General features: G+C 69.6%; 47 protein-coding genes. 33 read left to right on the top strand and 14 right to left on the bottom strand.

Annotated elements, in window-relative coordinates:
• The 7 genes from ACYVK3_RS19240 to ACYVK3_RS19270 form a co-directional block, all read right to left on the bottom strand.
• Positions 1 to 486: hypothetical protein (locus ACYVK3_RS19240; RefSeq protein ID WP_460498959.1), on the bottom strand; the 486-nt coding region annotated here is incomplete at its 3' end.
• A 550-nt stretch (positions 487 to 1,036) separates the two neighbouring features.
• Positions 1,037 to 1,579 (bottom strand): GNAT family N-acetyltransferase, encoded by a 543-nt coding sequence (locus ACYVK3_RS19245; protein ID WP_460498960.1) that lies wholly within the window; start codon positions 1,577 to 1,579, stop codon positions 1,037 to 1,039.
• A gap of 37 nt (positions 1,580 to 1,616) precedes the next feature.
• On the bottom strand, positions 1,617 to 2,102 hold the full coding sequence (locus ACYVK3_RS19250) for an Imm1 family immunity protein (RefSeq protein ID WP_460498961.1): 486 nt from the start codon (positions 2,100 to 2,102) through the stop codon (positions 1,617 to 1,619).
• 509 nt (positions 2,103 to 2,611) lie between these two features.
• Entirely contained in the window at positions 2,612 to 2,797 is a 186-nt protein-coding gene (locus ACYVK3_RS19255; protein WP_460498962.1) for a hypothetical protein, read from the bottom strand.
• A 53-nt stretch (positions 2,798 to 2,850) separates the two neighbouring features.
• Positions 2,851 to 3,798 (bottom strand): carbohydrate ABC transporter permease, encoded by a 948-nt coding sequence (locus ACYVK3_RS19260; RefSeq protein WP_460498963.1) that lies wholly within the window; start codon positions 3,796 to 3,798, stop codon positions 2,851 to 2,853.
• Positions 3,795 to 4,700, bottom strand: coding sequence for an ABC transporter permease (locus ACYVK3_RS19265; protein ID WP_460498964.1), 906 nt, complete (start codon positions 4,698 to 4,700; stop codon positions 3,795 to 3,797). Before ACYVK3_RS19265 ends, ACYVK3_RS19260 begins: the two co-directional genes overlap by 4 nt.
• A gap of 166 nt (positions 4,701 to 4,866) precedes the next feature.
• Positions 4,867 to 6,561, bottom strand: coding sequence for a hypothetical protein (locus ACYVK3_RS19270; RefSeq protein WP_460498965.1), 1,695 nt, complete (start codon positions 6,559 to 6,561; stop codon positions 4,867 to 4,869).
• A 234-nt stretch (positions 6,562 to 6,795) separates the two neighbouring features.
• On the opposite strand from ACYVK3_RS19270, the gene ACYVK3_RS19275 reads away from it, so the two are divergent.
• The 4 genes from ACYVK3_RS19275 to ACYVK3_RS19290 all read left to right on the top strand — a co-directional run bounded on the left by ACYVK3_RS19275 (position 6,796) and on the right by ACYVK3_RS19290 (position 13,247).
• The gene (locus ACYVK3_RS19275) at positions 6,796 to 8,046 is read left to right on the top strand and encodes an ROK family transcriptional regulator (RefSeq protein WP_460498966.1); all 1,251 of its coding nucleotides are present in this window, start codon (positions 6,796 to 6,798) and stop codon (positions 8,044 to 8,046) included.
• 241 nt (positions 8,047 to 8,287) lie between these two features.
• A complete protein-coding gene (locus ACYVK3_RS19280; protein WP_460498967.1) occupies positions 8,288 to 11,164 on the top strand; it encodes a glycoside hydrolase family 3 C-terminal domain-containing protein in 2,877 nt (958 codons plus the stop codon).
• Complete coding sequence (locus tag ACYVK3_RS19285) at positions 11,161 to 12,156, top strand: LacI family DNA-binding transcriptional regulator (protein WP_460498968.1); 996 nt, start codon at positions 11,161 to 11,163, stop codon at positions 12,154 to 12,156. The genes ACYVK3_RS19280 and ACYVK3_RS19285 overlap by 4 nt, the downstream gene beginning before the upstream one ends.
• A 53-nt stretch (positions 12,157 to 12,209) precedes the next feature.
• Entirely contained in the window at positions 12,210 to 13,247 is a 1,038-nt protein-coding gene (locus ACYVK3_RS19290; RefSeq protein WP_460498969.1) for an SAM-dependent methyltransferase, read from the top strand.
• Here ACYVK3_RS19290 and ACYVK3_RS19295 read toward each other — a convergent pair.
• Entirely contained in the window at positions 13,237 to 13,986 is a 750-nt protein-coding gene (locus ACYVK3_RS19295) for a M23 family metallopeptidase (RefSeq protein ID WP_460498970.1), read from the bottom strand. The two genes, ACYVK3_RS19290 and ACYVK3_RS19295, sit on opposite strands and share 11 nt — an antisense overlap.
• A 387-nt stretch (positions 13,987 to 14,373) precedes the next feature.
• Here ACYVK3_RS19295 and ACYVK3_RS19300 point away from each other — a divergent pair, with 387 nt between their 5' ends.
• Complete coding sequence (locus tag ACYVK3_RS19300; RefSeq protein ID WP_460498971.1) at positions 14,374 to 15,993, top strand: ABC-F family ATP-binding cassette domain-containing protein; 1,620 nt, start codon at positions 14,374 to 14,376, stop codon at positions 15,991 to 15,993.
• Here the strand turns inward: ACYVK3_RS19300 and ACYVK3_RS19305 are convergent.
• Positions 15,990 to 17,216, bottom strand: coding sequence for a hypothetical protein (locus tag ACYVK3_RS19305; RefSeq protein WP_460498972.1), 1,227 nt, complete (start codon positions 17,214 to 17,216; stop codon positions 15,990 to 15,992). The two genes, ACYVK3_RS19300 and ACYVK3_RS19305, sit on opposite strands and share 4 nt — an antisense overlap.
• A 104-nt stretch (positions 17,217 to 17,320) precedes the next feature.
• On the opposite strand from ACYVK3_RS19305, the gene ACYVK3_RS19310 reads away from it, so the two are divergent.
• The 8 genes from ACYVK3_RS19310 (at position 17,321) to ACYVK3_RS19345 (ending at position 26,132) form a co-directional block, all read left to right on the top strand.
• The gene (locus tag ACYVK3_RS19310) at positions 17,321 to 17,587 is read left to right on the top strand and encodes a helix-turn-helix domain-containing protein (protein ID WP_460498973.1); all 267 of its coding nucleotides are present in this window, start codon (positions 17,321 to 17,323) and stop codon (positions 17,585 to 17,587) included.
• Between the two features lie 209 nt (positions 17,588 to 17,796).
• Positions 17,797 to 19,689: an ABC transporter ATP-binding protein gene (locus tag ACYVK3_RS19315; RefSeq protein WP_460499061.1), complete on the top strand. Its 1,893-nt coding sequence runs from the start codon at positions 17,797 to 17,799 to the stop codon at positions 19,687 to 19,689.
• 305 nt (positions 19,690 to 19,994) lie between these two features.
• Entirely contained in the window at positions 19,995 to 20,198 is a 204-nt protein-coding gene (locus tag ACYVK3_RS19320; RefSeq protein WP_460498974.1) for a cold-shock protein, read from the top strand.
• Positions 20,199 to 20,312: 114 nt separating this feature from the next.
• Positions 20,313 to 21,335, top strand: coding sequence for a GNAT family N-acetyltransferase (locus tag ACYVK3_RS19325; protein ID WP_460498975.1), 1,023 nt, complete (start codon positions 20,313 to 20,315; stop codon positions 21,333 to 21,335).
• Positions 21,336 to 21,344: 9 nt separating this feature from the next.
• Positions 21,345 to 22,364: a GNAT family N-acetyltransferase gene (locus ACYVK3_RS19330; RefSeq protein WP_460498976.1), complete on the top strand. Its 1,020-nt coding sequence runs from the start codon at positions 21,345 to 21,347 to the stop codon at positions 22,362 to 22,364.
• A 63-nt stretch (positions 22,365 to 22,427) separates the two neighbouring features.
• Positions 22,428 to 23,453 (top strand): GNAT family N-acetyltransferase, encoded by a 1,026-nt coding sequence (locus ACYVK3_RS19335; RefSeq protein WP_460498977.1) that lies wholly within the window; start codon positions 22,428 to 22,430, stop codon positions 23,451 to 23,453.
• Between the two features lie 205 nt (positions 23,454 to 23,658).
• A complete protein-coding gene (locus tag ACYVK3_RS19340) occupies positions 23,659 to 25,581 on the top strand; it encodes a DEAD/DEAH box helicase (protein WP_460498978.1) in 1,923 nt (640 codons plus the stop codon).
• A gap of 149 nt (positions 25,582 to 25,730) precedes the next feature.
• On the top strand, positions 25,731 to 26,132 hold the full coding sequence (locus ACYVK3_RS19345) for a hypothetical protein (protein WP_460498980.1): 402 nt from the start codon (positions 25,731 to 25,733) through the stop codon (positions 26,130 to 26,132).
• 4 nt (positions 26,133 to 26,136) lie between these two features.
• Here the strand turns inward: ACYVK3_RS19345 and ACYVK3_RS19350 are convergent, their stop codons facing one another.
• Positions 26,137 to 26,709, bottom strand: coding sequence for a TetR/AcrR family transcriptional regulator (locus ACYVK3_RS19350; protein WP_460498981.1), 573 nt, complete (start codon positions 26,707 to 26,709; stop codon positions 26,137 to 26,139).
• 59 nt (positions 26,710 to 26,768) lie between these two features.
• On the opposite strand from ACYVK3_RS19350, the gene ACYVK3_RS19355 reads away from it, so the two are divergent.
• The 8 genes from ACYVK3_RS19355 to ACYVK3_RS19390 all read left to right on the top strand — a co-directional run bounded on the left by ACYVK3_RS19355 (position 26,769) and on the right by ACYVK3_RS19390 (position 34,852).
• Complete coding sequence (locus ACYVK3_RS19355) at positions 26,769 to 26,972, top strand: DUF3046 domain-containing protein (RefSeq protein WP_460498982.1); 204 nt, start codon at positions 26,769 to 26,771, stop codon at positions 26,970 to 26,972.
• Positions 26,973 to 27,091: 119 nt separating this feature from the next.
• Positions 27,092 to 28,150 carry a recombinase RecA gene (recA, locus tag ACYVK3_RS19360; protein ID WP_460499062.1) on the top strand — a complete coding sequence of 353 codons (1,059 nt, stop codon included), beginning with the start codon at positions 27,092 to 27,094 and terminating at the stop codon, positions 28,148 to 28,150.
• On the top strand, positions 28,125 to 28,661 hold the full coding sequence (locus ACYVK3_RS19365) for a regulatory protein RecX (protein ID WP_460498983.1): 537 nt from the start codon (positions 28,125 to 28,127) through the stop codon (positions 28,659 to 28,661). Before recA ends, ACYVK3_RS19365 begins: the two co-directional genes overlap by 26 nt.
• 257 nt (positions 28,662 to 28,918) lie before the next feature.
• Positions 28,919 to 30,517 carry a Rossmann-fold NAD(P)-binding domain-containing protein gene (serA, locus tag ACYVK3_RS19370; protein WP_460498984.1) on the top strand — a complete coding sequence of 533 codons (1,599 nt, stop codon included), beginning with the start codon at positions 28,919 to 28,921 and terminating at the stop codon, positions 30,515 to 30,517.
• A 161-nt stretch (positions 30,518 to 30,678) separates the two neighbouring features.
• Positions 30,679 to 31,716: a 3-isopropylmalate dehydrogenase gene (locus tag ACYVK3_RS19375; RefSeq protein WP_460498985.1), complete on the top strand. Its 1,038-nt coding sequence runs from the start codon at positions 30,679 to 30,681 to the stop codon at positions 31,714 to 31,716.
• A 153-nt stretch (positions 31,717 to 31,869) separates the two neighbouring features.
• Positions 31,870 to 32,967, top strand: coding sequence for a branched-chain amino acid transaminase (locus ACYVK3_RS19380; protein ID WP_460498986.1), 1,098 nt, complete (start codon positions 31,870 to 31,872; stop codon positions 32,965 to 32,967).
• 116 nt (positions 32,968 to 33,083) lie between these two features.
• Positions 33,084 to 33,677 carry a hypothetical protein gene (locus ACYVK3_RS19385; protein WP_460498987.1) on the top strand — a complete coding sequence of 198 codons (594 nt, stop codon included), beginning with the start codon at positions 33,084 to 33,086 and terminating at the stop codon, positions 33,675 to 33,677.
• A complete protein-coding gene (locus tag ACYVK3_RS19390; protein ID WP_460498988.1) occupies positions 33,674 to 34,852 on the top strand; it encodes a PrsW family intramembrane metalloprotease in 1,179 nt (392 codons plus the stop codon). The genes ACYVK3_RS19385 and ACYVK3_RS19390 overlap by 4 nt, the downstream gene beginning before the upstream one ends.
• 6 nt (positions 34,853 to 34,858) lie before the next feature.
• Here the strand turns inward: ACYVK3_RS19390 and ACYVK3_RS19395 are convergent, their stop codons facing one another.
• The gene (locus tag ACYVK3_RS19395) at positions 34,859 to 35,458 is read right to left on the bottom strand and encodes a hypothetical protein (protein WP_460498989.1); all 600 of its coding nucleotides are present in this window, start codon (positions 35,456 to 35,458) and stop codon (positions 34,859 to 34,861) included.
• Positions 35,459 to 35,597: 139 nt separating this feature from the next.
• Positions 35,598 to 36,650, bottom strand: coding sequence for a polyprenyl synthetase family protein (locus ACYVK3_RS19400; protein ID WP_460498990.1), 1,053 nt, complete (start codon positions 36,648 to 36,650; stop codon positions 35,598 to 35,600).
• Between the two features lie 94 nt (positions 36,651 to 36,744).
• On the opposite strand from ACYVK3_RS19400, the gene metF reads away from it, so the two are divergent.
• From metF to ACYVK3_RS19430, 6 genes are all read left to right on the top strand, one after another.
• Entirely contained in the window at positions 36,745 to 37,677 is a 933-nt protein-coding gene (gene metF, locus ACYVK3_RS19405) for a methylenetetrahydrofolate reductase [NAD(P)H] (protein ID WP_460498991.1), read from the top strand.
• Between the two features lie 78 nt (positions 37,678 to 37,755).
• On the top strand, positions 37,756 to 38,364 hold the full coding sequence (locus ACYVK3_RS19410) for a hypothetical protein (protein WP_460498992.1): 609 nt from the start codon (positions 37,756 to 37,758) through the stop codon (positions 38,362 to 38,364).
• Between the two features lie 50 nt (positions 38,365 to 38,414).
• On the top strand, positions 38,415 to 39,224 hold the full coding sequence (locus tag ACYVK3_RS19415) for a tetratricopeptide repeat protein (protein ID WP_460498993.1): 810 nt from the start codon (positions 38,415 to 38,417) through the stop codon (positions 39,222 to 39,224).
• Positions 39,225 to 39,451: 227 nt separating this feature from the next.
• On the top strand, positions 39,452 to 39,940 hold the full coding sequence (locus ACYVK3_RS19420; protein ID WP_460498994.1) for an SAV_6107 family HEPN domain-containing protein: 489 nt from the start codon (positions 39,452 to 39,454) through the stop codon (positions 39,938 to 39,940).
• A 182-nt stretch (positions 39,941 to 40,122) separates the two neighbouring features.
• Complete coding sequence (gene aspS, locus ACYVK3_RS19425; protein WP_460498995.1) at positions 40,123 to 41,904, top strand: aspartate--tRNA ligase family protein; 1,782 nt, start codon at positions 40,123 to 40,125, stop codon at positions 41,902 to 41,904.
• Positions 41,905 to 42,090: 186 nt separating this feature from the next.
• A complete protein-coding gene (locus ACYVK3_RS19430) occupies positions 42,091 to 43,506 on the top strand; it encodes a serine/threonine-protein kinase (RefSeq protein ID WP_460498996.1) in 1,416 nt (471 codons plus the stop codon).
• A gap of 24 nt (positions 43,507 to 43,530) precedes the next feature.
• Here the strand turns inward: ACYVK3_RS19430 and ACYVK3_RS19435 are convergent, their stop codons facing one another.
• Positions 43,531 to 44,607 carry a PQQ-dependent sugar dehydrogenase gene (locus tag ACYVK3_RS19435; RefSeq protein ID WP_460498997.1) on the bottom strand — a complete coding sequence of 359 codons (1,077 nt, stop codon included), beginning with the start codon at positions 44,605 to 44,607 and terminating at the stop codon, positions 43,531 to 43,533.
• 217 nt (positions 44,608 to 44,824) lie between these two features.
• Between ACYVK3_RS19435 and ACYVK3_RS19440 the strand changes: the two genes are divergently transcribed.
• Positions 44,825 to 45,697, top strand: coding sequence for a hypothetical protein (locus ACYVK3_RS19440; RefSeq protein WP_460498998.1), 873 nt, complete (start codon positions 44,825 to 44,827; stop codon positions 45,695 to 45,697).
• Positions 45,698 to 45,771: 74 nt separating this feature from the next.
• Here the strand turns inward: ACYVK3_RS19440 and ACYVK3_RS19445 are convergent, their stop codons facing one another.
• Positions 45,772 to 47,508 (bottom strand): carbon starvation CstA family protein, encoded by a 1,737-nt coding sequence (locus ACYVK3_RS19445; RefSeq protein WP_460498999.1) that lies wholly within the window; start codon positions 47,506 to 47,508, stop codon positions 45,772 to 45,774.
• A gap of 220 nt (positions 47,509 to 47,728) precedes the next feature.
• On the opposite strand from ACYVK3_RS19445, the gene ACYVK3_RS19450 reads away from it, so the two are divergent.
• The 5 genes from ACYVK3_RS19450 (at position 47,729) to alaS (ending at position 53,312) form a co-directional block, all read left to right on the top strand.
• Positions 47,729 to 49,099: a replication-associated recombination protein A gene (locus ACYVK3_RS19450; RefSeq protein ID WP_460499000.1), complete on the top strand. Its 1,371-nt coding sequence runs from the start codon at positions 47,729 to 47,731 to the stop codon at positions 49,097 to 49,099.
• Positions 49,092 to 49,670: a hypothetical protein gene (locus tag ACYVK3_RS19455; RefSeq protein ID WP_460499001.1), complete on the top strand. Its 579-nt coding sequence runs from the start codon at positions 49,092 to 49,094 to the stop codon at positions 49,668 to 49,670. Before ACYVK3_RS19450 ends, ACYVK3_RS19455 begins: the two co-directional genes overlap by 8 nt.
• Before the next feature lie 157 nt (positions 49,671 to 49,827).
• Positions 49,828 to 50,313, top strand: a complete 486-nt coding sequence (locus tag ACYVK3_RS19460; RefSeq protein WP_460499002.1) for a DUF948 domain-containing protein — start codon at positions 49,828 to 49,830, stop codon at positions 50,311 to 50,313.
• Positions 50,314 to 50,327: 14 nt separating this feature from the next.
• Positions 50,328 to 50,612 carry a hypothetical protein gene (locus ACYVK3_RS19465; protein ID WP_460499003.1) on the top strand — a complete coding sequence of 95 codons (285 nt, stop codon included), beginning with the start codon at positions 50,328 to 50,330 and terminating at the stop codon, positions 50,610 to 50,612.
• Between the two features lie 21 nt (positions 50,613 to 50,633).
• Positions 50,634 to 53,312, top strand: coding sequence for an alanine--tRNA ligase (gene alaS / locus ACYVK3_RS19470; RefSeq protein WP_460499004.1), 2,679 nt, complete (start codon positions 50,634 to 50,636; stop codon positions 53,310 to 53,312).
• The last annotated feature ends 32 nt before the right edge of the window (positions 53,313 to 53,344 follow it).

Raw genomic sequence — 53,344 nt, forward strand, 5'->3', positions numbered from 1 at the left:
CTGGGCGTGGACGTCCTTGACGGTGGCGTGGACGCAGTACTGCGCGATCAAGTGCTCCGGCGTCGGGCAGAGGATGTCCGCGTCGAACGGGGAGGGCACCGGTTCCTTGTAAGGAGTCCGCGCGTACACCCGCAGAGCCTTGGTCGCGTCCAGTCGGCGCACGGCTGCCGCGACCCGGTCGATCCGCGCGGCAGCCGACGTCGCGGTCTCGGCCAGGACGGTGAACTTCCCTGCCGTGCGGGCGATCGCCGCAAGATCAGCCGCGACGCGGAGGTGGAAGTCGAAGGTCGACACCAGCCACTCCCGCAAGGCCGAGAAGCCGTCGCAGTCGCGGTGGATGTTCCACGCCTTCGCCTCGATGACATCAGCGAGCACTTTGGCGTGGGCCTGGTTGATCATGGCCGCAGCTTCGTCAAGGTTGGTATGGATGGCCGCCGCCCGCTCGCTCCGCTCGGTCCTGCTGGGCTTCATGCTCGCCTTGGCCATCTGACACCTCCCTCGGTCATTGAGGTCTCGTACGAACCTGCTGTTTCCGCCGGTTCGTGCTATACCTCTATTCTCCCAGGTCACAATGCCTTTGTCATCACCCATTAGGGTGGGAAAACACTCACGTTTCCGGCCCGCCAGCCACCAATCACCCTGCGCTGCAAGACAAATAGGACACCACACGGACCGCCGGCGCGAAGGCCCGCGCCCAAGCCTTCGCGCATACCCGCCACCCAACCTCCACAAAGCACTCACCTCTTCGTCGCCGCCCGGTTGAAGCCACACTCACACGAACCCGACCCCGGAGTCGGACCCTCATTGATCGCTACCTCTTCATCGCCGCGCCTGAAGCCGCGCCCAGAACCACCCCGAATCCGCAGACCCAACCTCGACGCACCTCTGACCGTGAACGCGCTCACGGCGAACGCTCGGACCGTGAAGGCTCGGACCGTGAAGGCTCGGACCGTGAAGGCTCGGACCGTGAAGGCTCGGACCGTGAAGGCTCGGACCGTGAACGCTCGGACCGCGAATGCTGCCGAATACGCCCCGACTACAGCCCGACCGGTGCGGTCGGCTTCGGTGGATCGTCCAGCGTCGCCAGCTCACGCTGCCAGATGCACACGTCATGCCATTCGCCGTGCTTATAGCCGGCGTCTCGGACGGTGCCGATGCGCTCGAATCCGAACGCCGAGTGCAGCGCCTCGCTTCCCGGATTCGGCTGGGTCACCTGAGCCATGAGACTGCGGAAGCCCTGCTGCTCCAGGCGCTTGATCAAGCTGCCGTACAACAGCGATCCGATGCCTTTGCCGTGGTGACCGTCCGCGACGTAGATCGTGGCCTCCGCGGTCCAGTCGTACGCGCCCCGAGGGTTCCACGGCTTCGCATACGCCAGTCCGAGCACCTCGTCCCGTTCGACGGCGACGAGCCACGGGTAGCGCTCGCCGTACTCGGCCAGGTCGTGCGCCCACTCGGCCTCGGCCTGCGGCTCGGTCCGGAAGTTCGCGGTGTGGTGGGCGATGGAGTGGTTGACGATCGCGCAGATGGCCGGCACATCGTCGGGCCGGGCGAAGCGCACGGTCACGGGTTCGCTCATGAGGAGCAAGCTTAGCCGCGTTCGGGCGGGCGGCGTCCTACCAGACGGTGCTGGGACGCCACGTCACGATCGTCGGTCGCAGGCCACCGGTGGCGCGGAAGTCCTCGACGGCCCGCGCCAGCGTGCTCAGGGCGATGTGGGAGTCGGAGGGAAAGGTGCTGGACGACTCCATGTCCCGGTACAGCTTGACCTCGGGATGGCGCTCGACCTCCGAGTAGGTGACCCAGGCGCCCGGCCCGTAGTCCTCGCCGCCCGGCCCGTAATAGGCCAGCGCCCCGATCTCCCTGGCGGGGTCGGTGATGATCTTCAGGCCGTGGTCGGGGCGCCCTCCCGGCTCGTAGCCCGGACGGTCGCGCACGAGCGCCGTCGGCACCTGGACCAGTTTGGCCGCCATGATCGTGGCGACGGCGGCGGCGACGCCGTCGGGATCGCAGGCGAGCAGGATCTGGGGTCCGCCCGCGCTCTGGAGCCTGAACTCGGCGCAATGGCCGGCGATATGAGCGCCCGTGGGTCCAGTGCTCATCGGTGGGTCTCCTTCCGAGAGCGCGAGGGAGTGGGAGTCGTACTGAGGGTCAAGACGCATCGTCATGGCGGGCACCGCACCTCATCATGTCGGGGTTTGGAATCGACAGTACGTGCGTGATCGGCGCGTGTGGTCGGGTTAGTCGGGAAATTGACAATAATGCCCAGATTCGTTGTGGCAGGCTGCCTATGCAACTAGCAGATTCCAATAGGGAGCGAACGCGAATGGAAAAGCCTCGTCACCGTCGGTCGGTGCCTTTGTGCGGCAAGCGATACAAAAGCCCGCGACATGGGCGCCATGCTCATCTCGACGCCGACTCGCCCAATCACCGCTCACGGACTGTCTGATCGGCGACACGAATGCGATCGGTCCCGCGCCCGCTCGCGACGGAACACTGCGGGCAGTGGCGCGGGCACGGCCGCACTCAAAGCGCGGGGCAAGATTGGACCCATGCGCGTAGGGCTGCTCGGACCCCTCCGGGTCCTCGACGACTCGGGGGCGCCGATCGCTCACGACTCGCCGACGAACTCGGCGTCGACCCCTCGCCCGCGCTGGCCGCAGCCCACCTCGGCGTGCTCCGCGGCGTCCGGGCCGTTCCGGCCGAGACGAGCCGACTGCCGCAGCCGCTCACGCACGCGAAAGGGCCGCATCCCCGATCGGATGCGGCCCTCGGCCCTCGCGGGCGCGTTCCTCACGAACGGCGGGCAAAGCTTGTCAGCCGGCCTCGGCGAAGCTCGCGAGCCGTGATTCAGCCCTTGATGGCGCCGGTGATGACGGCCTTCGTGAAGTGCTTCTGGATGAACGGGTACATGATCACGATCGGGATGATCGTGCAGACCACGACGGCCATCTTGAGCGCCGCGGTCGGAGCCGCGGCGGCCGTCTGGTACTGCGCCGCGGCGGAGGCCGCCCCGGGCAGGCCCTGCGTGGACATGAGCATCCGCTGGAGCACGACCTGGATCGGCTGTGTGTCGAGGCTGGGGATGTACAGGACGGCCTGGAAGTACAGGTTCCAGTACATGACCGCGTAGAACAGCGCGATGACCGCCAGGATCGCCTTGGACATGGGCAGCACGACCTTGAACAGGGTGCGGAACTCGCCGGCGCCGTCCATCTTGGCCGCGTCGATGAGCTCGCCGGGCACGCTGTTCATGAAGAACGCGCGAAGCACGATGAGGTTGAACGCGCTGAGCGCCATCGGCAGGATCAGCGACCAGTAGCTGTTGAACAGGCCGAGCTTCTGCACCACCAGGAAGTTCGGGTACATGCCCGGTGCGAACAGGAAGGTGAACAGGATGAGCATGAGCAGCGGCCGGTGCAGCAGGGTGCCCGGGCGCGACAGCCCGTAGGCCGCGCCGATGGTGAGGACCATGCTGATCGCGGTACCGACGGCGGTGAGGATGATCGTCAGCAGCAGCGATTCGGTGATCGCGCCGCCGCTGAAGATCTCCCGGTAGGCCTGGAGGCTCAGGTCGGTCGGGATGAGCAGCAGGTTCCCGCCGGCGCGCTGGAGCGCCTCCTCGCTGGCGAAGCTGGTCGCCACGACCGCCCAGATAGGGATGACGATGGCCGCCGCATAGCAGACCATGAACGCCGCCTTGGCGAGCTTGCCGATGACGCTCGGCTCTTCGTCCCAGGCCGGCCGGCTGCTCTTGCGCGGCCGCGGGCGCTGCGTGGGTATAGCGGTGGTGGTCATGACTTCTGGTAGATCCCTTGCTCTCCGAGGCGGTGCGCGATGTTGTTGGCGATGAGGATCAGCACGAGTCCGATCGCGCCCTTGAACAGGCCCGCGGCGGTGCCGAACGACTCGCCCTGGGACCCGATGATGCTGCGGTAGTACACGAACGTGTCGAGCACCTCGGTGGCCTGGTGGCCGACCGCGTCGCGCTGGAGCTGGTACTGCTCGAAGCCGACGGTGAGGATGCCGCCCAACTGGAGGATCAGCAGGAGCACGATGACCGGCCGGATGCCCGGCAGGGTGATGTGCCACATGCGCTTCCAGCGGCTGGCGCCGTCGACGGCCGCGGCTTCGTACAGGCTCGGGTTGATCGAGGCGAGCGCCGCGAGGAAGATGATCATGCCCCAGCCCGCGTCCTTCCACGCCCACTGCATCCACGCCAGGAAGATGAACGATCCCGAGTCGGTGGTGAAGTCCAGCCGGTCGCCGCCGAGTCCCAGGAGCCAGTTGCTGACCAGGCCGTCGGAGCCGAGCATCTGGATGAAGACCGTGACGACCAGGACCCAGGAGAAGAAGTACGGCAGGTAGACGACCGACTGGAAGACGCTGCGGACCTTGGTGGAGACGACGCTGTGCATCAGCAGCGCGAGCGCGATCGACAGCGGGAAGACGAACATCAGCTGCGCGAGGGCGAACTTGAGGGTGTTCCCGAGTGCGGGCAGGAAGAGCGGATCGGAGAAGAGCCGCTCGAACCAGGCGAGGCCGACGAAGGGGTTGTCCCAGAACGGCCGGTAGGCGCTGTAGTCCATGAACGCGATGATGTTCCACGACGAGGGCCAGTAGAAGAACACCGAGAGTTGGACCAGCGCCGGGAGGGTCAGGACCAGCAGGGGCCAGTCCTGGCGCAGCCGCTGTCGCACGGTCCGATTGCGTCTGATGCGCGGGCGCGCCTGGGCTCGGCCGGGTGCCGTGGGCGCTGAGGTTTGGAGTGCTGCCATCGCTTCTGTCTATCCAGTCTCGAGTCCGTTGCGGGTGGTCGTGCGATGCGGACGGCCGGGCCGCCGCGTCGGCGGCCCGGCCGTTCACTCACTCGCCGTGGAGGGTCTTGTAGGCGGCCGTGAAGTGCTCGCGTCCGGCCTCGCCGCCGTTGTTGAGGAAGGTCTCGACCATGCCCTCGATCTCGGACAGTTCGGCGCGCCCGTAGGCGATGTCGTTCTCCTGGTCCTCGAGCGCCTGGGAGGCGGCCACGAAGTCGGCCGGAGCCTCGACGCGCATGCCCTCCCAGATGTTCTCCTCGATGTAGTCCTTCATGGAGGCGTTGTAGTCGAACCGCGCCTGGACCATCTCCGGGGCGCCGGTGAGGAACGACTGGACCTTGCCCGAGAAGGTCTTGTAGTTGACCGGGGCCTGGACGACGGCGGTGCCCAGCTCGGTGAAGACCGGGGTGCCGTCGTCGCCGTAGGTGAAGTGCTCGCCTTCGACGCCGTACTCGAGGATCTCGAACTCGGTGGTGCCGTACGGGGCCGAGCAGAAGTTGGCGACGTCGAGGATCTCCTCGACCTGCTCCTGGGTGAGGTCCTTGTTGAGGAACACCCAGCCGTCGACGTCGGTGACGCCGTACACCAGGGGGGTGCGTCCGTTCGCGGCCAGGGCGCCGAGCGGCATGATCGCGCCCTCGGCCTCGCCGCCGTTCACCTGGTTGACGAAGTCGGACCAGTAGGTGATGCCGTCCTGCTGGAACAGGATGGTGCCGGCCTTGTGCAGCTCCTTGGTGTCGAGCGTGCCGCTGGCGACGTCGGGGTGCTGGAGCTGCTCGTCGTGCAGGGTGCGGCGGAACTCGAGCCACTCGACGTACTCGGGGCGCTCGCAGTTGTGGACGAGCCTGCCCTGCTCCTCGTCCCAGATCCAACCGTCGCCGCTGGCCAGGCCGAACCAGGAGGACGTGAACCAGTCGGTGCCGGCGAAGGCCCACTGGCCCGCCGCGTCGTCGGACCAGGCGCGGGCGACCTCGAGCAGCTCCTCCACCGTGGTCGGCATGGCGAGGTTCGCGGCTTCGAGCAGGTCGGTGCGCGCGAACATGCCGTTGGCCGGGCCGCCGTTGATGCTGCCGGGAATGCCGAAGATCCGTGCGGTCTCGGGGTCCTCGGGGTCGGTCGACCACACGGACTTGCCCCAGGCGGTGGTCTCGCGGCCGGCCAGCAGCGGCCAGCGGTCGGAGATGTCGCCGGAGAGGATGTCGGTCAGGTCATAGAAGGTGTTGACGACCGTCTCGCGGAAGTTCGGGTGGGCGTACAGCATCCAGCTGAACATCTGGATGCCGTCGCCGAACTCGTTCGCCTGGAGCCATTGCGCCGAGGTGTCGGCGTAGGTGTTGCCGTCGGCGTGGCGGATGTTGATCACGGTGCCGCCCCAGGCCTCGTGGACCGCGGCGTAGTACGGGTCGTCCTTGGAGGGCGCCTCGCCCCACATGGGAATGGTGATCTCATAGGTGCCGCTGCCCGAGGGCAGGTCGGTGACGGCCTGGACCGGCTCGGGATAGCTGGTGAACCCGGAGGGGTGCTGCGGCGGCTCCCCGATGAGGTCGGGCTCGACCGGCAGGGGCCATTCCTTGTAGGTGGGGAGGAAGTCGAATCCCTCGGTGACCTGTGTCGAACCGGATCCGGATTCGATGTCGGAGCAGGCGGAGATCACGGGCAGTCCTGCGGCACCTGCGGCGCCGATGCCGGCTGCCTTGAAGAGGGAGCGGCGCCTGAACGGCGACCTGCGGGAGGGAGTAGCCACGTTGCTGTCCTTTCGGTCATGTATTCGTGAGGGCTGAGAGGTGTGAGCCTGAAATTAGTTAGGCGGCTCGATAAACTAAAGTAGCGCACGGTGATAACCCGCACAAGCCAGGGTCCGACCGATTCGATCGCGGAATGATCACGTTTCGGACAAGCGACGACCGGCCGGGACCGGTCGACAACGGGTTGTCGCCGTCGAAGAGAATGGGCCACAAGTTCAGCAGGAGGCAGACAGATGGCGATGCGCATAGCGGCGAAAACCCCCGGCCGCGACGGCGGCGCGCGCACCGGGGCCGGCAGGGCCAAGCGCGCCGACTTCACCGACGTGCGGGCCAACAACCTCGGCTACGTCCTGCGCCAGGTCCGCGCCGAAGGCCGGTGCTCGCGCGCCGACCTGGCCGCCAAGACCGGGCTGAACAAGGCCACCGTCTCCAGTCTCGTCGCCGAGCTCATCGAGCGCCGTGTGCTGCGCGAGTCCGGTTCGGTCATCGGCAACATCGGGCGGCCCGCGGTCCTGCTGAGCGTCGACACCGGCTACTACGCCTCGCTCGGCGTGGAAGTCAATGTGGACTACATGACCCTCGTCGCGGTCGACCTGGCGGGCAACCGGCTCCTGAGCTGGCGGCGCGCCCATGACGGCGCGGGGGCCACCGCGGGCAAGTCGGTCTCGGCCCTGGCCGGCCTCGCCAAGCGCGCGGTGGACAAGATGGACTCCGAGGGCCGCCAGATCCTCGGCCTCGCCGTCGCCGTCCCCGGCATGATCGACAACGACGGCGTCATTCAGCGCGCGCCCATGCTCGGCTGGACCGACTTCGACTTCACCCTCCGCCTCCGGCGCGCCATGCGCGACCCGAAGTACGCCGTCTCGGTCGACAACGACGCCAACCTCGGCGCCGTGGCCGAACAGCGCTTCGGCGCCACCACCGGAGTGGACAACATGCTGTACCTCACCGGCGAGATGGGCCTGGGCTCGGGGCTGATCGTCGACGGCGCGCTGCGCCGCGGCGCCGGCGGCTTCGCCGGGGAGATCGGCAACCTGCTCATCGACGTCGACGGCCGCGTCGGACGCGTCGAGGACCTCGCGAGCGTTCGCACGGTCCTGGCCGAGCTCTCCGAGTCCGAATCGATCGCGGGCACCGAAGTCGAGGCCGAGGTCGAGGACATCGTCACGCGGGCGCGCGCCGGCGAGGCCGACGTCCTGGAGACCCTCGGGCGCATCGGGCGGGCCCTCGGGGCCGGGATCGCGCTGGCCGTGGACCTGCTCAATCCCGAGGTCGTCGTGCTCGGCGGCCATTACCAGGCCCTGAGCACGTGGATCGTCCCCGCGGCCGAGACCGAGCTGGCCGCGCGCACCCATGCGTCCGGCGCCGCCGGCGCCGAGATCGTGGTCTCCGTCCTCGGCCACGAGGCGCCCGCCCTCGGCGCGGCCACGGGCATCCTCAACGACATCGACGCCGGCCTCATGCCGACTCCGTTGGGCTCTTGAGCCCACTTCGTTTCCGAACCGTTAACTCGGGCCGTCGTCGCAGGTAGCCGGCCTGCGACGAGGCCCGCATCACACGTCCGTCCCCGCTGTCCGACCCGTCCGCCTTGACGCTGCGGGCGGGGCAGGTGTAGAACTCTCGTACATTCCTGAATCGAAGCGCTTCGAAAAGCGCGGCGAGCCGCGAGCCTTCCATCATCGAAGCGCTTCGACAAGACAGCGACGTCCAGCAAGGAAGTCCGACATGACCCAGAGCCACGACCGGCCCGTGTTCCGCGACCCCGCCCTCCCGCGCGCCGAACGCGTCGCCGACCTGCTCGAGCGCCTGACGCTCGAAGAGAAGGTCGGCCTGCTCCACCAGTACCACCGCCCCGTCGAGCGCCTCGGCGTCGGCCCGTTCAAGACCGGCACCGAAGCCCTCCACGGCCTCGCATGGCTCGGCGAGGCCACCGTCTTTCCGCAGGTCGTCGCCCTCGGCGCCACCTGGAACCCCGAGTTGGTGGAGGCCGTCGGCGCCGCCACCGCCGACGAGGTCATCGCCTACCACCACCGCGACCCCGCCAAGGCCGGCCGCAATGTCTGGGCGCCCACCGTCAACCCGCTGCGCGACCCGCGCTGGGGCCGCAACGAGGAGGGCTACTCCGAGGACGCCTGGATGACCGGCCTCATGGGAGCGGCCTATGCCCGCGGTCTCAAGGGGGACGGCGCCGTCTGGAAGACGGCCCCGACCGTCAAGCACTTCCTCGCCTACGGCAACGAGGTGGACCGCTGCGTCACCTCCTCGAACATGCCGCCCCGCGTGCTGCGCGAATACGAGTTCGCCGCCCACCGCCCGGCACTGGCGAGCGGCGACGCGGTGGCGGTCATGCTGTCCTACAACCTCGTCAACGGCCGCCCGGCGCACGTCTCACCGCTGGTCAACAGCGAGCTGCGCACCTGGACCTCCGACGAGGTCCTCGTCGTCTCGGACGCATACGCGCCCAACAACCTCACCGGGCTCCAGGGTTACTTCGAGGATCTGCCGACCGCCTACGCCCACGCGATCAAGGCCGGCCTCGACTCCTTCACCCAGGACGACGAGAAGCCCGACGCCGTCCTCGGCCACATCCGCACCGCGCTCGAACGCGGCCTGCTCGACGAGTCCGACATCGACACCGCCGTGCGCCGCAACCTCTCCGTCCGCTTCGGCCTCGGCGAGTTCGACCCCGAGGACCCGTACGCCGGCATCGGCGAGGAGGTCGTCAACTCCCCGGAGCACCGGGCGCTCGCCCGCGAGGCCGCCGCCCAGTCCATCACCCTGCTCAAGAACGACGGCATCCTGCCGCTCGCCGCGCCGAAGAAGGTCGCCGTCATCGGCCCGCTCGCCGACACGCAGTTCGAGGACTGGTACTCCGGGACCCTGCCCTACGCCGTCACCGCCCGCGCTGGCCTCGCCGAGCGCGCCGAGGTACTCCACAGCGAGGGCGTCGACCGCATCCGCCTGCGCCACAAGACCGGCTACGTCACCGCCGCCGACGACGGCGCGTCCCTGACCATCGGCGACACCACCGGAGCGGCCTCCCAGTTCGACCTGTTCGACTGGGGCGGCTGGGCCTACGCCGCCCGCAGCGCCGCCACCGGCAAGTTCGTCGCCGGGCGGCTCGACGGCACCGTCACCGCCGACTCCTCCGGGCCTAGCGAGTGGGACGTCGTCGAGACCTTCCGCATCGTCGAAGTGGACGGCGGCAAGGTCGCCCTCCAGCAGGTCCACAAGGCCGAGGCCGCCGAGAGCGGCAAGTGGTTCGCCATCGAAGACGGCCGGATCACCCTGAGCGACAGCGCCGCCAAGGCCGCCGAATTCGACTTCGAATTCGTCGTCAAGGCCCGCCAGACCGCCGCCGAACTGGCCCGCGAGGCCGACGTCGTCATCGCCGTGCTCGGCGACCATCCGCTCGTCAACGGCCGCGAGACCGAGGACCGCGAGGATCTGCGGCTGCCCGACGCCCAGGAGTGGCTCCTGCGCAGCCTCTACGAAGCGAACCCGAATACCATTCTGGTCATGTCCTCGTCCTATCCCTTCGCGCCGGTCTGGGCCGCCAAGCACCTGCCCGGCGTCGTCTGGTCGGGCCACGGTGGACAGGAATGGGGCCACGCGCTCGCCGCCGTCCTGTACGGCGACCGCGACGCCGAGGGCCGCCTGCCGCAGACGTGGTACACCGACGCCGCCGAACTGCCCGCGATGCTCGACTACGACATCGTCGCCTCGGACGCCACCTACATGTACTACCTCGGCCAGCCGCTGTACCCCTTCGGGCACGGCCTGTCCTACGCCGAATTCGCCTACGCCAAGCTCACCGTCGACCGCGAGGTCGCCGACGCCGACGACGAACTCACCGTCACCGTCGAGGTCACCAACACCGCCGAGCGCGACGGCGTCGAGGTCGTCCAGCTGTACTCGCACCAGTGCGGCTCCCGCGTCAAGCAGCCCCTGCGCCAACTCCGCGGCTTCGAGAAGCTCCGCCTGGCCGCCGGCGAGACGCGGACGGTCGCCTTCACCGTCCCCGTCGCCGACCTCGCCCACTGGGACAACGTCACCGGCCGCATGATCGTCGAGAAGAGCCGCCAGCGGCTCATGATCGGCCGCTCGGCGTCCGACATCGTCCTGTCGGCCTCGGTCCGCATCGACGGCGAGGTGGTCGGTCCCCGCGACCTGTCCACGCCGCTGGCCGCGAGCGCCAACGACGCCTACTCCGGCGTGCTGTGGCGCGATGAGCACCGCGTCTCGGGCGACGTCATCGCCGCCGAGGAGGCCGGCGGCTGGATCATGCTCGGCGACTGCGACTTCGGCGGAGCCGAACAGCGGCACGGTGGCGGAGCCGAACAGCGGCACGGCGACCCCGTGTACGCCACGGTGACCGCCCGCGTGGCCGGCCAGCCCTCCCAGCTGACCCTGCGCGTCGACGACCCGCTCGACGGCGACGTCCTCGCCAAGATCGACACCCCGGCCACCGGCGACGTCTACGACTACACCGACGTCACCGTCGGACTCGGACGGATCACCGGCGTCAAGGACCTCTACGTCTCCTTCGAGAGCGGCCCGGTCCGCCTGGCGTCCCTGAGCTTCGGGCGGGCGGAGGAGTGAACGCCTCTCGCGGCGTCACCATCGCCGACGTGGCCGCGCGAGCGGGAGTCGCCGCGAGCACCGTCTCATACGTGCTCAGCGGGAAGCGGTCGATCTCGCCCGCTACCGCCCAGCGCGTCATGGACGCGGTGGCCCAACTCGGCTACCACCCGCACGCCGGGGCGCGCTCGCTCGCGTCCCGCCGTGCGGGGGTCATCGCCATGATGCTGCCGCTGCGCGACGGCATGCACCTGCCGGTCCTCATGCAGTTCGCCTCCGGCGCGGTCACCGAGGCCCGGCGCCACGACCAGGACGTGCTGCTCATGACCGCCGACGAAGGCCCCGCCGGGCTCGCGAGGGTGGCGGCGTCCTCGATCGTCGACGGGCTCATCCTCATGGACGTCGAGGTCCGGGACCCGCGCGTGGAGACCGTGCGGCGACTCGGCCTCCCGAGCGTCCTCATCGGATTCCCCGCCGACGCGGCCGGACTGACGTGCGTCGACCTCGACTTCACCGCCGCCGGCAGGGGATGCGCCGACTACCTCATCGAGCGCGGCTGCCGCGAGATCGCCCTGCTGGGCGCCTCCGAAGCGGTCTACGAGCGGCGCACCGGCTTCGCCGAGCGCGTCAGAGAAGGCTTCCTGTCGCGCGGCGAGACCTGCGACCGGGCAGCGGCCTGGCCGTGCCCGGACGACCCGGTCTCGGTGCAGCGCACCGTCAAGGAACTCTTGGCCGCCAGGCCCGGCCTGACCGGCCTGGCCGTCCACAACGAGCCGGCCGTGCCGCACGTCATGCACGCGCTGGCCGACGCCGGCAAGGTGGTGGGGGAGGAGTTCCACGTGGTCGTCATCGGCCCCGACGAGGTGGGCGAGCGGGTCCACCCGCGGCTGCCGTCGGTACTGGTACCGGCCGAGCGGCTCGCGGAGATCGCCGTGGGCCACCTCATGCGCAAGCTCGACGGGCTCGACGTCCCCGACTCGACCCTCGTCGAACCGCAGCTGACCGTCCGTTGACGGTCGGCGTTCGCGCGCTCGGGCCGGGTCGGCCGCTGTGGAAGAATGGCCGCGTGTTCAGTGAGCAGCGAGTGATCGTATCGGCAGTGGAGGAGTCGCTTTCCCTGGCGATTCGGGAACTCGAACGCGAATTCGGCCCCGAGGCGAAGGCCGAGCCGATCGGCCCGGACATGGCCGTGCTCACCGCGCCCGGCCTCACCGCGCAGGAGGTCGCCGACCGCTGCGAGGAGGCACCCCTGGTCTTCCCGCGGCACCTCACTGTCGAGTCCGCCGTGCTCGGACCGGAAGCGGACCTCGACCGGACGGCCGCCGCCGCCCTCGAAGCGGTGCGCGGGGCCGGTGTCGGCGACGCCCTGGCCGTCCAGGTGTGGGTCAGCGGCCGATCGTCCTACGCCTTCGGCCCGGCGCAGGTCTTCGACGCCGTCGCCGGACGCCTCGGCGAGGCGGGCTACCAGGTCGCCAAGGCGGGCCGGCCGCACGTCTTGTCGTGCTGCCTCACCGACCAGGGCCTCCTGCTGGGGGTCAACGAGACCCGCGACAGCCTCAGCGACTGGCCCGGCGGCGGCGTGCGCCTGTCCAAGAGCCGCGAGCAGATCTCGCGCGCCGAGTTCAAGCTCGAAGAGGCGATCCGCGAGTTCGCACTGGAGCCGCCGAAAGGCGGCAGGGCCGTCGACTTCGGCGCCGCCCCCGGCGGCTGGACCCGGATCCTGCGGCGGCACGGCTTGCAGGTGTGGGCCGTCGACCCCGGCGACCTGGACGAGCGGCTCGCGGGCGATCCGCAGATCAAGCATCTCAAGCTGACGGCCGGACGGTTCCTGCGCAGCAACCGGACCGTCTTCGACGTCGCGGTCAACGACATGCGCATGGACCCGGCGCGCAGCTGCGAACTGATGGTCCGCGCCGCCGAGACCCTGGCGCCGGGAGCGCTGGCGGTGGTGACGCTGAAGACCGGCACCCGCGAGGTCCTCGAGACCGTCGACGCCTCACTACGGCAGCTCGCCGGGGCATACGAGGTCCTGCACGCCCGCCAGCTGCGGCACAACCGGCACGAGATCACCGTGATCGCCAGGAAGCGGAGCGTCAGAGGCTGACGCCGCGCTCCTCGAGCCACGCGAGCGGGTCGACCTGCTCGCCGTTGAGGCGGACCTCGAAGTGCAGGTGCGGCCCGGTCGAGTTGCCGGTCGAGCCGGTCAGCGAGAGCTCGTCGCCCTGGGCGACGTCGTCGCCGACGCTCACGAGGACTTCGGTGGCGTGCGCGTAGGCGGTCTCGACGCCGTCGCCGTGGTCGACCACGACCATGTTGCCGTAGCCGTCCATCCAGCCCGCGTAGACGACGGTGCCGTCCGCGATGGCCCAGATCGGGTCGCCGGTGCTGTTCGCGAAGTCGAGGCCGGCGTGGAGCCGGCCCCAGCGCTGCCCGTAGTAAGAGGTGACCGAGGCGTCGGAGGGGGCGATCCAATCGGGCCGCGCCGCCTCCTCGGCCGCGGCGGCGGCCGCTTCCTCCGCGGCCCGCTCTGCCGCCTCCGCGGCGGCCTCCTCGGCGGCCTTCCGCTCGGCCTCGGCCCTGGCCTCGGCCTCCTCGGCGGCGTCGGTGAGCGCCTGCTTGGTGGCTTCCGCCTCCTGGACCACTTCCGCGGCCCGCAGGGTGACCTGGTGCTCGGAGGCGAACGTCTCGCGTTCGGCCGTGATCTGGTCGATCACCGAGTCGACCGCCCAGGAGGCCCGGATCTGATTGAGGGACTCGGCGGATGCGACCTTGTCGGACTCGGCGGTGGAGCCGGGGCCGGTGAGCGCCACCATGACGGACCCGGCCGCGACGGCCGCGACCATGCCGCTGGTGACGAATCGCCAAGTGTGACCTTGGTGACGGATTTGACGCAGTCTCGCGAGCGCGCGGAGGCGCCGGCTCGCAGGTACGCTGCTCGTTTGCTCTCTCGACTCTTCTTGTTTCCCCATAGCGCGGGGAAACCTACCTGGTCCGATTCCGACATCTGGCCCGTGACCAGGCGATACGACGCTTGAACCGGTACACTTGCCGGGCATTTCCGACCGGCCGACGCGGGAGCGATCCTACGTTCGTATGAGGTGGATTACTTTCGGTAATCGAACAGATCCGAACAGTCGCGTGGGCGATATCGGGATGAGCGTGACGCACGCCGCCGCCTAGACTTGACAGGTTGCCGGTTCCGGCAACCGAGCCGTTCCTGAAGGAGTGCCATGATCACCGCCACCGGTCTCGAGCTGCGCGCCGGATCGCGCATCCTCCTGTCCGGGGCCGATCTGCGCGTGCAGCCGGGCGACCGGATCGGCCTCGTCGGCCGCAACGGCGCCGGCAAGACCACGACCATGAACGTCCTCGCCGGGCTCGCCCAGCCCTACGACGGCAGGATCGAGAACAACGGCCCCTTCGGCTACCTGCCGCAGGACCCCCGCTTCGCCGACCTCACGCAGACCGCCTCCAACCGCGTCCTGTCCGCCCGCGGGCTCGACCAGCTCCTCGCCGACCTCCAGAAGACCGAGGTCGAACTCGCCGAGGCCGTCGACGACACCCAGCGCGACAAGCTCGTTCGCCGCTATTCGCGCCTCGAAGAGCAGTTCTCCTCCCGCGGCGGCTACGCCGCCGAGGCCGACGCCGCGCGCATCTGCTCGAACCTCGGCCTCGAAGACCGCATCCTCGCCCAGCCGCTCGCCACCCTCTCGGGCGGCCAACGGCGCCGCGTCGAACTCGCACGCATCCTCTTCGCCGACGACGGCGACGGCATCCTGCTGCTCGACGAGCCCACCAACCACCTCGACGCCGACTCCGTCAACTGGCTGCGCGGCTTCCTCGCCGGCCACAAGGGCGGCCTCGTGCTCATCACCCACGACGTCGAACTGCTCGACGAGGTCGTCAACAAGGTGTGGTTCCTCGACCCGACCCGCTCGGTCATCGACATCTACAACCTCGGCTGGACGGCCTACCAGCGCCAGCGGGCCGAGGACGCCGAACGGCGCCGCCGCGAGCGGGCCAACGCCGAGAAGAAGGCGAGCACCCTCACCAGGCAGGCCCAGAAACTCGGTGCGAAGGCCACCAAGGCCAAGGCCGCCAAGAACATGCTGCGCCGCGCCGAGGCCATGATCGACGACCTCGAAGAGGACCTGCTGGCCGAGAAGGTCGCCGACGTGCGCCTGCCGCAGCCCGCCTCGTGCGGCAAGGTCCCCCTCACCGCCACCGGCCTGTCCAAGCACTACGGCTCGCTGGAGATCTTCTCCGGCGTCGACCTCGCCATCGACCGCGGCTCCCGCGTGGTCATCCTCGGCCTCAACGGCGCCGGCAAGACCACGCTCCTGCGCATCCTCGCCGGATCGCTCGAACCCGACACCGGCGAGGTGGAGCCCGGCCACGGGCTGCGCATCGGCTACTTCGCGCAGGAGCACGACACCCTCGACCACACCGGCACCGTCCTGGAGCAGATGCAGTCGGCCGCGTCCGACTCCGGAGCGGACCTGCCCGACAGCGAGCTGCGCAAGATCCTCGGCGCGTTCCTGTTCCCCGGCGACGACGTCCACAAGCCCGTGCACGTCCTCTCCGGCGGCGAGAAGACCCGCCTGGCGCTGGCCAGCCTGGTCAGTTCGGGCGCGAACGTGCTGCTGCTGGACGAGCCCACGAACAACCTCGACCCGGCGAGCCGCCAGCAGGTGCTCGACGCCGTCGACGGCTTCACCGGGGCGATCGTCATGGTCACGCACGACCCGGGCGCGGTCGAGGCGCTCCGTCCCGAGCGGGCGATCCTCCTGCCCGACGGCGACGAAGACCTCTGGTCGGACGACCTGATGGAACTCGTCGAGCTGGCTTAGCCGGAGTACATCAGCACGATCGCGGCGCAGGCGCCCGCGGCGGCCGCGGCCAGCGGCGCCCTGACCGACCGGCCCCGCCCGCCGTAAGCGGTCGCCGCCACGACCAGCCACGGGCACAGCGCCACCCAGCCGTATTCGGGCCGCTCGGGGTTCGCGCCGCTCAGCGGCGCGAGCACGAGCGCCAGGAGCGGCCCGATCATCAGCGGCCAGGCCGAGCCCCTGCCGAAGCGGCGCACGCTCTCCACGATCGCGGGGCCGCAGGCGGCGAGCACCAGACCCGGCATGAGCAGCAGCCACCACAGCTGGCCCGGGTGCGCCGCGATCTCGCCGATCGAGGCTTTGTAGGTGTCGGCCAAACCCGCGGGCCACGAGTTCCCGAACGTCGCGGCGAGCGCGAGCACGCTCAGCGCCGCGCCCGCCGTGGCGATGATGTGCCACGGGCGCCGACGCACGAAGTACAGGCACAGCAGCGAGACGGCGAACCAGGCCGCGCCGTAGGACAACAGCGCCGCGACTCCGAGCAGGACGCCGGCGGCCGCCGCGCCCCAGAACGCGTCGAAGCCCTTGACATGCCGCTCCGAGGCCACCGCTCCGGCGGCGAGGACCGCCGAGCACGCGGCGGCGGCGACGCCGTCCATCCCGAGCGTCGTCCAGGCCGCCCACGGGCCGAGGATGAGCACCGGCGCGATCGCGCGGGCCGCCACCGGCCCGCACACCGAGCGGACCGTCACGAGCGTCAGCGGCACCGCCAGGCACGACAGCGCCGTGACGGTGATGGCCAGGCCCGCCTGCGAACCGGTGTGGGCGACCAGCTGCTCGATGGCGAGCGCCGATCCGGGCGTGTCGGTCGGGGTCGTCGTGGGAACGACATTGGTGTGCAGCGCGCCCGACCACGTCAGCGACGCCAGGTAGGAGAGCACCAGCAGGGACTGCCACGACATCCTGGCCGCCGCGGGCCTGCTCGCCGCCCACAGGACGGCCGCGGCCGTCAGTGGCGCGACCACCATGCCGGCGGTGACGTGGAGCGACAGATTCTGCGCCGGCCACCACGGCAGCGTGGACGGCCCCACCACTTCGGAGGTGGACGCCGCGACGGAGGCGAGCGTCAGCGTCACGACCAGCAGGGACATCCAGATGACGATGTCGCGCAGCTGGTGGTGGCGCACCCGCTCGTGGGCAAGGGTGTCCACCGAGCCGGTGAACGGGGTCTGCGGTGCGGTCACGTCACGAAACTATCGGGTATCCGACAGAAGCGTCCGCCGGGCGCCGGAACTCCGGCAAACTTCACAAGACACGTTCATCACCGTCCGTACTCAGGGAAGGACAAATGGACCCCGACGCACATGCACCCCGCAGCGACCGCGCCTCCGACACCGACTCAGGTTCTTCGAGAACCGATCCGAACCGGCAGGTCCGCGGCGACGAACGCCGCGAGCTGACCGAGTACGTCACCGATGCGTACCTGAAAGGCCGGAGCATCCGGGACATCGCCTCAACCATAGGACGCTCCTACGGCTTCGTGCACCGGCTTCTCAGCGAGGGCGGCGTCAAGCTGCGCACCCGCGGCGGCGCCCGCAAGGGCTCCAAGCGCTGAAGCGCCGGCTCGCACCGATCCCGCGCCCCACGCGGGAACCGTGCCGTCCGCGGCCGGACGCCGACCCGCGTCACTCGCGCCTACGCCGAAATAAACGCCCGTGCGCCCCGCGTTGATAATCAGCGTCACGATCACGCGAAGCACGATGTAGCCCAAGCCCACGTAGACGACCGACTCTTGGGCTCCTGACGGGAGGCCCAGTGGCATCTATGGGAGCCGCCGGATGGGACGCCATGCGCTCCCTCCGGCGAGGCGACGACCTCAAGGGCGTCAAGCTCAGCCGCGGCGTGAAGCGCCGCATCCTCCGATTCGCCCGCCCCTACGCCCGCGACATCGTCGTCTTCCTGGTCCTCGTCACCGTCTCCGCCGGCATCGGCGTCGCCACGCCGGTCCTGGCCGGCGACATCGTCAACGAACTCACCGGCCCGGGCGGCACCCAACGCGGCGTGCTCATCCTGGCCGGCATCATCGCCGGGCTGGCCGTCTTCGAGGCCCTCGTCTCGCTGGTGATGCGCTGGTACGGCGCGAAGCTCGGCGAAGGCATCATCTTCGACCTGCGCCGGGCCGTGTTCGACCACGTGCAGGCCATGCCGGTCGCGTTCTTCACCCGCTCGCAGACCGGCGCGCTCGTCTCCCGGCTCAACAACGACGTCATGGGCGCACAGCGGGCCTTCACCTCCACCCTCTCAGGGCTCGTCTCCAACGGCATCGCCGTCGCGCTGACCTTGGGCGTCATGTTCTTCCAGTCCTGGCAGATCACTATGCTGTCGCTGGTGCTCGTGCCGGTGTTCATCATCCCGGCCAAATGGGTCGGCAGGAGGCTCGCCGCGCTCACCAAGGAGAGCTACGACCTCAACGCCGCCATGAACACCCAGATGACCGAGCGGTTCAACGTGGGCGGCGCGATGCTCGTCAAGCTCTTCGGACGCCCCGAGAGCGAGTCCGAGGCGTTCGGCGACAAGGCCGACCGCGTGCGGTCCATCGGCGTCACCACCGCCATGTACGCCCGCACGTTCATCGTCGCGCTCACCCTCGTCGCCGGTCTCTCCCAGGCGCTCGCCTACGGCATGGGCGGCATGCTCGTCTTCCAGGGCACGCTCACCGCCGGCACCGTCGTCACCCTCGCGCTGCTGCTCACGCGCCTCTACGGCCCGCTGACGGCCCTGTCGAACGTCCGCGTCGACGTGATGAGCGCGCTGGTGAGCTTCCAGCGCGTCTTCGAGGTCCTCGACCTCAGACCGCTCATCCGGGAGGCCGACGACGCGAGGGACCTGCCCGAAGGGGCCTCCTCGATCGCCTTCCGCGAGGTCGAATTCCGCTACCCGGGCGCCGAGGAGGTCTCCCTCGCCAGTCTGGAGGACCTGGCGCGGCCCGACCACAGCGACAACGGGCACACCGTCCTGCGCGACGTGAGCTTCACCGTCGAACCGGGCGAGCTGGTGGCGCTCGTCGGCCACTCGGGCGCCGGCAAGACCACCACTGCGAGCCTGGTGCCGCGCCTGTACGACGTCACCGGCGGCTCGGTCGAGGTCGCCGGGATCGACGTGCGCGCACTCAAGCTGTCGTCGCTGGAGGCCCACATCGGCATGGTCACCCAGGACGCGCACCTGTTCCACGACACGGTGCGCGAGAACCTGCGCTATGCCAGGCCCGACGCGAGGGACGAGGAGATCTGGGAGGCGCTCGACCGGGCCCAGATCGGCGACGTGGTGCGGCGTCTGGAGTCCGGGCTCGACACGGTCGTCGGCGAGCGCGGCTACCGCTTCTCCGGCGGCGAGAAGCAGCGCCTGGCGATCGCGCGGGTACTGCTCAAGGCCCCGCCGATCGTGATCCTCGACGAGGCCACCGCCCACCTGGACTCCGAGTCCGAGGCGGCCGTGCAGGACGCGCTCGACACGGCGCTGGAGGGTCGCACCTCGCTGGTGATCGCCCACCGGCTCTCGACGGTGCGCCGCGCCGACAAGATCCTCGTGATGGAGTCCGGGCGCCTGGCCGAGACCGGCAGCCACGAGGAGCTCGTGGCGCGCGGCGGGCTCTACGCCGAGCTCTACCGCACCCAGTTCGATCGGCGCGGCGAGACCGGTGCCCGAACCCGCGCCTGAGCATGTCGCCGTTCCTCAGCGACCACTCCAGTTTCAGTGAGTTGCCCCATAAACATCGGAAGCAAAAAAGCGTCGCCCCTGCTCACAGCGCCAGAGCCGGGAAAGTTCTCGTGATGTCCGGTCACACGGAGGCGAAAGTGCTGTAGGGTCCAATGGCCAGCTCGATCAGGCAACTGCCGAGTTGGTGAAGCGCCAGCAATGGCGGCACACTTCGGATCGGTTCGCCATCGGCTTCGACCAGGCCTTCAACCGCCTGTGAGAGTCGGCAGTCGATCTGACATCAACATCGCAAGGATAGTAAGTACATGGCGCAAGGCACCGTGAAGTGGTTCAACTCCGAAAAGGGCTTCGGCTTCATCGCTCCCGATGACAACGGCCCGGACGTGTTCGTCCACTTCTCCGCGATCAGCGGAAACGGCTACCGCTCCCTGGAAGAGAACCAGCGGGTGGAATTCGACGTCGAGCAGGGTCAGAAGGGTCCGCAGGCCGCTAACCTGCGCACCATCTAGCTCTCGCTCTGAGCACACGAAGCCGCTGCCCTTCAGCTTGAAGGACAGCGGCTTCTACTGTGCCCGACCGAAATCCTGTTGAGCGAAGTCGTACCGGCGACGACACTGAACACCATGCAGATAACCGAGTTCGACGCGTCCGCTCCCCAGTTGATCGCCGGCGCCTTCGACGTGCTCACCACCGCTCATGCCGCGGACACTCCGGAGAACCCGGCCCCTGTCCGCCGCTTCTTCGAGACCACGTTCACGCACATGTGGCCCGGCCGCGTCAGGCGCTGGTTCGCCGTCGAGCGAGACGGCCGGGTGGTCGGCCTCCTGGCGATCACCTTCTGGCTGGACTCGAATCCCCGCCTGGCCCACTTCCGTCTCCACGTCCATCCCGGGCACCGCAGGAGCGGCATCGGCTCGGCGTTGCTCGAGAAGGCCGTCGCGACCGCGCGCGAAGAGGGCCGCACCACGCTCAACACCGACACCCCCCTGTTCTGGGAGGGCGGCCCGGCCCGCGCCGAGGACGGCGTGAGGTTCCTCGAGAAGCGCGGGTTCTCGAGGGCGCTCACCGCCGTCAACCGCCGCATGGCGGTCGACGCGATCGAACCGCACCGGGAGCGGCGGATGTACGCCGAGGCCCTGGCCGGCGCCGGCGCCGCCTACGAACTGCGCCAATGGATCGGGCGCACCCCTGACGACCTCGTGGCCTCACTGGCCCGCATGGACTCGATGATCGTCAGCGAGATCCCGCTCGGTGATCTCGATGTGGAGCCCGAGGAGGTCGACGTCGAGAAGCTTCGCGCCGCCGAGGCCGTCAACGAGGCCGAGGGCCGCATCGCGGTCCACAGCGTCGCGGTGCACCAGGCCACCGGCGAGATCGTCGGCTGGAGCAATGTCTCCGTCGACGAGGGCCCGTACATCGCCGCGCACCAGGGCATCACGATCGTGGACTCCGCGCACCGCGGCCACCGCCTCGGCCTGCTGACCAAGCTCGCCAACCTGCGCCACCTGCGTGAGCACTTCCCGCACGTCAAGGAGATCTGGACCGACAACGCCGACGTCAACGCCCACATGATCGCCATCAACGAGTCGCTCGGCTACGAGACCGTCGACGCCTCGGCCGAATACCAGCGCAAGCTCGACGCCTGAGGAGCACCCATGGAGATCCGCCGCCTCGACCCGGGCGACACGCTCCAGGCCGAGCGCGCCTTCGCACTGCTGGAGCTCGTCCACGCCGCCGAGACGCCCGAGTCGCCGATGCCCCCGAAGCGCTATTTCGCCGGCGAGATGCGGCATCCGCCGCCGCATTCCCAGTTGCGCGGTTATCTCGCGGTCGACGCCGACGAGGTGCTCGGCTACCTGCGGCTCTACCTGCCGATGAAGTCCAACGCCCACTACGCCGAGGCCGAGATCACCGTCCACCCCGGCCACCGCCGCCGAGGCGTCGGCACTGCGCTGCTGGAGCACCTGCTGGAGACCGCCCGTGCCGAGGCGCGCACCGAACTGGTCGTCCTCGCCCGCGTGAGGTGGGAGGACGGGCCTGTTCGCCCGACGGCGGGCCCGGACTTCCTCGAGAAGCGGGGTTTCAAAGCCGCGCTCACCGAGGTGGACCGCCGGATGGAGGTGGCCGCGCTCGCCGAGCAGACCGAGCGTGGGCTCTGGTCGGAGGCCGTGGGCCGAGCCGGGGCCGACTACGAGCTGGTGTCCTGGGCCGGGCCCACCCCGGAGCGGTACCTGGAGTCCTTGGCCCGCCTCGAGACCATGATCTTCGATGAGATCCCGCTCGGCGATGTGGATCTGCGTACCCGCGAGATCGACGCCGATCACGCGCGCGCCCGCGACGCCCAGATCGAGGCTGTCGGACTGACCTGTTTCCGTGCGGCCGCCGTCCACAAGGCCAGCGGCGTCATGGCCGCCGAAACGGCGATCTTCGCCTTCAGCGACGATCCGGACGCGTTCCAGGGGATCACGATCGTCGACCCGGGCCACCGCGGCCACCGACTGGGGCTGTGGGTCAAGCTTGCGAACCTGCGGCGGCTGCGCGAGCGGTACCCGGGCGTCGAGCGCATCTGGACCGGCAACGCCGACGTGAACGCGCATATGGCGGCGATCAACGAGCGGCTCGGCTTCCACCCGGTCGACGCCCGCGTCTCGTACAAGCGCACGTTCGAACGCTGACGCCCCGGGGGCGATCGGGTAATTCGATTGCTCCCAGGGCCCTCGAATGGCGACACTGATCCCATGAAGATCATCGAACTCGACCCCGCGGACGGCGAACTCGTCGCGGGAGCCTTCGAGGTGCTGCGCTCCTCCCACCGCGTCGACACCCCTGCGAGTCCGCCGCCCCACGAGGGCGTGTTCGCCAGGAGTCTCAAGCACCCGATGCCGGACGAGGCCGAGGTCGCGTTCGTCGCCGTCGCCGGCGGTACCGTCGTCGGCTGGCTCATCGCCGGCTTCCCCACCCGCGATAACCTGCACTTCGCCGGGGCCGACCTGATCGTCCACCCCGACCACCGCCGCCAGGGCATCGGCACGGCGCTGCTGGAGAAGTTCATCGAGCTGTGCCGCGCCGACAAGCGCACGGATCTGACCATCGAGGGCCGCATGCCGTGGGAGGGCGGGCCGGTCCCCAACGACGCCGGACGCAGGTTCCTCGAGAAGCACGGGTTCAAGCTCGCGCTCACCTGCGTCAACCGCCGTGCGGCGGTCGACGCGATGAGTCCCGAGACCGAGCAGGCGCTCCTGGACAAGGCCGTCGCCGCGGCCGGCGAGGAGTACGAGATCGTCTCCTGGCTCGGGCGCACCCCGGCCGAACTGGTGGAGACGATGTGCCGGCTCGACTCGATGATCCTCTCGGAGGTCCCCCTGGGCGAGCTGGAGCTGGAGCCGGAGCAGATCGACGCGGAGCTCAAGGAGGCCAAGGCCGTCCGCAACGAGGCCGTCGGCATCGTCCCGGTCGCGACCGTCGCGCGCCACCGCGCCTCGGGCGAGGTCGTCGCCAACACCGTCATCGGAGTCTACGACGACCCGGCCTACCGGCACGGCTTCCAGTGGATCACCATTGTCGACCCGGGCCACCGCGGCCACCGTCTCGGCACGCTCGTCAAGATCGTGAACCTGCGGCTCCTGCGCGAGCAGTTCCCGCAGGTGCGGACCATCTGGACCGACAACGCCGACGTCAACTCGCACATGATCGACATCAACGCCAAGATGGGCTTCGAGACGGTCGACGCCACGGGCGAGTACCAACTCAAGCTCGGGGCCTGACCGAATCCCGACACGGCCGACAGAAGGTGTCCCTACACACAAGCCGACCATGAAGGTGGCATGCCGCTTTCGTGGTCGGCTATTGTCTAAAGGCGGCCCGTACAGTGGCCCGATCAGGCGCGTCCCGCCCCCATCACCGTCGGTTTATGGTGAATCAGAGTATCCGCGGAACGTGCATTACACATGTTCTCGCGGAAGGCGAACCATGACCATTGACCCCACCCGGTCGGATGCTGCCATCGAACAGGCGGACATCGCAAACGAAACTCCCCGAACTCCCGAAACCGCCGTCGAAGCGGCCCCGGTCGTCGAGACCGAGGAGACCGTCGTCGAGGCCGGCGCCGTGACCGCCGAGTCCGAGGCCGTCAAGGCGCCCGAGGCCGAGCAGTTCACCGTCGACACCGACGAACTCAAGCCGGGCGAGGCCCAGACCACCTTCGAAGACCTCGGGCTCCCCGAGAAGATCACCGCGGCCCTGGCCGAGCGGGGCCTCAACGTGCCCTTCCCGATCCAGGCCGCCACGATCCCCGACGCGCTCGCCGGCGAGGACATCCTCGGCCGCGCCCAGACCGGCTCGGGCAAGACCCTGGCCTTCGGCCTGCCCGCGCTCTCCCGCCTCGCGGCGGGCGGACGCACCAAGCCGAAGCACCCGAGGGCCATCATCCTCACTCCTACGCGTGAACTCGCGATCCAGGTCGCCGACTCGCTCCAGACCTTCGGCGACGCCGTCGGCATCGATATGAAGGTCGTCTGCGGCGGCACCGCGTTCTCCCGCCAGATCGACGCGCTCCGCGGCGGGGTCGACATGCTCGTCGCCACCCCGGGTCGCCTGCGCGACCTGATCCGGCGCGGCGAGTGCTCGCTCGACTCGGTCGAACTGGCCGTCCTCGACGAGGCCGACCAGATGGCCGACATGGGCTTCCTGCCCGAGGTCCAGGAGCTGTTCGACCAGCTGCCCCCGGGCGGCCAGCGGATGCTCTTCTCGGCCACGCTGGAAGCAGAGGTCGACGTCCTGGTCCGGAAGTACCTGTCCGACCCCGTCGTGCACTCGGTGGACGCTTCGGCCGGCTCGGTCACGACCATGACCCACCACCTGCTGCTCATCGGCCCGCGCGACAAGGCCACCATGACGGCCGCCGTCGCCGGACGGCCCGGACTGACGATGGTCTTCGTTCGCACCCAGCTCGCCGTCGACCGTATCGCCGACGAACTGCGCGAAGCCGGCGTCAACGCCGAGGGCCTGCACGGCGGCATGTCGCAGCAGGACCGCTCCAAGGTCCTCGACCGGTTCAAGAACGGCCGGCTCGACGCCCTGGTCTGCACCGACGTCGCCGCGCGCGGCATCCACGTCGACGGTGTCGACATGGTCCTGCACGTCGACCCGCCGAAGACCCACAAGGACTACCTGCACCGCGCCGGGCGCACCGCCCGCGCCGGCCAGTCCGGCGCCGTCGCCACGCTGGTCCTGCCCCACCAGAACCGCAGCATGTTCAGCCTCATCGAGCGCGCCGGCATCGAAGCCAAGCGCCACTTCGTGAACGACAACTTCGACCCGGATCTCGCCGAGCTGCTCGGGGCGAGGAACTTCACCGACCTGCGGGCCGCTCGCGCCGAGCACCAGGCCACGCAGAACGAGGCCGAGGTCAAGCGCATGGAGCGCCACATCGAGCGCCTCCGCGAGGACGTCGAAGGCCTGCGGGCCGAAGCCGTCCGCCTGCGCGAGCAGGCCGAGCGCGAACTCATCAACCCGCCCAAGCGCGGCTCCCGCGAAGGCGGCCAGCGCCGCGATCGCGATGACCGAGGCTACAAGGGCAACCGTGAGGGCGGCGGGCGCGGCGGCTACCGCGGCAACCGCGAGGGCGGCGGCGACCGCCGGGGCGGCGGCGGTGGCTACAAGGGCAACCGTGAGGGCGGCGACCGTGGCGGTTACCGTGGGAACCGCGAGGGCGGCGACCGTGGCGGCTACCAGGGCAACCGCGAGGGCGGTTACCGAGGCAACCGCGAAGGCGGTGACCGTGGCGGCTACCGAGGCAACCGCGAAGGCGGCGACCGCCCGGGCTTCCAGGGCAACCGTGAAGGCGCCGGCCGCGGCTTCCAGGGCAACCGGGACCGTCGCGACCGCTGGTAGCGCCGAAGACCGAGACACCGGGCGGCCCCCGGGGGGCATCGCTTCCCGGGGGCCGCCCGTTTCGCTTGGGGCCGACGCTGAACGATGCCCGGATCGTCTCGACCGAGTAGGCTGTGGGCACCCCGCACGCCCACTTCTGGAAGCTGAGAATGGACACCGCCCAGCGAACCGCCGCGGCCCTCGGCATCGACTTCGGCACCCACAACACGGTCGCGACCGTCCTGCGCCCCGACGGCAGGCGGCATCAGCTCCTCTTCGAGGGCAATCCTCTCCTGCCCTCAGGAATATATATCGACTACGATGCATCCCTCCTTGTCGGACGCGACGCGGCACGCGAAGGCCGCCGCCGCCCCGAGCGTTACGAGCGCAACCCGAAACTGCGGATCGACGCGCCGTCGATCCTCCTCGGCGACAGGGAACTGGCGACGCGCGACGCGGTCGCGGCGGTGATCGGGCGGGCGCTGAGCGAATGCGGACGCGTCGCCGGACCGCCCCGGGCGGTCATCGATTCCGGAGACCTGAACTCCACCGGCGATCTGGCCCCGTGCTGAGCCGCTAGTGGCGGCGCACGGCCTCCTCGACGAGCTGCAGTATCCGCGTGATGTCGAGATCCTCGCGGCCGGTCGCCAGGTAGCGCACCAGGCCGTCGTAGACCAACTGCAGGAACCCCGCCAAGACCTCGATGTCGATGTCGGTGCGCAGGACTCCGATGTCGCGCTGGTGCTCCAGGCGCTCGCGGCTCGCCTCGGCGATCGCCTCGCGGCGCCGCCCCCACGCCTCGGCGAACTCCGGGTCGGTGCGCAGGCGCCGGGCCACCTCCAGTTGCGTGCCGAGCCAGCCCACGGTCTCGGGCTTGTCGGCGGCGGCCGTCAGGTCCTGCATGACGCCCACCAGACCGCGCTCGGCCACCGTCGCGACCATCTCGGCCGCGTCCACCGAGGCCACGGCCAAGAACAGCGCGTCCTTGTCGCGGAAGTGATGGAAGATCGCCCCGCGCGAGAGTTCCGTGGCCTCTTCCAAGCGCCGCACCGTCGCTCCCTCGTACCCGAACCGGGCGAAGCAGGAGCGGGCGCCGTCCAGAATCTGCTGACGGCGCGAATCGAGGTGTTCTTGGCTGACGCGAGGCACGCGGCAATCTTGCCATCCGCCTGTGGCGGCGGACCACCGTGTCGCCTACCGTTGTGCCGATGAAGTTGAGCGATTTCTGGGAACGCATGGACGAGACCTTCGGGGCCGGCTACGCCCGCAGCGTCGCCTCGGACCACTCCATCGGCCTGCTCGGCGACCGCACCATCGACCAGGCGCTCGCCGAAGGCGAGAACGCGAAGGCCGTGTGGATCGCGGTCTGCCGGACCTGGCCCGACCGCGTCCCCGCCCGACTCGTGCGCTGACCTCGATCTCCGATATCTGTGCGTTCGGCCCTGTTCGAAGAAGCCGTTGCCCTAGGTTGTCGGTCGGGGGGACTACCGTGTTCGACATGGCGAAGCAAACAGGATCCAGAGGGGGCGGCATGGCGAACCCGCAGGACAAGAACAAGGCGCTCGATCTCGCGCTGGCCCAGATCGACAAGCAGTTCGGCAAGGGCTCGGTCATGCGACTGGGCGAGAAGCCCAAACAGAACATCAAGACCATTCCGACCGGTTCGATCGCCCTTGACGCCGCGCTCGGTGTCGGCGGCCTGCCGCAAGGCCGGATCGTGGAGGTGTACGGCCCCGAGAGCAGCGGTAAGACCACTATTGCCCTGCACGCCATGGCGAACGTCCAAGCCGAGGGCGGCATCGCGGCGATGATCGACGCCGAGCACGCGCTCGACCCGGTCTACGCCGAGGCGCTCGGCGTGAACGTCGACGACCTGCTCGTCAGCCAGCCCGACACCGGCGAGCAGGCCTTGGAAATCGCGGACATGCTGGTGCGCTCCGGCGCGGTCGACCTCATCGTCATCGACTCCGTCGCGGCGCTCGTGCCCCGCGCCGAGATCGAGGGCGAGATGGGCGACTCCCACGTCGGCCTCCAGGCCCGGCTCATGAGCCAGGCGCTCCGCAAGATCACCGGCGGCCTGAACAACACCGGCACCACCATGATCTTCATCAACCAGTTGCGGGAGAAGGTCGGCGTCATGTTCGGATCGCCCGAGACGACCTCGGGCGGTAAGGCACTGAAGTTCTATGCCTCCGTGCGGCTCGACATCCGCCGGATCGAGACGCTGAAGGACGGCGGCGAGGCCGTCGGCAACCGCACCCGCGTGAAAGTCGTGAAGAACAAGGTCGGCTCGCCGTTCCGGCAGGCCGAGTTCGACATCCTCTACGGGCACGGCATCTCCAAGGAGGGTTCGCTCATCGACATGGGCGTCGAGCACGGGATCGTCAAGAAGTCCGGCGCCTGGTACACCTACGAGGGCGATCAGCTCGGCCAGGGCAAGGAGAAGGTCCGGCTCAACCTCAAGGAGAACCCCGACCTCGCGCTCGAGATCGAGAAGAAGATCAAGGAAAAGCTCGGGGTCGGCGCCGATGCCACCGCCGCCGCGCCCGCTGATGAGGCCGAGAGTGAAGAAGCCGCAGTCGACTTCTAAACCCGACGATCCGGAGGCCGCCCGGCAGTACTGCCTCAGACTGCTGTCGGGGCGGCCCCGAACGCACTCGGAGCTCGGCGGCGCCATGCGCCGCAAAGGGTTCACCGAGGCGGTCGTGACCGACATCCTCGACCGCTACTCGGAGGTCGGTCTCATCGACGACGCCGTGTTCGCGCGCGCGTGGGTCGATTCGCGGCACCGCGGCCGGGGGCTGTCGAAGCGGGCGCTGGCGGGGGAACTGCGCCGCAAGGGAGTGGAGCCGGAGCTCGTCGACGCCGCCGTGGAGTCGGTGAGCGACGAGGATGAGCGATCGGCGGCGCTGGAACTCGCGAGGCGGCGCTACCGGAGCCTCGCCGGGCAGGAGCCGGAGGCGGTCCTCCGCAAGCTGGTGGGGATGCTCGCCAGAAAGGGCTACGGGGCCGGCGTCGCGATCCCGGTCGTGAAGCAGGTCCTCGCCGAAGCCGACGAAGAGGCGGCCGCCCTGCTCGACGAAGAGGCCACCTACGAATGAACGCCGCCCGCGCCGACGCGCGGGCGGTCGCGCCTCCCTCCCGAAGACGAGCTCCCGGCTCGATCCGACTCGGTGCCCTCCCGGCCCCGGTTTCCGCCGCGGTGTTCACGGCCTCCTTGCTGGGTGGGAACCGTGTTCCACCATCCGGACGGTCGCCGGTCGGTGAGGAGCCGTTAACGGGATCGACATACGATGGGCCCCGACGACGCAGCGCCGCGCCCGGTCCTCCGTCTATTCCTTACCTTTGCGAGGTACCCATGACCGAACCGAAGCCCGTCGTGGTGGTAGCAGATCCACTCGCGCCCGCAGCGATCGAAGTGCTCTCCGGAGACTTCAACGTCCGGGAGATCGACGGAACGGACGTCAGTTCCCTCCACACCGCGCTCGTCGATGCCGAAGCCGTCATCGTTCGCTCCGCGACCACGATCGACGCCGCCGCGCTCGAATCCGCTCCCAAGCTCAAGGTCGTCGCCCGCGCCGGCGTCGGGCTCGACAACGTCGACCTGCCCGCCGCCACCGAACGCGGCGTCATGGTCGTCAACGCGCCGACCTCCAACATCGTGTCCGCCGCCGAGCAGGCCGTCACGCTGCTGCTCGCCAGCGCGAGGCACACCGCCCGCGCCGACGCCTCGCTCCGCGAGGGCCGCTGGGACCGCAAGAAGTTCACCGGCGTCGAGATCCAGGGCAAGACCCTCGGCGTCATCGGCTTCGGCAAGATCGGCCAACTGGTCACCACGCGGATGCAGGCGTTCGACATGGACGTCGTCGCCTACGATCCGTACGCGCAGCCCTCGCAGGCCGCCAAGCTCGGCGTCCGGCTGGTCGGACTCGACGAGCTGCTCGCCGCCGCCGACTTCATCACGATCCATCTGCCGAAGACCCCCGAGACCGTGGGTCTCCTCGGCGAGGACGCGTTCAACAAGGTCAAGCCCGGCGTGCGGATCATCAACGCCGCCCGCGGCGGCCTGGTCGACGAGGCCGCGCTCGTCGCGGCCCTCAAGGACGGCCGCGTCGCCGGCGCAGGCATCGACGTGTTCGACACCGAGCCGTGCACCGATTCGCCGCTGTTCGCGCTCGACAACGTCGTCGCCACCCCGCACCTGGGTGCCTCCACCCGCGAGGCCCAGGACAACGCCGGGCTGGCCGTGGCCAAGAGCGTCAAACTCGCGCTGTCGGGGGAGTTCGTCCCGGACGCCGCGAACGTCCAGGCCGGCGGCGTCGTCGCCGAGGACGTCCGCCCGCTCCTGCCGTTGGCCGAGCGCCTCGGCAAGACCTTCACCGCGCTGGCCGAAAGCGCCGTCCAGTCCGTGACCGTCGAGGTCCGCGGCGATGTCGTGAACCACGACGTCACGGTGCTCCAGTTGGCGGCCTCCAAGGGCCTGTTCGCGGACGTGGCCGACTCGGTCACCTACGTCAACGCGCCCTTGGTCGCCGAGCAGCGCGGCGTCGAGATCGGCCTGTACACCTCGCTGGAGTCGCTGGAGTTCCAGACTCTGGTGACCTTGCGCGGCGCTCTGGTCGACGGCACCACGCTCACGGTGTCGGGCACGATCAGCCCGGCGCCGCAGGAGGCCCGCAAGCTCACGCAGGTCGACGGCTTCGAGATCGACATCGACGCCGAGGGATCGCTGCTGTTCCTGCGCTACACCGACCGTCCGGGAGTGGTCGGCCTCATCGGCGGCGCACTGGGCGACCTGGGCATCAACATCGCCGCGATGCAGGTGGCCCGGAAGGCCGCGGGCGGTGACGCGTTCATGGTGATGGCCACCGACGCCCCCGTTCCCGCCGAGGTCCTCGGCCGGATCAAGGACACCGTCGGCGCCTCGACCGCGAACGCGGTGACGCTCGAGGACTGATTCCATCTGCTGAGAGCCGTACTTCGGAATGCGGGACGGATGCGTTATGGTGAACGCATTCGCCCGCATTCCGCGTTCCCGGCCCTCCCTGGGTCCCGCGCGGCCGGATGCGGCGCACCAGTTCGCCCGAGCGCACTGAGGATCGAAACCAGAGAGGCAGCATGAGCAGGATCGCGGTCATCCCCGGCGACGGGATCGGACAAGAGGTCATCGCCGAGGCCCGGAGGGTGCTCGACGTGGCCATTCCCGGTTACGAGGCCACCGAGTACGACCTGGGTGCGCGCCGCTACAACCGCACCGGCGAGGTCCTCCCCGAGACCGTGCTCTCCGAACTGGACGAGCACGACGCGATCCTTCTGGGCGCCATCGGTGATCCGTCGGTCCCGCCGGGCGTGCTCGAGCGCGGTCTGCTGCTCAAGCTCCGCTTCGAGTTCGACCAGTACGTGAACCTGCGGCCCAGCCGCCTGTACCCCGGCGCCCCGACGCCGCTGGCCGACGTCAAGCCGGGCGACATCGACTTCGTGGTCGTCCGCGAGGGCACCGAGGGCCTCTACACCGGCGCCGGCGGCAACCTCCACATCGGTTCCTCCGCCGAGATCGCCACCGAGGAGAGCCTGAACACCCGCTACGGTGTCGAGCGCGTCGTCCGCGACGCCTTCGAGCGCGCCAAGCGCCGCCGCGGCCATCTGACCCTGGTCCACAAGACCAATGTGCTCGTCCACGCCGGCGGGCTGTGGCAACGGGCCTTCAAGGACGTCGCCGAGGAGTACCCGGACATCACCACCGAGTACCAGCACGTCGACGCCGCCGCGATGTTCCTGGTGAACCGCCCGCACACGTTCGACGTCATCGTCACCGACAACCTATTCGGCGACATCCTCACCGACATCGCCGCCGCCGTCACCGGCGGCATCGGGCTGGCCGCCTCCGGTTGCGTCAACCCCGACCATACGCACCCGTCGACGTTCGAGCCCGTCCACGGCTCGGCCCCCGACATCGCCGGGCAGGGCGTCGCCGACCCGATCGCCGCGATCGCCTCCACCGCGCTGCTGCTCGATCACATGGGTCGCGCCGACGCGGCCGAGGCCGTGACCGCCGCCGTCGAGCGAGAGCTCGCTGGGCGCGACTCCGGCACCAAGATCCGTACCGTCGAGGTAGGCGAGCGAGTAGCCGCCGACGTCGCCGGACAGCTGAGCTAGCGCAACACACCTGCTCTTTCGCGCCCGGCGAGTGACACTCGCCGGGCGCTTCCGTGTCGTCCGCCAACCGAGCACGACGCGCCTGACGACCTGAACGAGCGGTAAGTTAGGCAGAAGAACCAATACTCCAGGCATTGACCGAAGGAACGTTCCATGACCACCGATGGTCTTCCCGACCTGCGGCGCGAGCCGCACCCGAACCCGACTCCGGCCGCCGAGCGCGACCGCTTGATCGCCGATCCCGGATTCGGGTCCCTGTTCACCGACCACATGTTCACGATGTCGTACCACGCCGACAAGGGCTGGCACGACGCCCGAATCAAACCATTCGGTCCGATCACTATGTCTCCCTCCGCGGCCGTGCTGCACTACGCGCAGGAGATCTTCGAGGGACTCAAGGCCTACCGGTACCCCGATGGCGGCATCGGCCTGTTCCGGGCCGAGGCCAACGCCCGCCGCTTGAACCTGTCGGCCGACCGCATGGCGATGCCGCACCTGCCCGAGCAGTGGTTCATCGAGTCGATCCGCGAGCTCCTCGCCGTCGACGGCGACTGGGTGCCCGGCCAGGAGGAGGCGAGCCTGTACCTTCGGCCGTTCATGTTCGCCTCCGAGCAGTTCCTCGGTGTGCGTCCCGCGAAGGAATACCAGTACATGGTCATCGCGTCGCCGGCCGCCGCCTACTTCAAGAACGGGCCGCAGCCGCTGACGCTGTGGGTCTCCGAGGACTACAACCGCGCCGGGCCCGGCGGCACCGGCGCGGCCAAGTGCGGCGGCAACTACGCCGCGAGCCTGCTGCCCCAGTCCGAGGCCATCGAGCACGGCTGCGACCAGGTGGTGTTCCTGGACGCGGTCAACTACGAGTACGTCGACGAGCTCGGCGGCATGAACCTGTTCTTCGTGTACGAGAACGAGCGCGTCGTCTACACGCCGAAGCTCGGGACCATCCTCCCCGGCATCACCCGCGACGCGATCTTCACGCTCGCCTCCGAATCCGGATGGGAGGTCCGCGAGACCGCCTACTCGATCAAACGCTGGCAGAGCGACGCCGAGTCCGGCGCGCTCACCGAGGCGTTCGCCTGCGGCACCGCGGCCGTCATCACGCCGGTCGGCACGGTCAAGAGCCGCAACGGCGAGTTCACCGTCGCGGGCGGCGAGGCCGGCAAGTTCACCATGCAGCTTCGCCAGACCATCCTCGACATCCAGCACGGGCGCGCCGAGGACACTCACGGATGGACGACGCGGATCGCTTAGGGGACAGCATCCCCCAAACGCCGGGCAGCCCCTTGCTCCCTCCCCGTACCCTTGAATTGCACGCGCGGAAGGCATTCGGTCGCCGCCTCGCGCGCATCGAGGCTCGGGGAGGGTACGTGGGCGAGGCCACCATACGGTTGAACCGGCTCGGGCTCGAACGCGGACGCATGTGGCAGGCCGCGCTGGCCGCCGTCGCGATCGCGCTGCCGATGGCGCTGTGGATCGGTTTCGAGCGCGCCGTCGGTGACACCCGCGAGCAGCTCGTACACGGCGAGACGATCACGCTCGAGTCGTATCCGATCGACGACGCCGAGCTCCAGTTCCTGCCTCCGGGCAGCGGCTGGAGCGCCGACCTGACCCTCTCGCGCTACCGCATCACCCTCGACCGCGGCCAAGTCAGCGCCACCGTCCAGGTGGACACCGGCGTGGACAGCCTCCGCCGCCTCCTCGACCGGCGCGTCGAGTGGTTCACCACCATCCAGCCGGGCGTCTCCGCGATCAACGTGCGCGAATACCACAATCCGATCAACGGCCTCGACGGCTACCGCGCCGACCTGTACGGACGCAATATCAACGGATCGATCGTCGTCGTGGGCAACGGCGAGGGCGCCGCCGCCACCGTCATCACCATCGCGCCCTCCGGCCAGCTCGCCGACAGCGTCGCCGGCGCGGACGACTTCGTCTCGAGTTTCGTGCTGGGCGGCGCATGAACGTCACCACCGAACGCGTCGTCATCGAGAGCCAGGGCGCCTTCATCCGCGTCAGACGCCCCGCCTACTGGCTCTACGTCGCCTGCCTGATCTTCGGCCTCATCGGCCTCGGCCGCGTCCTGTCGCCCGAATACGGCGACATCGCCGGAGCCCTGTGGGCCTCCGTCGCCATCAACGGCGCCCTCGCCATCGTGTTCCTGTGGATCCTCGCCCGCCTCGACCTGTTCGAGCGCGAACCGGTCACCGTGCGCGCCGCCGCGATGTGCTGGGGCGGTCTGGCCGCCGTCTCGTTCGCCATCATCGCCAACGACGCCGCCCTCGTAGTCCTCGCCGAGATCATGGACCCCGCATGGGCGCGCACGTGGGGCCCGGCCATCGCCGGGCCCCTCAACGAGGAGTGGCTCAAGGCCGTCGGCGTGATCATCCTCGTGCTCATCGTCCGCGAGCACTTCGACCGGTCGATCGACGGGCTCATCTACGGCGCCCTGGTCGGCCTCGGCTTCCAGGTCGTCGAGAACCTCACGTACGCGATCAACTTCGCCGTGCTCAACCCCAACTCGGACTGGGCCGGCTCGATGAGCGTCACCTTCACCCGCGTGCTGGTCGCCGGCCCCTGGTCGCACCCGCTGTACACGGGCACCGCCGGGCTCGGCATCGCCTTCCTCGTGACCCAGGTCCGCCGGCCCCGGCGCACGCGCATCGCGGTCGCCGTCGGCCTGTTCGCGCTGGCGATCGCCATGCACGCGCTGTGGAACCTGCCGGTGCCGCCGGGCCTGAAGTCGTGGGTGACGATCCCGCTGACCTACGGCAAGGGCCTGATCATCCTGGCGCTGTTCTTCGTGCTGTACCACTTCGCGGCGCGCGCCGAGTGGCGCTGGTTCGTGACGACCATGTCCGACCAGCCCGAGTCGGTGATCACCACTGAGGACCTGACGACGATGCGGTCGCTGCGCAGCCGCCGCAAGGCACGCAACGAGGCCGCCAGGCAATGGGGCAAGCGCGCCGCGCAGCTGCGCGGCCGGCTCCAGCGCGAGCTCGTGCGCCTGGCGGCGATTCTGGCCCGCGAGCAGCGCCGCGACTCGGACGCCGACGACGCCCCGGACGTGGCCGCCGTGAAACGCAACATCGCCGCGCTCCGCGCCGAGCTCGCCGAGGTCATCCGCTCCGGCGGCTGAGGGCCGCTACTCGTCGATCGGCGTCTTGCTCGCGGTCGGCTCCTGCGACGGGCTCTTGGTCGGGCTCGGCGTCTCCGTGGGCGTCTCGCTCGGCGACGGCTCGGGCGTCGTCGGGGCCTCGCTCGGCTCGGGCGATCCGGGCGAGGGCTCAGCGGTGTCGCTCTCGGGGGGCGTGTCGCCGGTCGGCTTCTCGATCGGCGTCAATCCCGGCGCCCCGGCGGGCGCCCCGGCCTGCCCGTTCGTCGCGCCGCCTCCGCCCGGCGCGGTGTGTCCGGGCTCGGTCGACGCGGCCGCTTCCGAGGGGCTCTCGGTGTCGGCGCCGCCGGACGCCGCCGGTGAGGACTCCGGCTCGGCGTCCTGGCCCTGCGTGTCCGAACCGAAGCCGAACCAGCCGTCGGTGACGCCCGAGCCCTCCTCCTCGGACTGCAAGCCGATGTACTCCGGGACGGGGGAGCGCATCAGCACCCCGGTGGTCATGACACCGCCCGCGACCGTCGCCACGGCCAGCACGCCGAGGCGCCGGAACCGTTTGGAACGGCGCACGTCGTAACCGATCGATCGAATCGCGCCCTTGGTCTCGCGCCCGATGGCGCCGAAGAGTCCCACAGAAATCCCCCCACAGTTCGTTGTCGTCTGCTGTGGGGATCAACGAGCGGGCTGCCGCTCGGTGACTGTGCGTCACCCGTGCGAGGTGAGTTTCGTCCGTTTGGGCGAACCCTAACGGGCGTAGGGCCGGTCCCGTGCGTCAGCAATCGCGCTTCACCGCGCCGACGAGCAGACCGGCGAAGACCTCGAGCGCGGCCGGGTCGACGTCGGCCCGCGACGCCTCCAGCGCGGCCCCGGCCCGCGCGGCGAGCGATTCGATCCGGTGCTCGGTGTCCGCCAGCGCGCCGGTGTCCATCAGGATCGCCCGCAGCCGCTCCACGCCGGCCTCGTCGAGCTCGGGGTCGCCGAGCCCGGCGTCCAGCGCCGAACGCTGGACGTCGTCGGCCACGGCCCAGGCCCGGGCGACAAGGAACGTGTGCTTGCCCTCGCGCAGGTCGTCGCCGGCGGGCTTGCCGGTCTGCGCTGGGTCGCCGAAGACGCCGAGGATGTCGTCGCGCAGCTGGAACGCCTCGCCCAGCGGCAGCCCGATGCCGGTGTAGTGGGCGCGGACCGTCTCGCCGGCCCCGGCCAGGGACGCGCCGATCAAGAGCGGGCGCTCGATCGTGTACTTCGCTGACTTGTAGCGGGCCACCTTCGCGGCGGTGTCCTCGGAGACGTCGCGGCGGACCTCGGAGAGCACGTCCAGGTACTGCCCGGCGCTCACCTCGGTGCGCATGAGGTCGAAGTCGGCCCTGGCGGCGGCGACGGCCTCGAACGGCATGCCCGCCGAGCACAGCAGCTCGTCCGACCAGGCCAGGCACAGGTCGCCCAGTAGGATCGCCGCGGCGGTGCCGAACTCCTCGGGCCGGCCCGACCAGCCCTCGCGTTCGTGCAGGGCCGTGAAGCGCCGGTGGATCGAGGGAGCCCCGCGGCGGGTGTCCGAGCCGTCGATGAGGTCGTCGTGCATGAGCGCCGCGGCCTGGAGCAGCTCCAGCGACGCGACGCAGGCGACCAGCTCGTCGGAGTCCGCCAGGCCCGCGCCTCGCGCGCCCCAGTAGGCGAACGTGGGCCGGACGCGCTTGCCGCCGTTCAGCACGAAGGCGTGGACGGCGTCGGCGTAGGCGCCGAGGCTGTCGTCGATACCGCGGATCACGCCGGCCTGCCGGTCGAGGAACGCGGTCAGGGCGGATTCGATCCGGTGTTTGAGCTCCACGCCACGACCCTAGGAGACCGCCGGGCCGTCTCAACTATTGGGTGGGCTCGCGTGCACGTCAGAACACGTGTTCCCGACTCGTTACCGTTGATCTATGACCCATGGAGTCGCCTCAGTGATGCCGCAGCAGACCGCCAAGATCGGTGATCTGCTCCGTTCGGGCACCCCAAGGTTCTCCTTCGAGATGTTCCCGCCCCGCTCCGAGAAGGACGAGGCGACGCTGTGGCGCACGGTGCGAGCCCTGGAGAGCCTGGGCGCCGACTTCGTCTCGGTCACCTACGGCGCCGGCGGCTCGACCAGGGTGAAGACGGTCGAGACCACCGAGCGGATCAACGCCGAGACGACACTGCTGACGATGGCGCACTGCACCGCGGTCGACCACTCGGTCGCCGAGCTGCGCAACCTCATCGGGCACTTCGCGAACGTCGGCGTCCGCAACATCCTGGCGCTGCGCGGGGACCCGCCCGGGGACCCCCGGGCCGAATGGGTCCCGCACCCCGAGGGCCTGCGCTACGCCCGCGACCTGGTCGAGCTCATCAAGTCCTCCGGTGATTTCTGCGTCGGCGTCGCCGCCTTCCCCGAAGGCCACCCCAGGGACGTGGACTGGGAGACCGGCGTGCGCCATTTCGTCGACAAGTGCCGCGCCGGCGCCGACTTCGCCATCACCCAGATCTTCTTCGACGCCGAGGACTACCTGCGCCTGCGCGACGCGGTCGCCGCGGCCGGGTGCGACATCCCGATCGTCCCCGGCATCATGCCCGTCACGAACATCAAGCAGATCGAGCGCTTCGCGATCCTCACCGGCATGGGCTTCCCCGAGACGCTCGCCGAGCGGCTGCGCGCGGTCGCCCACGACCGCGACGCGATCCGCGACATCGGTGTCGAGGTGGCGACCGGCCTCGGGGCGAGGCTCCTCGCCGAGGGCGCGCCCGGCCTGCACTTCACCACGCTGAACCACTCCAGGTCGACCCGCCGGGTATGGCACAACCTCAACGGCGCCAAGGCTTGGGACGAACGAAGCGCGTGAGCGCCCGATCTCGTAAAGTGGTGCGGTATGTCCGATGCTGTGCGACCGGTCCCGGTGCGGTCTGCTAGAACAACATCCATGCACACGCGAGTGCCCGCCGACTCCCTTGTGGGCAGGGCGATCCTCTCAACGCGGCTTCAGCCCGGAGCCGTCGTCGGCCTCGGGCTGATCGCCGGTCTCCTGGTGCCGGTGGCCGCCCTCCTCGGCGGCCCGATCGTCCTCGCCACCGTCCCGCTGATAGGTGCCACCGCCCTCGCCGACGCCTCCTACGCGCTGCTGGCCGCCCGCTCGACGCGGCTGTCCCGGCGGGTGCTCGTGTTCGAACCGCTCGCGGGCCGGCTCTCCGAGGCCGCCTGGCTCCTCGCCCTGTGGTTCCTCGGAGCGCCCGGCTGGGCCGTCTGCGTCACCGGGGCTCTGAGCTGGATCTACGTTCAGACCCGCTCGCGCGCCCGCCAGGTCGGCCTGCGCGATCTCGGCATGACGACCTTGGGGGAGCGGTCGGTGCGCACCCTGACCGTCGCCCTCGGCTTCGCCGCGGCCGGCGTCGTCGCCGTCGCGGGAGGGCCCGCCTACGCCGACTGGATCTCCGGGGCCGTCACCTTCGCCGTCACCGCCTGGCTGCTCATGGCCGCGCTCGGACTGCTCCAGCTGGTCATCGTCGTCTCGGCGGCGCTGCGCAACGAGTGACCGGCCACATCCGGTGGAATGCCCGGCACCGCACGGGCGTTGCACCGGCCATGCACATCGAAGTATGGGCCGACGTGATCTCGCCCGAGGCACTGTCGGCGAAGGAGCAGCTCGCATCGGCGCTGGCCGGCCGTGGCCGTGGTGAATCAGCCCCCCGCGAGCTCGCCGAGGACGTCGAAGTCATCTGGCGGCCGCACCCGTCCGACGACAGCGACGCCCAGCGGCTCGTGCACCTCGCCTACACCGACGGCGGGCCCGCCCTCCAGGACGCCGTGGTCGCCAAGATCCTCGCGGCGCGGTACCGCGAAGGCGCGGACGTCACCGACATCGACGTCCTCGGACGCCTGTCGACCGAGGCGGGCTTCGCCCAGGGCGCGGCGATGCTGCGCACCGACTCCGGCAAGCGCGGCGTCGAGGAGCAGCGCCTGCGCGGCAAGGCCATCGGCGTCACGGTCGTGCCCACGTTCACCCAGGCCGACCGCATCCTCGAGGCCCCCGACGTCGACGAGCTCGCGGCGTTCTGCGACGTGGACGAGGAACGCGCGGTCCCCGAGGAGACGCAGCGCCTGCGGCACGCCGAGGCGCTCTTGGGCCAGCGCGACCCGATCGGGGCGCTGCGGCTCATCGAGCCGCTCCTGCGCGACCACCCGGGGCACCCCGACGTGGTGCAGCTGGCGGCGCGGGCCTACTTCAAGTCCGCGCAGTTGAACAAGGCGCTGGTGCTGGCCGAGGCCATGGTCGAGGTCAACCCGGCCGACTTCTTCGCCAGGCGGCTGCTGGGCCGGACTCTGGAGCGGCTGGGCCGCTCCGATGAGGCCCGGGCGCACCTGCGGCTGATCGACGAGGTCGTCGAGGAGTAGCGATGATTCGAACACCGCGGCGAATTCGTGGTGTCGAACACGGGTCCACGGGCCGCGCACCGCACGGTGCGCGGCCCGTCTCGTTGCGCGGCAACGTTAAAGCTGTCAGATTCGAGACAGAACGTAGTGTATCGCTGATTTCGCGTGACATTGGGGGTTCAAAATGTCGGACCCTTGTGGTTCCATAAATGTCGAACGCAAGTTCGAACAAGGTTATGGAGGCCCTCATGGCAGCTTCTCGACCAGGAGCCACACGGACGTCTCCCCGCCTGATCCAGGCCGGGACCGTCAAGAACTCGCGCCTGCGCATCCCCGCGGACCAACTCCCCAACCGCTCCCCGCTGCAACTGCTCGCCACCGCCCGCACCGACCTCGACGATGCCGCCGAGCAGATGCGCCCCGGCCAGCGTTACGCCGAGGCCCACATGGCGGCCCTGCGTGTGGCGGCGGCCGTCCTCGCCGTGCGGGCGGGCGACGTCGCCGGCCGCAGGCGTCCCGGGCGTCCCTCCAGCACCTGGGAGCTCCTCGCGGCGGCCGCCCCCGAGCTGGAGGAGTGGGCCTCGCACTTCTCGAGGACGGCTCGCAAGCGCGTGCTCGCCCAGGCCGGCATCCCCGACATCGTCACCTCCGAGGAGGCCGACACGATCGTCGCCGACGCCCGCCGCTTCCTCGACGTGGTCATCCGCCTCCTGGGCTTCAACGCGCTGGCGCACTGAGCTGGCACCGGAGTCCCGGTGAGCCGCTTCACTGGCGCAGCGGGTCAGGACACCGGGCACGGCACGCCTGCGTGGCTGGTGACCGCGCGGTTATACGATTGCTGCCGGTGCTGGGCATTCGAGAGAATGAACCGGCAAAGCCGACAATCGTCTAACGGAACCTCCCGAGGAGTTTTGAGCCCGTGTATCGGACACACCTCGCCGGCACGTTGAGTGCCGCTGACGTCGACCAGCAAGTCACCCTCGCCGGATGGGTGGCGCGGCGCCGCGATCACGGCGGGGTGGAGTTCATCGATCTTCGCGACGCCTCGGGCGTCGTTCAGGTCGTCTTCCGCGACTCCGAGGCGGCCAAGGTCGCCCACGAACTGCGCAACGAGTTCTGCATCGAGATCACCGGCGTCGTCGCCAGGCGCCCGGCCGGCAACGAGAACCCCGACCTGCCCACCGGTGAAGTCGAGGTCTCCGCCGAGTCCCTCACCGTCCTGTCCGAGGCCGCGCCGCTGCCGTTCCAGATCGACGACCACATCGACGTCTCCGAGGACGTGCGCCTGCGCCACCGCTACCTCGACCTGCGGCGCACCGGCCCCAACCGGGCGATCCGCCTGCGCTCCCGGGCCAACCACATCGCGCGCAACCTCCTGGTCGAGGACGGCTACGTCGAGATCGAGACGCCGACGCTGACCCGGTCCACGCCCGAGGGCGCCCGGGACTTCCTCGTGCCCGTGCGCCTCCAGCCCGGCTCCTGGTACGCCCTGCCGCAGTCCCCGCAGCTGTTCAAGCAGCTGCTCATGGTCGGCGGCTTCGAACGCTACTTCCAGATCGCCCGCTGCTACCGCGACGAGGACTTCCGCGCCGACCGCCAGCCCGAGTTCACCCAGCTCGACATCGAGGCCTCCTTCGTCGACCAGGAGGACGTCATCGACCTCGGCGAGCGCATCGTCGCCGCCCTGTGGAGCGAGCTGGCCGACTACGAGCTGCCGCGCCCGCTGCCCCGGCTCACCTGGCACGACGCCATGGACCGCTACGGCTCGGACAAGCCGGACCTGCGCCTCGGCCAAGAGCTCGTCGAGCTCACCGAATACCTGAACGGCACCGAGTTCCGCGTCTTCTCAGGCGCCATCGAGGCAGGCGGCTACGTCGGCGCGGTCGTCATGCCCGGCGGCGCCTCGCAGACCCGCAAGGAGCTCGACGCCTGGCAGGACTGGGCCAAGGCACGCGGCGCCAAGGGCCTCGCCTACGTCGTCTTCAACCCCGAGACCGGCGAGCCCAAGGGCCCGGTCGCCAAGAACCTGTCCGAGGAGCACCTGGCCGGTCTCGCCGACGCCGTCGGCGCCAAGGCCGGCGACGCGGTCTTCTTCGCCGCCTCGGCCGAGCGCCGCGAGGCCCAGGAGCTGCTCGGCGCGGCCCGGCTCGAGATCGGACGGCGCTGCGGACTCATCGACGAGGACGCCTGGGCGTTCTGCTGGGTCACCGACGCCCCCATGTTCGAGCCCACCGACGACGGCGGCTGGACGGCCATCCACCACCCGTTCACCGCACCCAACCCCGAGTGGGTCGACAAGTTCGAGATCGACCCGGGCAGCGCCCTGACCTACGCCTACGACATCGTCTGCAACGGCAACGAGCTCGGCGGCGGGTCCATCCGTATCCACGACGGCAAGGTCCAGAGCCGCGTCTTCGACGTCCTCGGCCTCACGCACGAGGAGGCGCGGGAGAAGTTCGGCTTCCTGCTGGAGGGCCTGAAGTACGGCGCGCCGCCGCACGGCGGCATCGCCCTCGGCTGGGACCGGGTCTGCGCGATCCTGGCGGGCGCCGACTCGATCCGCGAGGTCATCGCCTTCCCGAAGACCGGCGGCGGCTACGACCCGCTGACCGCGGCGCCGACGCCGATCACGCCCGAACAGCGCGCGGAGGCGGGTATCGACTTCGTACCCGAAACCGATGCGGACGGCCTGAACGAGTAGTCATACGATGCATGGTGAGCGGCTCGGGCCTGCGGCTCGGGCCGCGTCGCCGTTTTCGATGCGCGTGCACAGTCGCCCCTCAAGCACTTCCAAGAGGTAGGAGCCTCGTGGGCTGTGATCATGCCCCGCGTATTGACTGATATATGTAACAACCGGCCGATGCAGGAGTAAGAGGAGCGGTACGACGTGCAGAGCGGGACCTTGGTGGCGGGTCGCTATCGATTGGACGAACGGCTTGCCGCCGGTGGCATGGGCGAGGTCTGGAAGGGCTTCGACACCAGGCTGGGCCGCAGCGTCGCCATCAAGATACTCCATGCTGGACTCTCGAGCAACGACAAGTTCCGCGCCCGCTTTCAGCTCGAAGCCAGAGCCGTCGCCGCCCTCCAGTCCCCGGGGATCGTGGCCCTCTACGACTACGGCGAGGAGACCGGTGACGACGGGCTGGTGTCGTACCTGATCATGGAACTCGTCAGGGGCACCTCCCTGGCCGAGATACTGCGTGAGCGCGGCGCGCTCCCGCCCGACGAGGTCATGACGATCGTCGCGACCGCGGCCGACGCCCTCGAGACCGCCCACCGCGCCGACATCATCCACCGCGACATCAAGCCCGCGAACCTCCTGGTCGAGGAGGACGGCTCGGTCAAGATCGTCGACTTCGGCATCGCCTCGGCCCGCGGCGCCTCCGGGCTGACCGAGACCGGCACCGTCATGGGCACCCTCGCCTACGCCTCGCCCGAGCAGCTCAACGGCGCGGAGCTGACCGGCGCGACGGACCTGTACTCACTGGGCGTCGTCGCCTACGAGGCCCTGATGGGCCAGCCGCCGTTCGTCTCGGACACGCCCGTGGCGGTCATGAACGGTCACATGACCCAGGCCCCGCCGCCGCTGTCGCGCGACATCCCGCCGGGAGTCGCCCAGGTCGTGCTCCAGGCGCTCCAGAAGGACCCGCAGGCGCGGTACGCCTCGGCGTCCGACATGGCCCGCTCCGCCCGCGAGGGCAGGGTCGTGACCGGTGGCATCCCGGTGGCGTCGCCGTCCACCCCTCAGGACGGCGCCACACAGCTCATCGGGGCCGGCGCGGCCGCCCACGGCGCGACCGCGGCTCAGCCGACCGGTGCGATGGATCCGGGCGCCGAGAACAAGAACCGCGCCGTGCCGTGGCTCCTCACCGGCGCGGTGACCGCTGCGGTCATCCTCATCGTGACGCTCATCTTCCTGCTGCCGTGGGCGGGGGGCGGTTCCAAGGGGGAGGTCAATACCGAGGACACGACGCTCGAGATGTCGCCGACGCGCTCCGAGTCGCCCAGCGAGCGGGAGACGAACGAGCAGGAGACCGACGACTGGGACGACAACGACGACAGCAACGAGCCCAACTTCGACGAAACCCCCTCCGAGACGCCGACGGAGTCCGACTCACCGACCGAGTCCGAGTCGCCGACAGGCGACGGTGAGACTGACTCGCCTTCCCCTGGAGGCGGCGACGACGACAATGGCGGCGGTGATGACGACGACGACGGCGGCGGCGGTGACCAGAGTGAGTCCCCGAGCCCCGGCGGCGGCAGCCAGTCGCCGACCGGAGAATCGAGCCAGCAACCCACCTGAGCCCGGGACGACGGCCCTGGTGCGCTAGCCCTCCTCGCCGTCGATCGCCGGATACCGCATCAGCACGTCGTCTCCCGAGCCGTTGGACGTGGTCACCCACAGCCAGCCGTCCGGAGACACCTCGACCGTCCGGATGCGCCCGATCTCGCCTTCCAGCACCGCGAGCGGCTCGCCGGCCTCGCCGCCGAGCACCGGCACCGTCCAGAGACGCTGGCCGCGCAGCGACGCGATGTACATGACGTCGTCGACGATCTCCGCCCCCGAGGGCGACGCCTCGGCGGGCCTCCAGGTCACCAGCGGGTCGACGTACTCACCGCCCCCGCCGGTGCCCTCGACGACCGGCCAGCCGTAGTTCCCGCCGGCCTCGATGTGGTTGAGCTCGTCCCACGTGTTCTGTCCGAACTCGCTGGCGTACATCTCGCCGTCCGAGCCCCACGCGAGGCCCTGGACGTTCCGGTGCCCCCAGCTGTAGACCAGAGAGCCCTCGAACGGGTTGTCCTCGGGCACCGAGCCGTCGGGATCGGCCCGCAGGATCTTGCCGCCGAGGCTGTCGAGGTCCTGGGCGTTGGCCGTGTCGTTGGCGTCGCCGGTGGAGATGTAGAGCTTGCCGTCGGGCCCGAAGGCCAGGCGACCGCCGTTGTGGTTCAGCGCCGAGGGGATGCCGGTGATGATCGGCTCCGGGGCGAAGTCCTCGATCGTGAAGCGCACGACCCGGTTGTCCGCTTCGGTCGAGTGGTACGCGTAGATGTAGCCGTCCTCCTCGTAAGTGGGGGAGACGGCCAATCCCAGCAGCCCGCGCTCGTCGTACTGGCCCTCGGGCGGCGGGACGCCGATGCCGCCGATGACCTCCGGATTGCCGAAGCCCCGGTAGCGGAGAACGGCGCCGCTGTCGCGGTCGGAGACGAGGGCATGGCCGTTCGGCAGGAACGCCAGTCCCCACGGGATCGAGAGCCCTTGGGCCACGGCCTGCCCGTTCTCGAAGTCGAATCCGGCCTGCTGCGCCGGCTCGACCTGGTCGGGCTGCGCTTGCGCCACTGCGGTGCCGACGCCCATGATCGCGGCGGCGATCATGGCTCCAGCGACCATCAATTTGCGTCGCATGGTTTCTCCTTCGCTCTCAGTGCCGGTGTGAGGTAGCGACACGATTGATATCGATGGATATCTATGGAATCGCCATAGTACGCAGCTTTTGCACCTGATGTCCAGGTACGTGCGGCACTTTCGGGCACACCGGCACACCGGCGCACCGGAGCGCACCGCGGCTCGGCTGTAGGCTGTGGGGGTAGGAGACCAACCCCCGCGAAACTGGAGGACGCCGATGTCTACCGCCACCACCCGCCGCCTCGTCGGCGCATCCGCGATTCCCGCGCTCGCCCTCGGCCTCGCCGCCTGCACCTCCGGTTCGTCGGAGTCGGGCTCGGAGTCGGGCGACGACGCGGCGGCGCAGCCGAGCCCCCAGCAACTGGTTCTCGCCTCCTACGAGGGCCTGAACGAGGATTCCTACAAGATGGAGTCCACGATGACCGTCAACGACCTCGAATTCATGACGATGACGAACTCGGTCGAGGGTGAAGCCATGCGGGCCACCCAGGACATGCAGATGAGCGTGATCCTCGAGGCCACCGGCGACGACTACTCCTCGGACCCCGAGATGGCCGAGATGATGGAGCAGATGTTCTCCGACACGCGCACCGAGTCGATCCTGGTCGACGACGTCCTCTACATGCAGCTGTCCGGCGGCATGTTCGCGTCGATCACCGAGGAGTTCGGCGAGGACGCCTGGTTCACCATCGATCTCGCCGAGGACGGCCGGGTCAGCGACGTCTACGAACAGTTCGGCAGCTTCGACCTGGCCTCGCAGACCGAGACCTTGCTGACCGAGCTCTCCGACGTCGAGGAGACCGCGGACGGCGTCTACACCGGCACGCTCAGCGCGGACTCCGAGGCCATGCAGTCGATGCTCGGCGCCACCGGCGGCGCCTCCTCGGCGGTCGACGGCACCGAGGTCACCATCACCGTCGACGACGAGGGCCTGCTCGAGACCATGGAGATGGCCTTCCCCGAGACCGACGGCATGACCATGAACCTCGTCAGCGAGATCGTCGAGGTCGGCGGCGAGTACGGCATCGCCGCGCCCGACTCGGACAACATCCACTCCTTCGACGACTTCGCCGGAGCGATGCCGGAGTAACGCTCGCATCAGCGCCGGAACCGACCGGCCGCCGGGGCGGAGGTCCCGGCGGCCGGTCGCATTCGTCGGTCCGGCTACTTCGCCGTCTCCTCTTCGAGGTCCTCGGACGGGGAGTTCCGCGCCGGACCCTTGCGGTCCGGCCAGACCGCGGCCAGGCCGCGGGCGGCCTCGACGATCATCCAGACGGCAAGGACGAGGATGATCGCGTCCAGCGGCGCGAGCACCCACTCACCGGCCTCGATGAAGTTGCGCAGGTTGATGATCAGCGCCCACGTCGTCATCGAGACCAGGAACACCAGCGGGATCAGCAGCGCGATCGGGTTGGCGCGCCGCTTGGTCACCCACACCGCGATGACCGCCAGCGCCAGGCCGGCCAGCAACTGGTTCGTGGTCCCGAACAACTGCCACAGCACTCCGAAGGCGTACCCGGCGTCCTCGCCGCCGGGCATGAGCGCCAAGGCCAGCGGGATCGCCACGGCGATGAGGCCGGCCAAGGTCAGGTTGCTCTGCAGTCGCCGCCATCCGACGAGGTGCGCGATCTCCTGGACGACGTACCGCTGCAGTCGGACACCGGTGTCCATCGTGGTCGCGGCGAACGAGATGACGACGACGGCCGCGAAGATGACCGCGTAGTCCAGCGGGATGCCGAGGTTGTTCGCGAAGGATGCCACGCCGGCGACGAAGTTGCCCGCCGCCCCGCCGGAGGCCGAGTCCCAGCTGGAGTAGACCGTGTTCCAGTCCGCCTGGGTCGCCGCGACGCCCGCGCCGACCGCGAGGATGGAGCACAGCGCGAGCGTCCCCTCGCCGATCGCGCCGCCGTAGCCGACGTATCGGGCGTCGGTCTCCTTGTCGAGCTGCTTGGCCGTGGTGCCGGAGGAGACCAGGCAGTGGAAGCCGGAGATCGCGCCGCAAGCGATAGTGATGAACAAGAACGGGAAGATGCTCGGTGTGTCCGCGGGGACGTCGTTGATCGCCGGGGCGACCATGGTCTCCCAGCCGATCCCTACGCCCAGAAGCACGACCGCGAGCGCGATGTAAAGCTGGTGGGAGTTGATGTAGTCCCGCGGCTGGAGCAGGATCCACACCGGGATGCGCGAGGCGAGGAACGTGTACACGAACAGGATGACGATCCACACGTTGCGCGTCTGCTCGACGCCGATCGCCTCGGCGAAGCCGGTGATGTCGACCGGGACGGCTTGGCCGACCCAGATGAGCAGGTACAGGGCGGCTACACCGAGCAGGCTGGGCACCAACGCGGCACTGCGTTTGCGATATATGTAATAGCCGATGGCGATCGCGATGGGGATCTCGCCGAAGATCGGGATGACCGCCCCCGGATTGGCCACGAGCAGGTTGCCGATGACCACCGCGAACACGGCGTTGACCAGGGTCAGCAGGAAGAAGATGATGACCAGGAACAGCGTCCCGGCCCTGGCCCCGACCACGTCCTTGGTGAGCGTGCCGATGCCCCTGGCCCGGTGCCGCACCGACAGGACGAGCGAGCCGAAGTCGTGGACGCCGGCGGCGACGATGGTGCCGACGACGATCCACAGCAGGGCCGGAAGCCAGCCCCAGAAGATGGCGATGGCCGGTCCGACGATGGGGGCGGCACCGGCGACCGACGTGAAGTGGTGGCCGAACAGCACGTGTTTGTTGGTCGGGACGAAGTCGACGCCGTCGTTGAAGCGGTGAGCGGGGGTGACGTAGTCGGGGTCGAGCCGGTAGACCTTTTCGGAGAGGTAGCGCGAGTAGTAGATGAAGCCACAGGCGAAGAGGGCGAGAACTGAGATCGCCAGTACGAATGCGGGCATGGGCAGGCCTCCAGTTGCAATTGTGACCCAGGTAACTCAACGGTTATGACACCGTAAATCTGAGGAAACAGCGGTGTCAATGCTTGAGCGCCGCAAAATGCCCCGAATGCTCGTGTCACCCGATATCCGCGCCCCTGTGCGGTGTGAACGCTCGCTCCACGCTGCGAGCAACCACCGGTGATGCGTTCTGCACGCGCAGATGGCTTACGCTGGTTTCGTTATGGATGCACCAGGGTTGTTCGAATTGGCCGAGCCTTCCGAGCCGTCGAGGTCCGGCGTCGCCGGGACCGGCACGTCCTCGGGCGACGAGCCCCTGGCCGTCCGGATGCGGCCGGTGACCCTCGACGAACTCGTGGGCCAGGACCACCTGCTCACCCCCGGGTCCCCGCTGCGGCAGGTCGTCGAGGGCGGCCAGCCCATGTCGGTCATCCTCTGGGGGCCGCCCGGCTCTGGCAAGACCACCATCGCCCACCTCGTCGCCCAGTCCGACGACCGGCGCTTCCGCGCCATGTCCGCCCTCAACTCCGGGGTCAAGGACGTCCGCGCCGCCATCGAGGAGGCCCGGCGCGTGCGCCGCACCGGTGGACCCCAGACCATCCTGTTCATCGACGAGGTCCACCGCTTCACCAAGACCCAGCAGGACTCCCTGCTCGGCGCCGTCGAGGACCGCACCATCACCCTTCTCGCCGCCACCACCGAGAACCCCTACTTCTCCGTGGTCGCGCCGCTGGTCAGCCGCTGCGTCCTGCTGACGCTCCGCGAACTCGGCGACGTCGACGTCGGCACCGTCGTCGACCGCGCCGTGGCCTCCCCGCGCGGCCTCGACAAGGCCGTCGAACTCACCGACGAGGCCCGCGATCACCTCGTCCGCACCGCCGGCGGCGACGCCCGCAAGGCCCTCACCGCCCTCGAGGCCGCCGCCGCGACCGCTGCCGCGGAGGACGAGCCGCGAATCACGGTCGCCGTCGTCGAGGCCGCCATCGACACCGCCGCCGTCCGCTACGACCGCGACGGCGACGGCCACTACGACGTCGCCAGCGCGCTCATCAAGAGCCTGCGCGGCTCCGACGTGGACGCCGCCATGCACTACCTCGCGCGAATGATCGTCGCCGGCGAGGACCCGCGATTCATCGCCCGCCGCCTGGTCATCTTCGCCTCCGAGGACGTCGGCATGGCCGACCCTGCCGCCCTCCAGACCGCCACCGCCGCCGCGACCGCGGTCGAGCGCATCGGCCTGCCCGAGGCGCGCATCAACCTCGCCCAGGCCGTCGTCCACCTCGCCACGGCCCCCAAGTCCAACGCCGTCATCACCGCGATCGACGAGGCCATCGGCGACGTCCGCTCCGGCAAGATCGGACCCGTCCCGGCCGAGCTGCGCGACGCCCACTACAAGGGCTCGGCCGAGCTCGGCCACGGCACCGCCTACGTCTATCCGCACAACGACCCCCGCGGCGTCGTCCCGCAGCGCTACGCGCCCGACGTCGTCGCCGGGCACGACTACTACCGGCCCACCAGGCACGGCGCCGAAGGCGAGATCGCCGACCGGCTCGAGAAGCTGCGCCGGATCGTCCGCAAGCAGGACGATGACTGACGATCCGCGGATACCGCCGCGCGGGGCCCCCGATCCGATCTCCGAGGCGCTGGCGACCACCGGCAACCGCATCGAGCGGCTGCGCAGGACCGTCCTGGCCGTCGCCGGCGCGGCCGTGCTCCTGGTCGCCGCGGTCCTGTGGGCCGGTCGGGCGTTCACCTTGGACCCGACGCGCCGGGCCGTCGACGAGCTCGAGGTGCCGGCTTGGGCGGCCACGGCCGTCGGGGACGAGACCTACGGGAACCGCTGGTGCCTGGGGGAGTGTCGCGTGCGGGTGCGCACGTGGGCCTCTGAGGGCACAGTGGAGGACACGGCGAACGAATACTGGCAGGCGCTGCTGCGGAACGGCTGGATTCCGGCCGACGAGGAGATGTGCGTCGGCGCCGAAGGCGAGGGCGGATGCTACGTGCGCGACGAGTTGTTCATGGAGCTGTGGGTGGTGCCCGTGGCCTGCGAGGACCGCTACGAATTGTGCGTCGGTTCGGAGGTGACCGCGGTGGTCGCCTCCCAGGCGGCGCTGCCCAGGCTCATCGAGGATCGGCGCGCCGCAGTGGAATCGGGATCGGCTTAGCCGACTCCAAGCAGCCCCGTTGCGTTTTCTGTCCGGGTCTGCAAGGTAAGGTCGGGGCTGCGCTGCTCATGCGCGAGAGCCAGGAATCAACTTAGGACCGCACTATCGCGGTCAATTCTTCGTCGAGGGGGAAGCTGTGTCGGAGGAGACGTTGGCATTGGAATTCACCACGGTGAGTCTGTGGGAGATCGGCGTCCTATTCGCGGGAGTCGGGTTCTTCATATTCTGCGTATGGATCGCGTTCAGACTCGTCCAGCGACTCGGCGGCACGGTCAATCGGCTCAATCGCACGCTCGACAAGGTCGACCGCGAGATCGGCCCGCTCCTGCACAACGTGAACACCACCGTCACGAGCGTCAACACGAATCTGGCGCAGGTCGAGGGCGAACTGGAGAAGGTCGGCGTCATCACCGACAACGCCTCCCATCTGACGTCGAACGTCGCCAACATCACCAGCCTGGTCACCGCCGCGGTCGGCTCGCCGCTGGTGAAGGTCGCGGCCCTCGGCTTCGGTCTGCGCTCGGCGGTCAAGAGGCGCGGCCAGGAAGTCGACGAAGAGCAGGTCCGGCGGATGGTCGAGGCCTCCAAGCAGAACAAGCGCGAACGCAAGGCGGCCAAGAAGGCCCGCACACGCGGCAATTAGCTTGAGGAGTAGCAGTGTTCAAGCGGATGATCTGGGTAGGCATCGGCGTGGCCGTCGGCGTCGTGGTCGTGCGAAAGCTCACCAAGGCAGCCGAGTCGGTCACTCCCGGCGGGGTCGCCGACCGTGTGAGCGGCGCCGGTGCTGAAATGAGGGAATCGTTCAGGGCATTCTGGTCCGACGTCTCGGAGGCGAAGCGGGCCAAGGAGAGCGAACTGTTCGATGCCATGGAGCGCGGCGAGGACATCACGCCGCTGCTCGCTGAAGAGGAAGACGACGCCGAGGCCGAGCACGGCCGGTAGCAGCACTGAAGGAGGTGCCCCATGGAGACCGCTGAAATCCGTCGCCGGTTTCTGAAGTTCTTCGAGTCCAACGGCCATACGGTGGTTCCCAGCGCACCCCTGCCTGCCATCGACGACCCCAACCTGCTGTTCATCAACGCGGGCATGGTCCAGTTCGTGCCGTACTTCCTCGGCCAGGCCGCGCCGCCGTGGCACACCGCGACCTCGATCCAGAAGTGCCTGCGCACGCCCGACATCGAAGAGGTCGGCAAGACCTCACGCCACGGCACGTTCTTTCAAATGAACGGCAACTTCTCCTTCGGGGACTACTTCAAGGAGCAGGCGATCCGCTACGCCTGGGACCTGACGACCGGTTCGGTCGAGTCCGGCGGCTTCGGCCTCGACGGCGACCGCATCTGGGCGACGGTCTATCTCGACGACGACGAGTCGATCGACATCTGGCACAAGCAGATCGGTCTTCCGCTCGACCGCATCGTGCGTCGCGGCCAGGCCGACAACATGTGGTCGATGGGCATTCCCGGCCCCTGCGGCCCCTGCTCGGAGCTGTACTACGACCGCGGCCCGGACTACGGGCCCGAAGGCGGACCCGAGGTCGACGAGGACCGGTTCATCGAATTCTGGAACCTCGTGTTCATGCAGCAGGCGCGGGGCGCGGGCCCGGCGAAGGAGAACTACGAGATCCTCGGCGACCTGCCGAAGAAGAACATCGACACCGGCATGGGCATGGAGCGCATGGCCTCCATCCTCCAGGGCGTCGACAACATGTACGAGACCGACCAGGTCCGTCCGCTGATCGACAAGACCGCGGAGCTGACCGGCAAGCGCTACGGCGTCTCGACCTCGCACCTGGCCTCCGAGTCGCATCCCGACGACGTCCGCTTCCGGATCGTCGCCGACCACGTCCGGTCCAGCCTCATGCTCATCGGCGACGGCGTCGTGCCCTCCAACGAGGGCCGCGGCTACGTCCTGCGCCGGATCATGCGCCGCGCGATCCGCGCGATCCGCCTGCTCGGCTACGACAAGCCCGCGCTGCCCGAGCTGCTGCCGGTCGCCCGCGACCGGATGTCGCCGTCCTACCCCGAGCTCGCCGAGGACTTCGAGCGCATCGCCTCCTACGCGTACAACGAGGAGGAGGCGTTCTTGTCGACGCTCAAGCGCGGCACCGAGATCCTCGACATGGCGGTCACCGAGACCAAGCGGTCCGGCGGCGGGTCCCTCGAGGGGACGAAGGCGTTCGAGCTGCACGACACGTACGGCTTCCCGATCGACCTCACGCTCGAGATGGCCGAGGAGCAGGGCCTGGCGGTCGACGAGGAGGGCTTCCGCCGCCTCATGAGCGAGCAGCGGCGCCGCGCGAAGGCCGACGCCGAGGCCCGCAAGACCGGCCACGTCGACCTGTCGGTCTACCACGAGATCCGCGACTCTGGCGGCGCGTCCCAGTTCACCGGCTACACCGAGGACAGCCGCGAGACCGATGTGCTCGCGATCGTCGGAGCCGGCGGCCGGGTCCGCGACGCCGAGGTCGGCGACGAGGTCGAGATCGTCCTCAAGGCGACCCCGTTCTACGCCGAGGGCGGCGGCCAGCAGGCCGACACCGGCCGCATCACCGTCGGCTCTGGCGAAGTAGAGGTCTACGACGTCCAGTCGCCGGTCTCCGGGCTCATCGTGCACAAGGCCAAGGTCGTGCGCGGCGGCATCGTCGAGGGCGACAACGCCTACGCGGCGATCGACCGGCGCCGGCGTGGGGCGATCAGCCGCGCCCACACCGCGACGCACCTGGTGCACACCGCGATGCGGAACTTCCTGGGGGAGTCGGCGACCCAGGCGGGCTCGCTCAACGCGCCCGGGCGACTGCGTTTCGACTTCAACACGCCCGGCCAGGTGCCGGGGTCGGTGCTCACCGACGCCGAGCAGCAGGTCAATGAGATCTTGGAGCACGACCTCCAGGTCAAGGCGTTCACCACGTCCATGGCCGAGGCCAGGGCGCTGGGCGCGATGGCGCTGTTCGGCGAGAAGTACGGCGACGAGGTCCGGGTCGTCGAGGTGGGCGACTACGCTCGCGAGCTGTGCGGCGGGACGCACGCGAACCGCTCGGGCCAGCTCGGCGTCGTCAAGTTCCTCTCCGAGTCCTCCATCGGCTCCGGGGTGCGCCGGGTCGAGGCGCTCGTCGGCATCGACGCGTTCCAGTTCCTCGCCAGGGAGCACGCGCTCGTCAACCAGCTCGCCGGGCTCTACAAGGTGCCCTCCGAGCAGGTCAAGGACCGCGTCGAGGCGACGATCGCGCAGCTCAAGGACGCCGAGAAGGAGCTCGCGCAGCTGCGCAGCCAGATCGTGCTCTCCAAGGCCGCCGATTACGCGAACGAGGCGAAGCAGGTCGGGGCGGTGAAGGTCGCGAGCGTCAAGGCTCCCGACGGCACCAAGGGCGGGGACGTGCGCCGGCTGGCGATGCAGATCCGCTCCCACCTGCCCGAGGCCGAGCCCGGCGTCGCGGCGGTCGTCGCCACCGCCGGCGGCAAGGCCAGCGTCGTCGTCGGCGTCAACGCCGCGGCGAAGGCCCAGCACGTCAGCGCGGCCGAGCTCGTCAAGTCGGCCCTGTCGGGCCGCGGCGGCGGCAACGACGACATCGCCCAAGGCGGCGGCGTCCCCGCCGCGCAGGCCGACCAGCTGCTCGACGACATCGTTCGCGCGCTCGCCGAGTAGGACCACGTGACCATCGACGACTCCGGCCCCGG

The organism is Glycomyces tarimensis (genome assembly GCF_054776215.1).

Coding starts and splice junctions, on each gene's coding strand:
- metF (WP_460498991.1), top strand. CDS start 36,745: ATGACCCATGGAGTCGCCTCAGTGATGCCGCAGCAGACCGCCAAGATC.
- ACYVK3_RS19295 (WP_460498970.1), bottom strand. CDS start 13,986: ATGGTCGCGGCCGTCGCGGCCGGGTCCGTCATGGTGGCGCTCACCGGC.
- ACYVK3_RS19355 (WP_460498982.1), top strand. CDS start 26,769: ATGAAGTTGAGCGATTTCTGGGAACGCATGGACGAGACCTTCGGGGCC.
- ACYVK3_RS19260 (WP_460498963.1), bottom strand. CDS start 3,798: ATGACCACCACCGCTATACCCACGCAGCGCCCGCGGCCGCGCAAGAGC.
- serA (WP_460498984.1), top strand. CDS start 28,919: ATGACCGAACCGAAGCCCGTCGTGGTGGTAGCAGATCCACTCGCGCCC.
- ACYVK3_RS19315 (WP_460499061.1), top strand. CDS start 17,797: ATGGGAGCCGCCGGATGGGACGCCATGCGCTCCCTCCGGCGAGGCGAC.
- ACYVK3_RS19245 (WP_460498960.1), bottom strand. CDS start 1,579: ATGAGCGAACCCGTGACCGTGCGCTTCGCCCGGCCCGACGATGTGCCG.
- ACYVK3_RS19380 (WP_460498986.1), top strand. CDS start 31,870: ATGACCACCGATGGTCTTCCCGACCTGCGGCGCGAGCCGCACCCGAAC.
- ACYVK3_RS19415 (WP_460498993.1), top strand. CDS start 38,415: ATGCACATCGAAGTATGGGCCGACGTGATCTCGCCCGAGGCACTGTCG.
- ACYVK3_RS19440 (WP_460498998.1), top strand. CDS start 44,825: ATGTCTACCGCCACCACCCGCCGCCTCGTCGGCGCATCCGCGATTCCC.
- ACYVK3_RS19300 (WP_460498971.1), top strand. CDS start 14,374: ATGATCACCGCCACCGGTCTCGAGCTGCGCGCCGGATCGCGCATCCTC.
- recA (WP_460499062.1), top strand. CDS start 27,092: ATGGCGAACCCGCAGGACAAGAACAAGGCGCTCGATCTCGCGCTGGCC.
- ACYVK3_RS19445 (WP_460498999.1), bottom strand. CDS start 47,508: ATGCCCGCATTCGTACTGGCGATCTCAGTTCTCGCCCTCTTCGCCTGT.
- ACYVK3_RS19420 (WP_460498994.1), top strand. CDS start 39,452: ATGGCAGCTTCTCGACCAGGAGCCACACGGACGTCTCCCCGCCTGATC.
- ACYVK3_RS19435 (WP_460498997.1), bottom strand. CDS start 44,607: ATGCGACGCAAATTGATGGTCGCTGGAGCCATGATCGCCGCCGCGATC.
- ACYVK3_RS19455 (WP_460499001.1), top strand. CDS start 49,092: ATGACTGACGATCCGCGGATACCGCCGCGCGGGGCCCCCGATCCGATC.
- ACYVK3_RS19335 (WP_460498977.1), top strand. CDS start 22,428: ATGAAGATCATCGAACTCGACCCCGCGGACGGCGAACTCGTCGCGGGA.
- ACYVK3_RS19275 (WP_460498966.1), top strand. CDS start 6,796: ATGGCGATGCGCATAGCGGCGAAAACCCCCGGCCGCGACGGCGGCGCG.
- alaS (WP_460499004.1), top strand. CDS start 50,634: ATGGAGACCGCTGAAATCCGTCGCCGGTTTCTGAAGTTCTTCGAGTCC.
- ACYVK3_RS19330 (WP_460498976.1), top strand. CDS start 21,345: ATGGAGATCCGCCGCCTCGACCCGGGCGACACGCTCCAGGCCGAGCGC.
- ACYVK3_RS19375 (WP_460498985.1), top strand. CDS start 30,679: ATGAGCAGGATCGCGGTCATCCCCGGCGACGGGATCGGACAAGAGGTC.
- ACYVK3_RS19450 (WP_460499000.1), top strand. CDS start 47,729: ATGGATGCACCAGGGTTGTTCGAATTGGCCGAGCCTTCCGAGCCGTCG.
- ACYVK3_RS19410 (WP_460498992.1), top strand. CDS start 37,756: ATGCACACGCGAGTGCCCGCCGACTCCCTTGTGGGCAGGGCGATCCTC.
- ACYVK3_RS19280 (WP_460498967.1), top strand. CDS start 8,288: ATGACCCAGAGCCACGACCGGCCCGTGTTCCGCGACCCCGCCCTCCCG.
- ACYVK3_RS19250 (WP_460498961.1), bottom strand. CDS start 2,102: ATGAGCACTGGACCCACGGGCGCTCATATCGCCGGCCATTGCGCCGAG.
- ACYVK3_RS19320 (WP_460498974.1), top strand. CDS start 19,995: ATGGCGCAAGGCACCGTGAAGTGGTTCAACTCCGAAAAGGGCTTCGGC.
- ACYVK3_RS19325 (WP_460498975.1), top strand. CDS start 20,313: ATGCAGATAACCGAGTTCGACGCGTCCGCTCCCCAGTTGATCGCCGGC.
- ACYVK3_RS19345 (WP_460498980.1), top strand. CDS start 25,731: ATGGACACCGCCCAGCGAACCGCCGCGGCCCTCGGCATCGACTTCGGC.
- ACYVK3_RS19310 (WP_460498973.1), top strand. CDS start 17,321: ATGGACCCCGACGCACATGCACCCCGCAGCGACCGCGCCTCCGACACC.
- ACYVK3_RS19390 (WP_460498988.1), top strand. CDS start 33,674: ATGAACGTCACCACCGAACGCGTCGTCATCGAGAGCCAGGGCGCCTTC.
- ACYVK3_RS19340 (WP_460498978.1), top strand. CDS start 23,659: ATGACCATTGACCCCACCCGGTCGGATGCTGCCATCGAACAGGCGGAC.